Annotated in this window: 35 protein-coding genes and 6 pseudogenes (1 of these 41 running past the window's edge); 21 read left to right on the forward strand and 20 right to left on the reverse strand. The window is 67.5% G+C overall.

Annotated elements, in window-relative coordinates:
* Positions 1-52: the beginning of a MarR family winged helix-turn-helix transcriptional regulator gene (locus ACXI0U_RS30600; RefSeq protein ID WP_184489401.1), read on the reverse strand. The gene continues 401 nt to the left of window position 1, outside the view; the window shows 52 of its 453 coding nt (coding positions 1-52); its start codon is at positions 50-52; its stop codon lies off the left edge, out of view.
* A 153-nt stretch (positions 53-205) separates the two neighbouring features.
* Here ACXI0U_RS30600 and ACXI0U_RS30605 point away from each other — a divergent pair, with 153 nt between their 5' ends.
* On the forward strand, positions 206-712 hold the full coding sequence (locus ACXI0U_RS30605) for an RDD family protein (protein WP_021216696.1): 507 nt from the start codon (positions 206-208) through the stop codon (positions 710-712).
* A gap of 162 nt (positions 713-874) precedes the next feature.
* On the opposite strand, the gene ACXI0U_RS30610 is transcribed toward ACXI0U_RS30605, so the two are convergent.
* Positions 875-1,828: a LysR family transcriptional regulator gene (locus ACXI0U_RS30610; RefSeq protein ID WP_021216695.1), complete on the reverse strand. Its 954-nt coding sequence runs from the start codon at positions 1,826-1,828 to the stop codon at positions 875-877.
* A 100-nt stretch (positions 1,829-1,928) separates the two neighbouring features.
* On the opposite strand from ACXI0U_RS30610, the gene ACXI0U_RS30615 reads away from it, so the two are divergent.
* Positions 1,929-2,681, forward strand: coding sequence for a sulfite exporter TauE/SafE family protein (locus ACXI0U_RS30615; RefSeq protein ID WP_479551324.1), 753 nt, complete (start codon positions 1,929-1,931; stop codon positions 2,679-2,681).
* 81 nt (positions 2,682-2,762) lie between these two features.
* Here the strand turns inward: ACXI0U_RS30615 and ACXI0U_RS30620 are convergent, their stop codons facing one another.
* On the reverse strand, positions 2,763-3,614 hold the full coding sequence (locus ACXI0U_RS30620; protein WP_043242941.1) for a LysR substrate-binding domain-containing protein: 852 nt from the start codon (positions 3,612-3,614) through the stop codon (positions 2,763-2,765).
* 97 nt (positions 3,615-3,711) lie between these two features.
* On the opposite strand from ACXI0U_RS30620, the gene ACXI0U_RS30625 reads away from it, so the two are divergent.
* From ACXI0U_RS30625 to ACXI0U_RS30640, 4 genes are all read left to right on the forward strand, one after another.
* Positions 3,712-3,942, forward strand: coding sequence for a DUF1127 domain-containing protein (locus ACXI0U_RS30625; protein ID WP_184489398.1), 231 nt, complete (start codon positions 3,712-3,714; stop codon positions 3,940-3,942).
* 63 nt (positions 3,943-4,005) lie between these two features.
* On the forward strand, positions 4,006-4,887 hold the full coding sequence (locus ACXI0U_RS30630; RefSeq protein WP_479551325.1) for a PhzF family phenazine biosynthesis protein: 882 nt from the start codon (positions 4,006-4,008) through the stop codon (positions 4,885-4,887).
* A 23-nt stretch (positions 4,888-4,910) separates the two neighbouring features.
* Positions 4,911-5,411 (forward strand): DUF3291 domain-containing protein, encoded by a 501-nt coding sequence (locus ACXI0U_RS30635; RefSeq protein ID WP_184489396.1) that lies wholly within the window; start codon positions 4,911-4,913, stop codon positions 5,409-5,411.
* 22 nt (positions 5,412-5,433) lie between these two features.
* On the forward strand, positions 5,434-6,651 hold the full coding sequence (locus tag ACXI0U_RS30640) for a winged helix-turn-helix domain-containing protein (protein WP_479551326.1): 1,218 nt from the start codon (positions 5,434-5,436) through the stop codon (positions 6,649-6,651).
* A gap of 62 nt (positions 6,652-6,713) precedes the next feature.
* Here the strand turns inward: ACXI0U_RS30640 and ACXI0U_RS30645 are convergent, their stop codons facing one another.
* The gene (locus ACXI0U_RS30645) at positions 6,714-8,303 is read right to left on the reverse strand and encodes an ABC-F family ATPase (RefSeq protein WP_031286787.1); all 1,590 of its coding nucleotides are present in this window, start codon (positions 8,301-8,303) and stop codon (positions 6,714-6,716) included.
* 148 nt (positions 8,304-8,451) lie between these two features.
* A complete protein-coding gene (locus ACXI0U_RS30650) occupies positions 8,452-8,730 on the reverse strand; it encodes a peptidylprolyl isomerase (RefSeq protein WP_021216621.1) in 279 nt (92 codons plus the stop codon).
* Positions 8,731-8,888: 158 nt separating this feature from the next.
* Here ACXI0U_RS30650 and ACXI0U_RS30655 point away from each other — a divergent pair, with 158 nt between their 5' ends.
* A complete protein-coding gene (locus ACXI0U_RS30655) occupies positions 8,889-10,094 on the forward strand; it encodes a PilT/PilU family type 4a pilus ATPase (protein WP_021216620.1) in 1,206 nt (401 codons plus the stop codon).
* Positions 10,095-10,366: 272 nt separating this feature from the next.
* Here ACXI0U_RS30655 and ACXI0U_RS30660 read toward each other — a convergent pair whose 3' ends face one another.
* From ACXI0U_RS30660 to ACXI0U_RS30675, 4 genes are all read right to left on the reverse strand, one after another.
* Entirely contained in the window at positions 10,367-11,125 is a 759-nt protein-coding gene (locus ACXI0U_RS30660; RefSeq protein WP_479551327.1) for a substrate-binding periplasmic protein, read from the reverse strand.
* Positions 11,126-11,200: 75 nt separating this feature from the next.
* Complete coding sequence (locus ACXI0U_RS30665) at positions 11,201-12,154, reverse strand: DUF4431 domain-containing protein (RefSeq protein ID WP_052351453.1); 954 nt, start codon at positions 12,152-12,154, stop codon at positions 11,201-11,203.
* 157 nt (positions 12,155-12,311) lie between these two features.
* Entirely contained in the window at positions 12,312-14,267 is a 1,956-nt protein-coding gene (locus ACXI0U_RS30670; RefSeq protein ID WP_435635949.1) for an acetoacetate--CoA ligase, read from the reverse strand.
* A 108-nt stretch (positions 14,268-14,375) separates the two neighbouring features.
* Positions 14,376-15,290 carry a LysR family transcriptional regulator gene (locus ACXI0U_RS30675; RefSeq protein WP_021216615.1) on the reverse strand — a complete coding sequence of 305 codons (915 nt, stop codon included), beginning with the start codon at positions 15,288-15,290 and terminating at the stop codon, positions 14,376-14,378.
* A 122-nt stretch (positions 15,291-15,412) separates the two neighbouring features.
* On the opposite strand from ACXI0U_RS30675, the gene ACXI0U_RS30680 reads away from it, so the two are divergent.
* The 5 genes and pseudogenes from ACXI0U_RS30680 to ACXI0U_RS30700 all read left to right on the forward strand — a co-directional run bounded on the left by ACXI0U_RS30680 (position 15,413) and on the right by ACXI0U_RS30700 (position 19,796).
* On the forward strand, positions 15,413-15,874 hold the full coding sequence (locus ACXI0U_RS30680; RefSeq protein ID WP_479551328.1) for a CoA transferase subunit A: 462 nt from the start codon (positions 15,413-15,415) through the stop codon (positions 15,872-15,874).
* Between the two features lie 46 nt (positions 15,875-15,920).
* The gene (locus tag ACXI0U_RS30685; protein WP_479551343.1) at positions 15,921-16,127 is read left to right on the forward strand and encodes a CoA-transferase; all 207 of its coding nucleotides are present in this window, start codon (positions 15,921-15,923) and stop codon (positions 16,125-16,127) included.
* Between the two features lie 23 nt (positions 16,128-16,150).
* Positions 16,151-16,808 (forward strand): annotated as a pseudogene (locus ACXI0U_RS30690) (CoA transferase subunit B).
* Between the two features lie 108 nt (positions 16,809-16,916).
* Positions 16,917-18,094, forward strand: a pseudogene (locus ACXI0U_RS30695) (acetyl-CoA C-acetyltransferase).
* 283 nt (positions 18,095-18,377) lie between these two features.
* Positions 18,378-19,796 (forward strand): annotated as a pseudogene (locus tag ACXI0U_RS30700) (short-chain fatty acid transporter).
* 321 nt (positions 19,797-20,117) lie between these two features.
* Here the strand turns inward: ACXI0U_RS30700 and ACXI0U_RS30705 are convergent.
* The 6 genes and pseudogenes from ACXI0U_RS30705 to ACXI0U_RS30730 form a co-directional block, all read right to left on the reverse strand.
* A pseudogene (locus ACXI0U_RS30705) lies at positions 20,118-21,025 on the reverse strand (hydroxymethylglutaryl-CoA lyase).
* 163 nt (positions 21,026-21,188) lie between these two features.
* A pseudogene (locus ACXI0U_RS30710) lies at positions 21,189-23,130 on the reverse strand (acetyl/propionyl/methylcrotonyl-CoA carboxylase subunit alpha).
* 70 nt (positions 23,131-23,200) lie between these two features.
* Positions 23,201-23,998, reverse strand: a complete 798-nt coding sequence (locus ACXI0U_RS30715; RefSeq protein ID WP_479551329.1) for a gamma-carboxygeranoyl-CoA hydratase — start codon at positions 23,996-23,998, stop codon at positions 23,201-23,203.
* Positions 23,999-24,089: 91 nt separating this feature from the next.
* A complete protein-coding gene (locus tag ACXI0U_RS30720) occupies positions 24,090-25,697 on the reverse strand; it encodes a carboxyl transferase domain-containing protein (RefSeq protein WP_479551330.1) in 1,608 nt (535 codons plus the stop codon).
* Positions 25,698-25,790: 93 nt separating this feature from the next.
* Positions 25,791-26,954 (reverse strand): isovaleryl-CoA dehydrogenase, encoded by a 1,164-nt coding sequence (locus ACXI0U_RS30725; protein ID WP_479551331.1) that lies wholly within the window; start codon positions 26,952-26,954, stop codon positions 25,791-25,793.
* Between the two features lie 43 nt (positions 26,955-26,997).
* Positions 26,998-27,393: a MerR family transcriptional regulator gene (locus ACXI0U_RS30730; protein ID WP_021218137.1), complete on the reverse strand. Its 396-nt coding sequence runs from the start codon at positions 27,391-27,393 to the stop codon at positions 26,998-27,000.
* 234 nt (positions 27,394-27,627) lie between these two features.
* Between ACXI0U_RS30730 and ACXI0U_RS30735 the strand changes: the two genes are divergently transcribed.
* The 6 genes and pseudogenes from ACXI0U_RS30735 (at position 27,628) to ACXI0U_RS30760 (ending at position 35,298) form a co-directional block, all read left to right on the forward strand.
* On the forward strand, positions 27,628-29,517 hold the full coding sequence (locus ACXI0U_RS30735) for a sigma-54-dependent Fis family transcriptional regulator (RefSeq protein ID WP_479551332.1): 1,890 nt from the start codon (positions 27,628-27,630) through the stop codon (positions 29,515-29,517).
* Positions 29,518-30,131: 614 nt separating this feature from the next.
* Positions 30,132-31,859, forward strand: coding sequence for an ABC transporter ATP-binding protein (locus tag ACXI0U_RS30740; RefSeq protein WP_479551333.1), 1,728 nt, complete (start codon positions 30,132-30,134; stop codon positions 31,857-31,859).
* Positions 31,849-32,520, forward strand: a complete 672-nt coding sequence (gene qhpE, locus ACXI0U_RS30745) for a subtilisin-like serine protease QhpE (protein ID WP_265168280.1) — start codon at positions 31,849-31,851, stop codon at positions 32,518-32,520. The genes ACXI0U_RS30740 and qhpE overlap by 11 nt, the downstream gene beginning before the upstream one ends.
* Positions 32,513-33,803 (forward strand): annotated as a pseudogene (qhpG, locus tag ACXI0U_RS30750) (flavin-dependent monooxygenase QhpG). Before qhpE ends, qhpG begins: the two are co-directional and overlap by 8 nt.
* An 83-nt stretch (positions 33,804-33,886) precedes the next feature.
* The gene (locus tag ACXI0U_RS30755) at positions 33,887-34,702 is read left to right on the forward strand and encodes a protein phosphatase 2C domain-containing protein (protein ID WP_431484082.1); all 816 of its coding nucleotides are present in this window, start codon (positions 33,887-33,889) and stop codon (positions 34,700-34,702) included.
* A 104-nt stretch (positions 34,703-34,806) separates the two neighbouring features.
* Positions 34,807-35,298 (forward strand): hypothetical protein, encoded by a 492-nt coding sequence (locus ACXI0U_RS30760; RefSeq protein WP_479551334.1) that lies wholly within the window; start codon positions 34,807-34,809, stop codon positions 35,296-35,298.
* Positions 35,299-35,374: 76 nt separating this feature from the next.
* Here ACXI0U_RS30760 and ACXI0U_RS30765 read toward each other — a convergent pair whose 3' ends face one another.
* On the reverse strand, positions 35,375-36,211 hold the full coding sequence (locus ACXI0U_RS30765) for an AraC family transcriptional regulator (protein WP_479551335.1): 837 nt from the start codon (positions 36,209-36,211) through the stop codon (positions 35,375-35,377).
* 275 nt (positions 36,212-36,486) lie between these two features.
* Positions 36,487-37,311, reverse strand: coding sequence for a suppressor of fused domain protein (locus tag ACXI0U_RS30770; protein WP_479551336.1), 825 nt, complete (start codon positions 37,309-37,311; stop codon positions 36,487-36,489).
* Between the two features lie 169 nt (positions 37,312-37,480).
* Between ACXI0U_RS30770 and ACXI0U_RS30775 the strand changes: the two genes are divergently transcribed.
* On the forward strand, positions 37,481-38,029 hold the full coding sequence (locus ACXI0U_RS30775; protein ID WP_479551337.1) for a hypothetical protein: 549 nt from the start codon (positions 37,481-37,483) through the stop codon (positions 38,027-38,029).
* Between the two features lie 12 nt (positions 38,030-38,041).
* Here the strand turns inward: ACXI0U_RS30775 and ACXI0U_RS30780 are convergent, their stop codons facing one another.
* Positions 38,042-38,572 carry a hypothetical protein gene (locus tag ACXI0U_RS30780; protein WP_479551338.1) on the reverse strand — a complete coding sequence of 177 codons (531 nt, stop codon included), beginning with the start codon at positions 38,570-38,572 and terminating at the stop codon, positions 38,042-38,044.
* Positions 38,573-38,674: 102 nt separating this feature from the next.
* Positions 38,675-39,133 carry an Rrf2 family transcriptional regulator gene (locus ACXI0U_RS30785; protein ID WP_037021380.1) on the reverse strand — a complete coding sequence of 153 codons (459 nt, stop codon included), beginning with the start codon at positions 39,131-39,133 and terminating at the stop codon, positions 38,675-38,677.
* A 163-nt stretch (positions 39,134-39,296) separates the two neighbouring features.
* Here ACXI0U_RS30785 and ACXI0U_RS30790 point away from each other — a divergent pair, with 163 nt between their 5' ends.
* Together ACXI0U_RS30790 and ACXI0U_RS30795 are read left to right on the forward strand one after the other, a co-directional pair.
* Positions 39,297-40,187, forward strand: a complete 891-nt coding sequence (locus ACXI0U_RS30790; protein ID WP_479551339.1) for an NAD(P)/FAD-dependent oxidoreductase — start codon at positions 39,297-39,299, stop codon at positions 40,185-40,187.
* A 14-nt stretch (positions 40,188-40,201) separates the two neighbouring features.
* The gene (locus ACXI0U_RS30795; RefSeq protein ID WP_479551340.1) at positions 40,202-40,879 is read left to right on the forward strand and encodes a class I SAM-dependent methyltransferase; all 678 of its coding nucleotides are present in this window, start codon (positions 40,202-40,204) and stop codon (positions 40,877-40,879) included.
* Between the two features lie 114 nt (positions 40,880-40,993).
* On the opposite strand, the gene ACXI0U_RS30800 is transcribed toward ACXI0U_RS30795, so the two are convergent.
* Entirely contained in the window at positions 40,994-42,202 is a 1,209-nt protein-coding gene (locus tag ACXI0U_RS30800) for a hypothetical protein (protein WP_479551341.1), read from the reverse strand.
* Positions 42,203-42,372: the final 170 nt, after the last annotated feature.

The raw sequence follows: 42,372 nt of genomic DNA on the forward strand, positions 1-42,372 counted from the left end.
ACAGTTGGTTATCGAGCAGCAGATCGTCGCAACGTTCCAGCGGGGTATTCATGGCGGCCTCCTTGGGGGCGGAAATGGACATAATTTAGCGCACAAGCCTTTCGTGAGCAAAATTTGACCGGTTCTCATTCCGGCGCACTGGGACTTGCGCCGCCGTGCGCAGCAGCCAGAATTGCCGGCTAGACCCCTGCAAGGAGAGCTGTAAATGACCGATGCCCAGAACCCCTACCAATCGCCCCAGGCGGAGCTGACTCACGAAGCCACCGGCCTGCCGCTGGCCGCCCGCGGCTCGCGCTTCGGCGCTGCGCTGATCGACGGGCTGATCCTGTTGTGCGTGACCATCCCCATCAGCTACCTGCTGGGTGTCTACGATGGGCTCATGGAGGGCGTGCAGCCCGGCTTCGGCCAGCAGGCGCTGGGTTCGCTGGTGGGTATCGTGGTGTTCCTGGCGATCAACGGGCACTTCCTGAAGAACTACGGCCAGACCGTCGGCAAGCGCGTGCTCAAGCTTGCCATCGTCGACCTGCAGGGCAACAAGCCCGAGTGGATCACGATGTACCTCAAGCGCTACCTGCTCTGGGGCCTAGTCGCCTACATCCCGATCATCGGCGGCCTGATATTGCTGGCGAACTACCTGTTCATCTTCCGCGCGGATCGCCGTTGCCTGCACGACCTGACCGCCAGTACCCGCGTGGTGCAACTGCCCAACTGATGGCGCGGCCGCCCGGGCTTTGATCCGGGCGGTTATTCCGTGGTGATGGATTTCGCTTCGCTCTACGCCATCCTACGTTGCGGCGCTTGCCCGCTTTGCCCTGGATCGGTAGGAGCGAGCTCTGCGCGCGAAGCGTTTCGCCGGCGTTGCCGCACCGTACCCTCAAGACTGCCCCAGCCCGCTCAGGGCCAGGTCCCAGGGCGGTACGGGGCCGAAGCGGTTCTTGAGAAACTCCAGCAACAGCCGGCTCCGCGAGCTGGCTTCGCCCTCCAGGCGCAGGGCGTAGATCCCGCTCGGTTCCGGAGCGGGCAAGCCGTTTTCGCAGAGCAGCGGCACCAGTTCCCCGCGCAGCAGGTAGTCGCTGATCAGCCAGGTCGGCAGGTGGGCGACGCCCAGGCCGGCGACGGCGCTGAACAGCAGGGTTTCGGCGTTGTTCGCGGTCATGCGCATGCGCCGGGGGCGGATCACCTGGGCGCGGCCCTCCACCTCGAAGCGCCAGGCATAGGGCGGTGCGAGGGCATCCCAGTCGAGGCCGTCGTGCTCGGTCAGCTCGCGGGCGTCGCTGGGTACGCCGCGTCGGCGCAGGTAATCGGGGCTGGCGCAGAGCACGCGCACCAGGGGCGACAGCGGCGTCGCCACCAGGCGAGTGTCGGCAAGCGGGCCGATGCGCAGCACCAGGTCCACCTCGCCCAGGTGGGCGCCGTGCATGTCGATGAAGCTGTCGATCAGCCGCAACTGAACGTCCAGGCCCGGGTAGGTGACGAGGAATTCGGCGATGGCCGGCGCCAGGTGACGACGGCCGAACGGGGCGGGTGCATCAATGCGGATCAACCCCTCCGGTGCACTGCTCAGGGACACGGCCTCAGCACGTGCCAGGCGCAGTTCGGCGAGTATCCGTTTTGCCCGCTCGGCAAAGGCCAGGCCTGCCGGGGTGGCGCGCACCGCGTGGGTGCTGCGGGTGAAGAGGGCGCTGCCGAGGCCGCGCTCCAGGGCGTCGATGCGCCGGGCCACGGCCGAAGGTGTCAGCGGGTGGCGCCGGGCGGCGGCGGAGAAGCTGCCCGCTTCCAGTACATCGAGAAAGAGGGCCAGTTGGTCGGTCAGTGCATCGGGATTCATGAGGGTGCCTATGCGGATTTCGCAAAGCCATTGTGCGCTGCTGTGCGTTTCCGTGGTAGCCGCCGCTGCGTAGCATGCGCGTCATCGGAACGGAGGCGTTATGGATCTGCTGGCAATTGCGTTGAATGTGGTGCTCGGTGCGGCTCTTGGCACCTTGGGTGGGTTGTTCGGCATCGGCGGCGGGCTGATCGCCATTCCCGCCCTGGGGGTGCTCTTCGGCCTGGACCAGCAACTGGCCCAGGGCACCGCACTGGTGATGGTGGTGCCCAACGTGCTGCTGGCGCTGTGGCGCTACCACCAGCGCAACCGCATCGACCCGCGCTATGCGCTGCTGCTGGCTGTGACCAGCTTCGGCTGCGCCTGGCTGGCCTCGTTGTTCGCGGTACGCCTGGAGGCGGAGAGCATGCGCCTGGCCTTCGTCGCCTTCCTGCTGGTGCTGGCGGCCTACAACTTCGCGCGGATGTTCATGGCCAAGGCCGCCACCAGCGCCGAGCTGCGCCACCCCTGGCCATGGCTGGGCGTGCTCGGTGGTTTCGCCGGCGCCATGGGCGGCCTGTTCGGTGTGGGCGGGGCGGTGGTCGCCACGCCGGTGCTGACCAGCGTCTTCGGCACCACCCAAGTGGTTGCCCAGGGGCTGTCACTGTCCCTCGCCGCGCCCAGCACCGCGGTGACCCTTGCCACCTACGGCTTCAACCACCACGTCGACTGGGCGATGGGCATCCCGCTGGCTGTCGGCGGCCTGCTCAGCATCAGCTGGGGCGTGCGCCTGGCCCACGCCCTGCCGGAACGGGTGCTGCGCACGGCGTTCTGCGTGTTCCTGTTGGTGTGTGCGGTGATGCTGGCGTTCGAGTGATCGAACTTGGCGCTGTGCGTGGCGTGGGCAGGACGGGCGCTCCGTGAGTGCAGAACGCCCGCCGATGGTCCGCTACCGGAGCTACAGGCGGAAGCCTTCGACGATGTGCTCGGCCAGGGTCTCGGTGACCGGCGAGCTGCTGCGGGGGTTGCGCACCAGCACGATGCTGCAGGCGGGCAGGGTGGGTAGCCCCTCCGCTTCACCGAGGATGCGCATGTCGGTGGTGATCAGGCTCTGCAACTGGGCGGTCACCGCCAGGCCGGCGCTGACCACTGCCATGATCGCCGACAGGCTCGGGCTGGTGTAGGCGACGCGGTAGGGGCGCTCCATGGCGTCCAGTGCGTTGCAGGCCCAGGCGCGGCAGAAGCAGTCGGTGTTGAACATCGCCAGCGGCAACTGGGTCTGCTCGTGGGGGCTGAAGCCAATGGCCTCGGCCCAGACGAAGCGCTCCTGGCGCAGCAGCTGGCCGATCTCGGTGCCCGGCTCGCGGGTGACGATGGACAGGTCCAGGTCCTGGCGCTGCAGCAGCTGCGAGGACGACTCGCAATGCACCTCCACCTGCACCAACGGGTAGGACTGGGCGAAGCGCGAAAGGATGCCGGGCAGGAAGCGCATCACGTAATCGTCCGGGGTGCCGATGCGCACCGAGCCGACCATGTGCGGCTCGCGCAGGGTGGTCATCACCTCGCCATGCAGCTTGAGGATGCGCCGCGCATAGCTCAGCAATATCTGCCCCTCGGCGGTCAGGCGCACCTGGCGGCCGTCACGCTCGAACACCGTACGTTCCAGCACGTCCTCTTCCAGCCGCTTCATCTGCATGCTCACGGCCGACTGGGTGCGGTTGACCACTTCCGCTGCGCGGGTGAAGCCACCGTTGTCGGCGATGGCGACGAAGGTGCGCAGCAGTTCGGTGTCGATGGCGGGGTAGCTCATTCATCAATTCCTGAGATGCAGTGCATAAGAAACATTCGTTGGATTGATCATAAGCGTCGCGGGAAACTGGCGCCAACCCCACAAGGAGGGCGATGCGATGAAAGGTCAATTCGGTTTCGTAGGCACGCTGCACCCCACCCACCGGCCCGCCGTTCGTGGCTCCCATCTTTCCCTCGGGACCCGCCTGCTGCGCTGGTACCAGCTGTACAGCCAGCGCCGTGAGCTGGCCAGCCTGAGTGATGCCATGCTCAAGGACCTGGGCCTGACCCGGGGCGATGTGATGCAGGAAAGCGAGCGGCCTTTCTGGGACGACCCGCTGGGCAAATGAACCCCACGCAGCTACCCCCGGCAACAATGAACCCACGCAACACCCACACAACAAGGAAAAGCGATGCAAGTCGAAGTCAGGATCGTGAATGCGTTCGTTGATGGCGGGCAGGGTGGCAACCCCGCCGGTGTAGTGGTCGGTGCCGATGCGCTCAGCGCGGCGCAGAAGCAGGCGATCGCCGCCCAGCTCGGGTTGTCGGAGACGGCCTTCGTCTCCGACTCCGGGCAGGCTGCCTTCAAGCTGGAGTTCTTCACCCCCAACCGGCAGATCCCCCACTGCGGCCACGCCACGGTGGCCACCTTCTCGCTGCTGCGCCAGCTGGGCCGGGTCGGCGAGGGCTGGAGCAACAAGGAAACCATCGACGGCAACCGCGACATCTTCATCGAGGGCGAGCGGGTGTTCATGGAGCAGCGCGCGCCGCAGTACCAGGACGTCGAGCAGGGCTCGCGCCTGCTGGCGGAAAGCCTCGCGGCCCTGGGCCTGGAGCCTGGGCAACTGGCCGAGGGGCTGCTGCCGTCGCGGGTCAGCACCGGCGTCGCTTTCGTTGTCGTGCCCCTGCGCAGCGAAGCCGATGTGGCGAGCATCCGCACCGACCTGGAAGCCCTTGAGCGCATCAGCGAGGAACTGGACGTGGTGGGCTTCTACGCTTTCTCCCGTGACTGCCGCCAACCTGGCCGCGTGGCGGGTGCGCGGATGTTCGCGCCACGCTTCGGCATCCCCGAGGAGCCGGCCACCGGCATGGCCGCCGGGCCACTGGCCTGCTACCTGCACGACCGCATGGGCCTGCCCGGGGCGCAGCTGCTGATCGAACAGGGCTACCTGATGCAACCGGCCTCGCCGAGCCTGATCACCGTCGACCTGGACCTGGACGGCGAAGGCCGCATCCAGCGCCTGATGGCTGGCGGCAACGCCCAGGTGATGCACACCCTGACCCTCGATATCTGACGCCACACGGAAAGGAGACCCCGATGGCCCCGGCCTTCGAACTGGCACAACTGAATATCGCGTTGATGACCGCGCCGCTGGATTCCCCCGGCATGGCCGATTTCGTCGCCAACCTGGCGCGCATCAATGGCCTGGCGGAAGCGTCGCCCGGCTACGTATGGCGCCTGGAGGACGAGGGCGGTGACGCCACGGCGATCCGCCCCTTCGGCGACGACGTGCTGGTCAACCTCTCGGTCTGGCGGGACATGGAATCCCTGCGCGATTTCACCTACCGCGGTGCCCACACCGAGATGCTCAAGCGCCGCAACGAGTGGTTCGCGCGCATCAGCGAAGCGCATCTGGTGTGCTGGTGGGTGCCCGCCGGGCATCGCCCCGATGCCCGGGAAGCCGCCGAACGCCTGGCCCTGCTGCGCGAGCAGGGGCCGGGGCCACGGGCCTTCACCTTCCGCCATCCCTTCCCGCCGCCGGCGCCCGTGCCGAACGATGGGAAAGCCGCCGCGACGGGTGCTAATGTCCTGGGCTGATCCCGCCGCCAGGACCCCGCCGATGCCCCTCGAACTCAGCTCCGCCGAAGCCCGCCGCCTGGCCCTGGCCGCCCAGGGCTTCATGCGGCCGCCCCGTGGCGCCATCCGCGCCAGCCACGTCCGTGCACTGGCCGGGCGTCTTGGCGTGGTGCAGATCGACTCGGTCAACGCCCTGGTGCGCTCGCACTACCTGCCGTTCTTCTCGCGCCTGGGCGATTACCCGCGCGAGCTGCTGGACGAACTGGCCTGGGGCAAGCCGCGCCGTCGCGAGTTCTTCGAGTACTGGGGCCACGAGGCCTCGCTGCTGCCGCTGGACCTCTACCCGGCGCTGCGCTGGCGCATGCAGCGGGCGGCCCAGGGGCGGGGTATCTACCAGCAGATGGCGCGCTTTGGTCGCGAGCAGCAGGAGGTGATCCAGCGCGTGCTCGCCGCCGTGCGCGAGCAGGGCGCCCTGGGTGCCGGTGCCCTGAGTACCCGCCAGGAGCGCGCCGGCCCCTGGTGGGACTGGAGCGCCGAGAAGCACGCCATGGAATGGCTGTTCGCCGCGGGGGAGGTGACGGTCACCGGTCGTCGCGGCTTCGAGCGCCTCTACGACCTGCCCGAGCGGGTGATCCCGGCGGACCTGCTCAACGCCGCCGAACTGCCGGAAGACGCCGCTATCCGCCAGTTGCTGCTGCACTCGGCGCAGGCCCTGGGCGTGGCCACCGAAAAGGACCTGCGCGATTACTACCGGCTGGACCCGGCCGACAGCCGCCAGGCCCTCGCCGAGCTGGTGGAGAACGGCGACCTGCAGGCGGTGACGGTGCGCGGCTGGAAGCAGTCCGGCTATTGCATCGGCGAGCCGACGGTGCCGCGCAAGGTGCGCGCCAGTGCGTTGCTTTCACCCTTCGACTCGCTGGTGTGGGAGCGCGCCCGCACCGAGCGCCTGTTCGACTTCCGCTACCGCCTGGAGATCTACACCCCGGCGGAGAAGCGCCAGTACGGCTACTACGTGTTGCCCTTCCTGCACGACGAACGCCTGCCCGCCCGGGTCGACCTGCGCGCCGAGCGGGCCCAGGACCGCCTCGCCGTGCATGCCCTGCACGAAGAGCCCCGGGGCCTGAGCGAGGCCGGCATCCAGGCCCTGGCCGAGCAGCTGCGCAGCCTCGCCACCTGGCTGGGGCTGGAGGCGGTGGCCATCACTTGCCAGCGCCCCGGCACCCAGCGGCTGCGCGCCGCCTTGGCGGGGCTCCCCGGCTAGGGGCGCGCAGGCAAGAAAAAGCCCCGCATCGGCGGGGCTTTTTCATGGGGCGAAGCGGGGCGTCAGACGATCACGCCCTGGCTGCGCAGGTAGTCGTCGTAGGTGCCGCTGAAGTCGGTCACGCCGGTCTCCGAGAGCTCGATGATGCGGGTGGCCAGGGAACCGACGAACTCGCGGTCGTGGCTGACGAAGATCAGCGTGCCCGGGTAGTTCTCCAGCGCCAGGTTGAGTGCCTCGATGGATTCCATGTCCAGGTGGTTGGTAGGTTCGTCCATCACCAGCACGTTGGGCTTCTTCAGGATCAGCTTGCCGAACAGCATGCGGCCCTGCTCACCACCGGAGATCACCTTCACCGACTTGAGGATCTCGTCGTTGGAGAACAGCATGCGGCCGAGGGTGCCGCGCACCAGCTGCTCGCCGCCCTGGGTCCACTGGCCCATCCAGTCGAACAGGGTGACGTCGTCTTCGAAGTCGTGGGCGTGGTCCTGGGCGTAGTAGCCCAGCTCGGCGCTCTCGGTCCATTTCACGCTGCCGGCGTCCGGGGTCATTTCACCGACCAGGGTGCGCAGCAGGGTGGTCTTGCCGATGCCGTTGGGGCCGATGATGGCGACGCGCTCGCCGGCTTCGATCTGCAGGTCCAGGCCCTTGAACAGTTGCTTGTCCTCGAAGCCCTTGGCCAGCTTCTCCACGGTCACCGCCTGGCGGTGCAGCTTCTTATGCTGCTCGAAGCGGATGAACGGGCTGACACGGCTGGACGGCTTGACCTCGGCCAGCTGGATCTTGTCGATCTGCTTGGCGCGGGAGGTGGCCTGCTTGGCTTTCGAGGCGTTGGCGGAGAAGCGGCTGACGAAGGTCTGCAACTCGGCGATCTGCGCCTTCTTCTTGGCGTTGTCGGCCAGCAGCTGCTCGCGGGATTGGGTCGCCGCGGTCATGTACTCGTCGTAGTTGCCCGGGAACAGGCGCAGCTCGCCGTAGTCCAGGTCCGCCATGTGGGTGCACACGCTGTTCAGGAAGTGGCGGTCGTGGGAAATGATGATCATGGTGCTGTTACGCGCCGTGAGGATGTTTTCCAGCCAGCGGATGGTGTTGATGTCCAGGTGGTTGGTCGGCTCGTCCAGCAGCAGCACTTCCGGGTCCGAGAACAGCGCCTGGGCCAGCAGCACGCGCAGCTTCCAGCCGGGGGCGACTTCGCTCATCGGGCCGAAATGCTGGGCCAGCGGGATGCCCAGGCCCAGCAGCAGCTCGCCGGCACGGGATTCGGCGGTGTAGCCGTCCATCTCGGCGAACTCGGTCTCCAGCTCGGCCACGGCCATGCCGTCTTCCTCGCTCATCTCCGGCAGGGAGTAGATGCGGTCGCGCTCGGCCTTCACCCGCCACAGTTCCTCGTGGCCCATGATCACGGTGTCGATGACGCTGAAGTTCTCATAGGCGAACTGGTCCTGGCGCAGCTTGCCCAGGCGCACGTTCGGCTCGAGCATCACCTGGCCGCCGGAAGGCTCCAGGTCGCCGCCGAGGATCTTCATGAAGGTCGACTTGCCGCAGCCGTTGGCGCCGATCAGGCCGTAGCGGTTGCCGTTGCCGAACTTGACGGAAACGTTCTCGAACAGCGGCTTGGGGCCGAACTGCATGGTGATGTTGGCGGTGGAGATCACGGTTGAATCCTGGGCTGGCTGGGGCGCTGACGCGCAAAAGGGCGCGATTGTAGCGGTTTTGCGGGCGGGGCGGGGAGTCGGTTGTCGGCGGCGCGTCGGTTTAGCGGGCGAGCGCCGGTTTTCACCCGCCCGCGCGGGGTACCGCCCATCACTCCCTGAAGAACACCTGCACCAGGTGGTAGCCGAACTGGCTCTTCACCGGGCCGTGGATGGTGCGCACCGGCTTCTTGAAGATCACCTGGTCGATCACCCGCACCATCTGCCCGGGGCGTACTTCGCCCAGGTCGCCGCCGCGCTTGCCCGAGGGGCAGAGGGAGTGCTTCTTCGCCAGCACGGCGAAGTCTTCGCCCTTGGCCAGGCGCTGCTTGATCTGTTCGGCTTCCGCCTCGGTCTTGACCAGGATGTGGCGGGCAAGGGCCTTGGCCATGGGATTTCCTCGTGGTTTGTGGAGCCGTTCATTGTGCCAGCGCGCGGCGCGCCCATACAGTTCATCGGTTGCGCGTTTACGCGCAGGAAGCCGGGCGAAATTCGCCTACCGTTATTCGAAATGCCCTTTGGACGTTCGCTCCCATGGATCTCCCCTCGATGCTCAAGGTTCTGGCCTCCCAGGATGGCTCGGACCTTTACCTTTCCACCGGCGCGCCGCCCTGCGCCAAGTTCAACGGCGTGCTCAAGCCGCTGGGCACCGACCCGCTCAAGCCGGGCGACGTGGCGCGTATCGCCGAATCCATCATGGACCCGGAGCAGCGCGGTGAATTCGACCGTGAGCTGGAGATGAACCTGGCCATCTCCCTGCCCAACATCGGGCGGTTCCGCATCAACATCTTCAAGCAGCGCAACGAGGTTTCCATCGTCGCGCGCAACATCAAGCTGGACATCCCCAAGTTCGAAGACCTGAAGCTGCCCGAAACCCTGCTCAAGGTGGTGATGGAGAAGCGCGGCCTGGTGCTCTTCGTCGGTGGCACCGGCTCCGGCAAGTCCACCTCCCTGGCCGCGCTGATCGACTACCGCAACCGCAACAGCGGCGGGCACATCATCACCATCGAGGACCCCGTGGAGTACGTGCACCGGCACAAGAAGTCCATCATCAACCAGCGTGAGGTGGGGGTGGACACCCGCAGCTTCCACGCCGCCCTGAAGAACACCCTGCGCCAGGCGCCGGACGTGATCCTGATCGGCGAGATCCGCGACCGCGAGACCATGGAACACGCCCTGGCCTTCGCCGACACCGGTCACCTGGCCATCTCCACCCTGCATGCCAACAACGCCAACCAGGCGCTGGACCGCATCATCAACTTCTTCCCCGAGGAGCGCCGGCCGCAGCTGCTCAACGACCTGGGCAACAACCTCAAGGCCTTCGTTTCCCAGCGCCTGGTGCGCACCTCGGACGGCAAGCGCCGCGCGGCGGTGGAAGTGCTGCTGGGCACCTCCACCATCAGCGACCTGATCAAGCGCGGCGACTTCAGCTCGATCAAGGAGATCATGGAGAAATCCAAGGCCCTGGGCATGCAGACCTTCGACCAGGCGCTGTTCGATCTGGTGATCGAGGGCTCGATCCAGGAAGAGGAGGCGATCAAGAACGCCGACTCGGCCAACAACCTGCGCCTCAAGCTCAAGTTGCACCGCGACGGCCCCGGCACCCGGCCCACCGCCGCTGCACCGACCCCGCCTCCCGCACCGACGCCCCAGGCCACGCCGACCCAGGATGCCGCCAGCTGGGGTCTGGAGCTCAAGCTCGAAGACCTGCCCGAAGAAGATCCGCCGCCGGAAGACCCGGGCAAGCATTACTGATCCCGCTGTTAGTTTCCGCCCGGACGTAGGGCGGGTGAAACCCGCGATGCACCTGCACAGTCATGTCGGGTTGCACCCGACCTACCGGGTCGTCGAGGCCTGTAGCCCGGGCTTCAGCCCGGGGCTCTGGAAAGGGCTTCGCGAGCACAGCTCGCTCCTACGATGGGGGTGGAGTTTCGGTGGGCGTGTGCGTGCTCTGAACTCTTCTGCCCACCCGTAGGGCGGGTGAAACCCGCGAGGCTTGCATGGGCTCATGTCGGGTTGCACCCGACCTACGGAGCCTGTTGTTCCAGTAGCGGTTGCGCGTCCTTCAGGTACCGCGCCTGGATGCGCTTCAGGCTGCCGTCCGTGCGCAGGGCTTCGATGGCCTTGCGCAGGTCGTCCACCAGTTGCGGGTTGCAGGCCAGGGAGCAGGCGAGGTAGAGGTCGGTGGCCGCCAGGGGCGGGCTCATGCGCAGGCGCTGGTGCGAGACCTTGGGCCAGATGTAGAGCGCCTCGGGGACGCCGGTGAACCAGGCGTCGATGCGCCCCATCTCCAGCAGCTGCGCAGGCTTGTCGCCCAGTACCAGGGAGCGTATCTGCCCGCCGTCGAAGCCTTCGCGGCGGAGGATCTCGTTCTGCGCGGTGCCCAGGCCGACGCCGACCTGGCGGTAGCGGGCGCGAGCCTCGGCGAAGTCTTTCACCGGCTCGTTCAGGGTGAAGAAGGCGCGCTGCAACTCCATGATCGGTGCGACCCAGGTGTAGGAGGCTTCGCGATCCGGCGTGCGCGACAGGGGGATGACGAGGATGTCGCGGCCTTCAATGGTGCGCTTCTGTGCCCGTGCCCAGGGCGCGACGAGGATGCGCACCTGGTAACCGGCGCGCTTGAGCGCCAGCAGGGTGGCGTCGCCGACGATGCCGTGGCTGTTGCCGGCTTCCAGCATGGTCAGCGGCGGCGCATCGGGCAGGTACAGGTCGACCTGCAGGGGCCGGGCGGTGGCCTGGAGGGCGCAGCAGAGCAGGGCGGCGAGGCACAGGGTTCTGGCGAGCACGGTGGGGTCCGTTTCAGGGCGACGCCAGGAGTATAGGAGAGGCTGCCGCCGCGTCGGGGTGGCGCGGCGGAGGGGTCACTCCACCTTCTCGTAGCCGGCCAGGGCCTGGGTCACGCTGGCATCGTCCTTGTAGCGCTGGCGCAGGGCGTCGAGCTGGGCGTCGATGCCGGTGCACAGTTCTTCCACGGCCTGGGCCAGTTCCTTGGCTCGCTCTGCGTCGTAGGGCTCCTCGCCGAGGAAGTGCTCGCAGTTGGCGTAGCGGTCGGCGAAGGTGGTGACGTCCTCGGGCTGGCCGCTGGCGGCCGGTTCGGGCTGGTCGTCGCCTTCACTGCGCGACGGGGCGGCGTCCAGGCGGTTTTCTTCCACCCAGCCACTGAAGTCCTCGCCCTTGGCGTTGATGTACATCACCTGCATCCAGCCGTTCTCGGCGGCGTAGATGGTCACGCCGTCGCCGGGGATGATGAACAGGCCGGGGATGGTGCAGGCCTTGTCCGGCGCGCTGTGGAAGTGCAGCCGGCCTTCGCCCTTCACCGTGCCCCACCAGGGCGGGTGGAAGCCGACAGCGTCGTTGGCCTTGGCGGCCAGGGCTTCGCAGTCGGCGCTGGCGGTCGGCTGGTCCTCCAGCCATTGCACGTCCTGCATCAGCAGCGGCGCGTAGTGGAAGGCGGTCTCGGCGGAGAACAGGTGGCCGGCGAGGGTCACCTGCTGGCCCAGATGCGGTTCGAGCTTCTTGTAGCCGGCTTCGTCCAGCACCAGTTGCACCAGGCGCACGTCCTGCTCGGCGCCCATGTCCGTCTCGTAATCGTTGCCCTTCACGCAGGCGGGCTCGGCCAGCACCAGGTAGAAGCCGGTGCGTGCCTCGTCGCCGTTTTCGACGCTTTCGAAGTTGGGCGGGCCTGGGTGGGTCTGGCGCTCCAGCTTGCCTTCGAGGCGCGCGGTAGCGGGTTCGAACTCCTGGCAGGGCGTGGCCAGGGCGATGGAGGGCAGGGCGAGGCCCAGGCAGAGCAGGGCACGGGGGATGAGATCCATCTCGGGTTCCAGGTGGGGTGAAGCGGCCATGGTAGCGCCGGTGCCCCGGCCATTCCCTTGGCCATTGGTCCAAGCGTGATGGGGTTCGCAGGGCGGGTGACGCGCGCAAGTGCCAGGGAACCGTCGGTCTGCCCCCCGGCTTACGGCCTCGCCGTGTTCACTCGGCCAGTTCCGGCAGGTCCCTGAACAGTTCCAGCGCCTGGGGGTTGGCCAGGGCGTCGGTGTTCTTCACCGGGCGGCCGTGGACGACGTTGCGCACCGCCAACTCGACGATCTTGCCGCTGAGGGTGCGGGGGATGTCGGTGACAGCGATGACCTTCGCCGGCACGTGGCGCGGCGTGGTGTTGGCGCGGATCACCTGGCGGATGCGCGCCTGCAGCGCTTCGTCCAGCGCCACGCCGTCGCGCAGGCGCACGAACAGCACCACGCGCACGTCGCCCTGCCAGTCCTGGCCGATGGCGATGGACTCCAGCACCTCTTCCACCTTCTCCACCTGGCGGTAGATCTCGGCGGTGCCGATGCGCACGCCGCCGGGGTTGAGCACGGCGTCGGAGCGGCCATGGATCACCAGGCCGCCGTGCCCCGTCTCCTCGGCGTAGTCGCCGTGGGCCCAGACGCCGGGGAAGGTCTCGAAGTAGGCTGCGCGGAATTTTTCGCCGTCCGGGTCGTTCCAGAAGCTCACCGGCATCGAGGGGAAGTGCCGGGCGCAGACCAGTTCGCCCTTGCCGGAGGTGAGCCGCCTGCCGTCCTCGTCCCACACCTGCACGTCCATGCCCAGGCCCTTGCACTGCAGCTCGCCGCGCCACACCGGCAGCACCGGGTTGCCCAGGGCGAAGCAGGAGACGATGTCGGTGCCGCCGGAGATGGACGACAGGCACAGCTCGGCCTTGATCTCGCGGTAGACGTAGTCGAAGCCCTCGTGGGCCAGGGGCGAGCCGGTGGAGAGCAGCGCCTTGAGGCGCTCCAGGCGATGGCTCTGGCGGGGCTTGGCGCCGGCCTTCTCCAGGGCGGCGAGGTACTTGGCGCTGGTGCCGAACACGCTGATGCCCTCGGCGTCGATCAGGTCCATCAAACGCTCGGGGCCGGGGTGGAAGGGCGAGCCGTCGTAGAGCACCAGGGTGGCGCCCAGGGCCAGGCCGGAGGCCAGCCAGTTCCACATCATCCAGCCGCAGGTGGTGAAGTAGAACAGCGTGTCGTCGGCCTTCAGGTCGCTGTGCAGCGCGTGTTCCTTGAGGTGTTGCAGCAGGGTGCCGCCTACGCCGTGGACGATGCACTTGGGCACCCCGGTGGTGCCGCTGGAGTAGAGGATGTACAGCGGCTGCTCGAAGGGCACGGGAACGAAGGCGGGTTCGCCGCCGGGGCGGTAGAAGTCGCTCCACAGGCTGACCCGGGCCGGGGTGGCGAAGTCTTCCGCGCGGGCCTCCTGGCGGGCATAGGGCACCACCACCAACTGGGCGAGGGCGGGCAGGCGCTGGAGGATTTCATTGAGCTTGGCGGTCAGGTCCAGGGTCTTGCCGGCGTAGTGGTAGCCGGCGGCGGCGATCAGCACCTTGGGTTCGATCTGGCCGAAGCGGTCGATCACCCCCTGGGTGCCGAAGTCCGGCGAGCAGGACGACCAGGTGGCGCCGAGGCTGGCGGTGGCGAGCATGCCCACCACCGTCTGCCAGGTGTTGGGCATGAAGGCCGCCACGCGGTCGCCGACGCCCACCCCGGCGGCGGCCAGGCGCTGCTGCAGGCCGGCAACATGGGCGGCCAGTTCGGCATGGCTGAGCTGCTCACGGCGGCCGTCCTCGGCCACGGCCACCAGCGCCGGGTGGTCGTCACGGCGGCGCAGCAGGTGTTCGGCGAAGTTCAGGGTGGCGCCGGGGAACCAATGGGCGCTGGGCATCGCCGCGCCTTCCTCCAGCACGGTGCGGGGCTGTGCATGGAAACGCACGTCGAACAGCTCCACCAGCGCCTGCCAGAAGGCTTCCCGCTGCTCGATGCTCCAGGCGTGCAGGGCGGCGTAGTCGGCCAGGTCGAGGCCGTGGCGGCGGTTGATCTCGCGGCGGAAGGCGTCCATCCGCGTGGCCGCGATGCGTTCCGGGCTGGGGCTCCACAGGGGCTGGTTCATCGGGCGATTCCTCTTCTTCTACGGCTGGGCCCACTGCGCTGGCGGGCGATGTTCACAGCATGGCACGGGCCGTGGGCGGCCGCTCCGGTACAAGGTTCGGGGTTGGTCTCATTCACTTGATCCCGATGGCACCTGGCGGTTCCAGTCGCGCAGGTGCAGCAGCACGTCTGCCAAGGCCTGGGCAGCGGTGGAGAGGCTGTGCCCGGCGAGCCACAGCAGGCCCACGCGGCGTTCGATCTGCGGCTCGCCGAGGGCGATGCAGCGGGCGCCCAGTTCCTCCATCTGCTGGATGCACAGGCTGGGCACGGCGCTCACTCCCAGGCCCTGGGCGACCATGCGCCCGACCGTCACCAACTGGTGGCTCTCCAGGGCCACCGGCAGCCGGCCATGGCGCGCCGCCACCCGTTCCTCCAGCAGCAGGCGCACGGCGGAGGGGCGCTGCAGGGTGATGAAGGGCTGACCCAGCAGCTCCGCCCAGCTCACTTCGCTCTGCTGCGCCAGCGGGCAATCCCCTGGCACCACGGCGACGAAGCGGTCGGTGTAGAAGGGCGTGAAGGCCAGGCCATCGAGGGATTCCGGCTCGAAGGCGATGCCCAGCTCGACGCGGTGGTTGCGCACCATCTCCAGCACCTGTTCGTTGATCACGTCATGCACCGCCACGTTGACCTTCGGGTGGCGATCGCGGAAGGCGCGCAGCCCCACCGGCAGCAGGTTGCCGGCGAAGGAGGGCATGGCGGCGATGGCCACCTTGCCCAGCTGCAGGGTGAAGTGCTGGCGTAGCAGCTCCTCGGCGTTGTCCCAGTCCGCCAGCAGGCGCCGGGCGATGGGCAGCAGGGTTTCGCCTTCGGGCGTCAGCGCCACGCTGCGGGTGGTGCGCACCAGCAGCTGGCCGCCGAGGGACTCCTCCAGGTTCTTGATCGCCAGGGACAGCGCCGGCTGGGACAGGTGCAGGCGTTCGCAGGCCTGGGCGAAGCTCAGGCTCTGGGCGACGGCGAGGAAGGCACGCAGTTGCTTGACGGTCATTGATTTGTTTTTCAGATCAATAGCGAGGAAAAACAAAATTAACAAATGAGTCGAACGAGGAGAAGCTTGGGCCCACTCACCGGCCCCGCGCCGGGCCAACGACAATCACAAGAGGCAGCACCATGAGTGGACTCGACAAGCGCGTCAGGCAGCTACAGGAAGCCCTCGAAGGGCTCACCGACGGCATGACCGTCCTCGCCGGGGGCTTCGGCCTGTGCGGCATCCCCGAGAACCTGATCGCCGAGATCCGCCGCCGTGGCGTGCGCGACCTCACCGTGGTCTCCAACAACTGCGGCGTCGACGGCTTCGGCCTCGGCGTGCTGCTGGAAGACCGGCAGATCCGCAAGATGATCGCCTCCTACGTGGGCGAGAACGCCCTGTTCGAGCAGCAGCTGCTCAGCGGCGAACTGGAAGTCGAACTCACGCCCCAGGGCTCCCTGGCCGAGAAGCTGCGCGCCGGTGGCGCCGGCATCCCCGCCTTCTACACCGCCACCGGCTACGGCACCCCGGTCGCCGAAGGCGAAGGAGGCCCGCGGAATTCAACGGCCGCCCCTGCCTCGCTCGAGCCGGCAATTCACCGGTGACTTCGCCATCGTCAAGGGCTGGAAGGCCGACCGCTACGGCAACGTCATCTACCGCCACACCGCGCAGAACTTCAACCCGGTGGTGGCCACCGCGGGGCGCATCACCGTGGTCGAGGTGGAGAGGTGCGAGACCCGGCGAATTGGACCCGAGCCAGATCCACACCCGGGCATCTACGTCGATGGCATATCTAGGGCACCTTCGAGAAGCGCATCGAAAAGCGCACCACTCGCTCCTGAGCATCCTCTCCGATAACAGAACAAGATGAGGCCTTTGAAATGGCACTGACCCGCGAACAGATGGCCCAGCGCGTGGCCCGCGAACTGAAGGACGGCTACTACGTGAACCTGGGGATCGGCATCCCCACGCTGGTGGCCAACTACGTGCCCGAGGGCATGGAAGTGATGCTGCAATCCGAGAACGGCCTGCTGGGCATGGGCGCCTTCCCCACCGAGGACGAAGTCGACGCCGACATGATCAACGCCGGCAAGCAGACGGTCACCGCCAGCAAGGGCGCGGCGATCTTCGACTCCGCCGAATCCTTCGCCATGATCCGTGGCGGCCACGTCGACCTCACGGTGCTGGGCGCCTTCGAGGTGGACGTGCAGGGCAACATCGCCTCCTGGATGATCCCCGGCAAGCTGGTCAAGGGCATGGGCGGCGCGATGGACCTGGTGGCCGGCGCCGACAACATCATCGTCACCATGACCCACGCCTCCAAGGACGGTGAGTCCAAGCTGCTCAAGCATTGCAGCCTGCCGCTCACCGGCAAGCTCTGCGTCGCGCAAGGTGCTCACCGACCTGGCCTACCTGGAGATCGAGGACGGCGCCTTCATCCTCCGCGAACGCGCCCCCGGCGTCAGCATCGAGGAGATCGTCGCCAAGACCGCCGGCAAGCTGATCGTCCCGGACGACGTGATCGAAATGAGCTTCTGATTGCTCTTCCCGCCTCGCGGACGAAACGCCACGCACGCTTCGTCCGCGGGGCGGTCTTTTGTTCATCGGCCAGGCCCAGTGCGGCGTGGCCCCGCAGGAGATCCGCGCATGCAAGACGTCGTCATAGTCGCCGCTTCCGCACCGTCGTCGGCAGCTTCAGGGCTCGCTGGCCCACATCCCCGCCCCCGAGCTGGGCGCTGCGGTGATCCGCCAGTTGTTGGCCCAGACCGGGCCTCGATGGCGCCCAGGTGGATGAAGTCATCCTCGGCCAGGTGCTCACCGCCGGCTCCGGCCAGAACCCTGCACGCCAGGCCGCCATCCTCGCCGGTCTGCCCCACGCCGTGCCGGCCATGACCCTGAACAAGGTCTGCGGCTCCGGCCTCAAGGCCCTGCACCTGGCCGCCCAGGCCATCCGCTGCGGCGACGCCGAGGTGATCATCGCCGGCGGCCAGGAGAACATGAGCCTTGCGCCCTACGTCATGCCCGGCGCCCGCACCGGCCTGCGCATGGGCCACGCCAAACTGGTCGACACCATGATCCAGGACGGCCTGTGGGACGCCTTCAACGACTACCACATGGGCATCACCGCCGAGAACCTGGTGGAGAAGTACGGCATCAGCCGTGAAGCCCAGGACGCCTTCGCCGCCGCCTCCCAGCAGAAGGCCTGCGCGGCCATCGAGGGCGGGCGCTTCAAGGACGAGATCACCCCGATCCTGATCCCGCAGAAGAAGGGCGACCCCGTCGCCTTCGCCACCGACGAGCAGCCCCGTGCCGGCACCACCGCCGAATCCCTGGCCAAGCTCAAGCCAGCATTCAAGAAGGACGGCAGCGTCACCGCCGGCAACGCCTCCAGCCTCAACGACGGCGCCGCCGCCGTGCTGCTGATGAGCGCCGAGAAAGCCAAGGCCCTGGGCCTGCCGGTGCTGGCGCGCATCGCCGCCTACGCCAATGCCGGTGTCGACCCGGCGATCATGGGCATCGGCCCGGTTTCCGCCACCAAGCGCTGCCTGGAGAAGGCCGGCTGGAATCTCGGCGAGCTGGACCTGATCGAAGCCAACGAAGCCTTCGCCGCCCAGGCCCTGTCGGTGGGCAAGGAGCTGGGTTGGGAGGCCGAGAAGGTCAACGTCAACGGCGGTGCCATCGCCATTGGCCACCCCATTGGCGCCTCGGGCTGCCGCGTGCTGGTGACCCTGCTGCACGAGATGATCAAGCGCGATGCGAAGAAGGGCCTGGCGACCCTGTGCATCGGCGGCGGGCAGGGCGTGGCCCTGGCCATCGAGCGTTAAGCGTCCAGTCGGGCCGAGGAACCCGGCCCGACGCATCACCCGGCCCAGCCTCCCGTGCTGGGCTCCGTTGCGCCCGGTGACGACCTCCGGATAGAGGTCACGCCGGGAATTGCATCACGCACCGCACCGCTCACCGAGCGGGGCAAGACGCATTCCACGCCCTGGGCGTGGTGTCGTCGTTTCAGGCAAACAGGGGGCAAAGACCCCCGTGCTGGTTCCAACCCTTATCCGGTGCCCGGCCCCGGCCGTGCCATGCCGACAAGAATAAAAGTGAGGTAGACCGATGGTCACGCAACTCGAAGAAAGCCGTTCCGCCCGTTTCGCCATGCGCTGCTCAGCCTGGGCCGAGCGCTGGTTCCCCGACTCCTGGGTATTCGCCGCGCTCGCGGTACTCATCGTCACCGTTGCCGTGTTGGCCATGGGGGCGCCCGTCAGCTCCACGGCCAAGGCCTTCGGCGATGGGTTCTGGAGCCTGATCCCCTTCACCATGCAAATGGCCTTCGTGGTCATCGGCGGCTATGTGGTCGCCAGCTCCGGCCCGGCATCGCGGCTCATCGACCTGCTGGCGCGGGTGCCGAAGAATGGCCGCACCGCAGTGGCCTGGGTGGCGCTGATCTCCATGGTGGCCTCGCTGCTCAACTGGGGCCTGTCCCTGGTGTTCGGCGGCCTGCTGGTGCGCGCCCTGGCCCGCCGTGAAGACATCAAGATGGACTACCGCGCCGCCGGTGCCGCCGCCTACCTGGGCCTGGGCGCCGTCTGGCCCTGGGGCTGTCGTCGTCGGCCGCGCAGCTGCAGGCCAACCCGGCCAGCCTGCCGCCGTCGATCCTCGCCATCACCGGCGTCATCCCCTTCACCGAGACCATCTTCCTCTGGCAGTCGGGCGTGTTGCTGCTGGCGCTGGTGCTGGTGTCCCTGGCCATCGCCTACATGACTGCGCCCAGCGCCGCCAGTGCCCGTGATGCCAAGGCCTGTGGCGTGGACCCGAGCTTCACCGCGCCGCCCCAGCCGAAGCCGACCCGCCCGGGCGAGTGGCTGGAGCACAGCCCGCTGCTGATCATCATGCTGGTGGTGCTGGCCGGCGGCTGGCTGGCCCAGGAGTTCGCCAGCAAGCCGGCGATCACCGCCATCTCCGGGCTCAACACCTACAACCTGCTGTTCATCATGGCCGGCGCGCTGCTGCACTGGCGCCCGCGCAGCTTCCTCGACGCCGTGGCCCGCGCCGTGCCCACCACCACCGGGGTGCTGATCCAGTTCCCGCTGTACGGCTCCATCGCCGCGATCATGACCACGGTGAACGGCGGCGACGGCCAGACCCTGGCGCACCACATCTCCACCTTCTTCGTGCAGATCGCCTCCCACGACACCTACGCGCTGCTGATGGGCGTGTACTCCGCCGTGCTGGGCTTCTTCATCCCCTCCGGTGGCGGCAAGTGGATCATCGAGGCGCCCTACGTGATGCAGGTGGCCAACGAGCTGCGCTACCACCTGGGCTGGTCGGTGCAGATCTACAACGCCGCCGAAGCGCTGCCGAACCTGATCAACCCCTTCTACATGCTGCCGCTGCTGGGTGTGCTGGGCCTGAAGGCGCGCGACCTGATCGGCTTCTCCTTCGTCCAGTTGCTGGTGCACATCCCGCTGGTGCTGGTGCTGCTGTGGGCGCTGGGCAGCACCCTCGGAATACGTGCCGCCGGTCATGCCGTGACAGGGGAGAGGCGTAGGAGCGGTTTCAACCGCGAAGCTTTGGGTTAGCCCGATCGCGAATGAATTCGCTCCTACGGGGGCGGCACGGTCTGTAGGGCGGGTGAAACCCGCGTCGCCTTCTGCACGGAATTGCCGGGTTGCACCCGACCTACGGCGGATTGCGGTTGTGGGAAGGCCGGTAGCCCGGGCTTCAGCCCGGGAGCGGTGTTGGACAAGTCCCCGGACTGAAGTCCGGGCTACGGATGTGGGAGCGGTTTCAACCGCGATGCTTTTGGGGCAGCCCGATCGCGAATGAATTCGCTCCCACCGGAGCCGGCAGGGCTCAGCTGCGCTTCGCCAGGAGCGCGCGGGCGACGCGGGAGCCGTTTTCCTTGCCGAGCACGGTGCAGATGCGTTGGCCCGCGTCCACCAGGCGATCCATGTCGATGCCGGTTTCGATGCCCATGCCGTTGAGCAGGTAAAGCAGGTCTTCGGTGGCGACGTTGCCGGTGGCGCCCTTGGCATAGGGGCAGCCGCCGAGGCCGGCGACCGAGCTGTCGAACACGGCGATGCCTTCCAGCAGGCCGGCATGGACGTTGGCCACGGCTTGGCCGTAGGTATCGTGGAAATGCCCGGCGAGGCGTTCGCGCGGCACCTTGGCACCCACCACTTCGAACAGGTGGCGGGTGGCGCCAGCGGTGCCGGTGCCGATGGTGTCGCCGAGGGAGACTTCGTAGCAGCCCATGGCGTCCAGCTGGGCGGCGATGGCGGCGACCTGCTCGGCCGGCACCTCGCCCTCGTAGGGGCAGCCCAGTACGCAGGAGATGTAGCCGCGCACGCGGATGCCGCTGGCCCGTGCCGCGTCCATCAGCGGCACGAAGCGTTCCAGGCTCTCGGCGATGGAGCAGTTGATGTTCTTCTGCGAGAAGGCCTCGGAGGCGGCGGCGAACACCACCACTTACGTTCACCCCGGCCTCCAGGGCGACCTCGAAGCCTTTCATGTTCGGCGCCAGGGCAGCGGATGGTGACGTCCGGGCGGTAGCTGATGCCGGCGAACACCTCGGCGCTGCCGGCCATCTGCGGCACCCACTGGGCGAGACGAAGCTGCCCACCTCGATGTAATCGAGGCCGGCGGCGGAGACATCGCCCACCAGGCGCACCTTGTCGGCCACGCTAATAGGGTTGCTTCTCGTTCTGCAGGCCATCGCGTGGGCCGACTTCGACCAGGCGGACCTTCTTGGGAATCGTCATCGCGTCTTCTCTCTCATTCATCGGTCTTCGTGGCCTGATGGGTTTCGGGTGCCGGACTCATGGAATGCTATGAACGTAGGATGGGTAGAGCCCCGCGAAACCCATCGCGGAGTTGATGGGTTTCGCTTCGCTCTACCCATCCTACGGACCTACGGAGGTGGGCTCACGCCTCTTCCAGCTCCACCAGCGCGGTGCCTTCGGCGACCAGTTCGCCTTCGCTGCAGTACAGCGCCTTGACCGTACCGGCGTGGGGCACGCGGGTGTGTGCTCCATCTTCATCGCCTCCAACACCACCAGGGCGGTGCCGGCTTCCACGGTTTGGCCGGCTTCCACCAGGATGCGCACGATACTGCCGTTCATGGGCGCCGTCAGCCCTCCGTGGTGGGCGTGGGCGGGCCTGGGCCTCGGCCACCGGGTCGACCTGCTCGACGCGTTGCAGCTCGCCGATCCATTCCAGGTAGAGGGCGTTGCGACGGCGGATCGCCAGGCGCTGGCGGGTGATGCCGTCCTGCTCCTGCCACAGACGTTCGCCGTCCAGGCGCAGGGTGCTCGGCGCGGTGCCGCGCAGGCGCACCAGATGGCGTTCGTCGCCGCAGGCCAGGTGCAGGTCGGTCTCGCTGGGCAGGCCGGGGCGCCAGCCGTCGTTGCGGCTCCAGGGCGAATGCGGGTCGTCCTCGCGCAGGCGTGCGGCGCTGCCCTGGCGGAAGGCTTCGGCGGCGGCCTGCCAGAACAGCTCCGGGCGCGCGGCGGGGGCGGGCAGCAGCTGCTCCTGGTGGCGGGCGATGAAGCCGGTGTCCAGCTCGGCGGCGGCGAAGGCGGGGTGGGCCAGCACGCGGCGGAGGAAGGCCAGGTTGGTGGCGAAGCCGCCCACGGCGGTTTCGTCGAGCGTGGCCAGCAGGCGCTGGCGGGCTTCCTCGCGGGTTTCACCCAGGCGATCAGCTTGGCCAGCATCGGGTCGTAGAAGGGCAGACCTCGTCGCCCTCGGCGACGCCGCTGTCCACCCGGCGGCCGGGGCCGGCGGCGGGTTCGCGGTACAGGGCGAGGCGGCCGCTGGCGGGGAGGAAGTCCTGTTGCGGGTCTTCGGCGTAGAGGCGCACCTCGATGGCGTGACCGTTCAGCGGCACCTGCTCCTGGGTGATGGGAAGCGTCTCGCCACGGGCGACGCGGATCTGCCAGGCCACCAGGTCCAGGCCGGTGATGGCCTCGGTGACCGGGTGCTCCACCTGCAGGCGGGTGTTCATCTCCATGAAGAAGAAGTCGCCGCGCTCGTCGAGGAGGAATTCCACGGTGCCGGCACCGACGTAGCCGATGGCCTGGGCGGCGCGCACGGCGGCTTCGCCCATGGCACGGCGCAGCTCGGGGCTGAGGCCGGGGGCGGGGGCTTCCTCGACCACCTTCTGGTGGCGGCGCTGGATCGAGCAGTCGCGCTCGTTGAGGTACAGGCAGTTACCGTGGCGGTCGGCGAAGACCTGGATCTCCACGTGGCGCGGCTTGAGCACGTACTTCTCCACCAGCATGCGCGCGTCGCCAAAGGCCGACTGGGCTTCACGCTGGGCCGAGGCCAAGGCTTCGCCCAGTTCGGCCTCGCGCTCCACCACCTTCATGCCCTTGCCGCCACCGCCGGCGGCGGCCTTGAGCAGCACCGGGTAGCCGATGCGCTCGGCGGCGGTACGGAAGGTCTCCAGGTCCTGGGCCTCGCCGTGGTAGCCGGGCACCAGGGGCACGCCGGCTTCTTCCATCAGCGCCTTGGCGGCGGACTTGCTGCCCATGGCGTCGATGGCGCTGGCCGGCGGGCCGAGGAACACCAGGCCGGCGGCCTCGATGGCGCGGGCGAAGGCGGCGTTCTCGGAGAGGAAGCCGTAGCCGGGGTGGATGGCCTGGGCGCCGCTGGCCTGGGCGGCAGCGATGATGTGCTCGGCCCGCAGGTAGCTTTCCGAAGGCTTGGCGCCGCCCAGGTTCACCGCCATGTCGGCCTCGCGCACATGGCGGGCGTTGCGGTCGATTTCGCTGTGCACGGCCACGGTGTTCAGGCCCAGGGCCTTGGCGGTGCGCATCACCCGGCAGGCGATTTCGCCACGGTTGGCGATCAGCAAGGTTGTAATCATTATTCTGCTCCTTTAGCGAGCTGGGGGCTAATGCTGGCTGCGATTGCTTCCAGCTTCGGGCTTCCAGCTTCTAGCTGTTCGTTTGCCACCCCGGCTTACGTTTTTCCAGAAAGGCATTGAGCCCTTCCTGCCCTTCGGGGCTGACGCGGATACGGGCGATGGCGTTCTCGGTGTAGCGGCGCAGGTTGGGGCTGAGCTCGCCGTTGCCGACCTCACGCAGCAGGTCCTTGCTCACGCGCATGGCCTGGGGGCTGTTGAGCAGCAGGTTGGCGGTCCAGTCCTGCACCGCCTGCTCCAGTTCCTCCGCCGGGTAGCACTCGGCGAGCAGGCCAAGTTCGCGGGCGCGCTCACCGCTGAAGCGCTCGGCGGTGAGGGCGTAGCGACGGGTGGCGCGCTCGCCGATGGCCTGGACCACGAAGGGGCTGATCACTGCCGGGGCCAGGCCGATGCGTACTTCGGACAGGGAGAACTGCGCGTCGCTGGCGCCGATGGCCATGTCGCAGCAGCTGATCAGGCCCAGGGCGCCGCCGAAGGCCGCGCCCTGCACCACGGCGAGCGTGGGCACCTTGAGCTGGTAGAGGCTGTACATCAGCTCGGCCAGCTCGCGGGAGTCGTCCAGGTTGGCGTTGTAGTCGAGGCGCGCGGACTCCTGCATCCAGGCCAGGTCCGCGCCGGCGGAGAAGTGCCGGCCCCGGCCGCGCAGCATCAGGAAGCGCACGTTGGCGGCGCTCTTGACGGCTTCGAGGGCGAGGATCAGCTCACGGATCATGCCGGCGTTGAAGGCGTTGTTCTTCTCCGGGCGGTTGAGCCAGAGGGTGGCGACGCCGTTGTCGGCGAACTCCAGTTGCAGGGTGTCGAAGTCGGTCATGGGATTCCCCAGCTGCACGTTTCAAGCGGCAAGCTGCAAGTGCGAGCCGCGTCTCTTGAAGCGTGCGGCTGGCAGCTTGCGGCTGGTTTTTTCACATCCGGAACACGCCGAAGGTGGTCGGCTCGATCGGCGCGTTGAGAGCGCTGGAGATCGCCATGGCGAGCACCTCGCGGGTCTGTGCCGGGTCGATCACGCCGTCGTCCCAGAGCCGTGCGCTGGAGTAGTAGGGGTGCCCCTGGCGCTCGTACTGGTCGAGGATCGGCTGCTTGAGGCGCGCCTCGTCCTCGGCGCTGAACACCTGCCCGGCGCGTTCGCTCTGCTCGCGCTTGACCTGGGCCAGCACGCCGGCGGCCTGCTCGGCGCCCATCACGCCGATGCGTGCGTTGGGCCACATCCACAGGAAGCGCGGGTCGTAGGCACGGCCGCACATGCCGTAGTTACCGGCGCCGAAGCTGCCGCCGATGATCACGGTGAACTTGGGCACCTTGGCGCAGGCCACGGCCGTGACCAGCTTGGCGCCGTGCTTGGCGATGCCGCCAGCCTCGTACTTCTGGCCGACCATGAAGCCGGTGATGTTCTGCAAAAACAGCAGCGGGATGCCGCGCTGGCAGGCCAGTTCGATGAAGTGCGCGCCTTTTTGCGCGGCTTCGGCGAAGAGGATGCCGTTGTTGGCGAGGATGGCGATCGGGTAGCCGTTGAGGTGGGCGAAGCCGCACACCAGGGTGGTGCCGAACAGGGCCTTGAATTCATCGAACTCGGAGCCGTCCACCAGGCGCGCGATCACCTCGCGCACGTCGAAGGGCTGCTTGGCATCCGCCGGGATCACCCCGTACAGCTCCTGCGCCGCGTAGCGCGGCAGCAGCGGCTGGCGGTGGTTGAGCTGGCCGAGCTTGCGCCAGTTGAGGTTGGCGATGCTGCGCCGGGCCAGGGCCAGGGCGTGGGCATCGTCTTCGGCGTAGTGGTCGGCGACGCCGGAGGTCTTGCAGTGCACGTCGGCGCCGCCCAGGTCCTCGGCGCTCACCACCTCGCCGGTGGCGGCCTTCACCAGCGGCGGGCCGGCGAGGAAGATGGTGGCCTGGTTGCGCACCATGATGGTTTCGTCGCTCATCGCCGGCACGTAGGCGCCGCCGGCGGTGCAGGAGCCCATGACCACGGCTATCTGCGGGATGCCGAGGGCGCTCATGTTGGCCTGGTTGAAGAAGATGCGGCCGAAGTGCTCGCGGTCGGGGAAGACCTCGTCCTGGCGCGGCAGGTTGGCGCCGCCGGAGTCCACCAGGTAGATGCAGGGCAGGCGGTTCTCCCGAGCGATGGCCTGGGCGCGCAGGTGCTTCTTCACCGTCAGCGGGTAGTAGGAGCCGCCTTTTACCGTGGCGTCGTTGGCCACGATCATGCATTCGACGCCTTCCACGCGGCCGATGCCGGCCACCACGCCGGCGGCGGGTACGTCCTCGCCGTACACCTCGTGGGCGGCCAGCTGGCCGATCTCGAGGAAGGGCGAGCCGGGGTCGAGCAGGCGGTTGATGCGCTCGCGGGGCAACAGCTTGCCGCGCGAGGTGTGGCGTTCCTGGGCCTTGGCGCCGCCGCCTTCATGGACGCGCGCCAGCAGCTCGCGCAGCGCGTCGACCTGCTCGCCCATGGCCGCGGCGTTGGCGGCGAAATCGGGGGAGCGCGGATTCAGCTGTGTAGTGAGAATGGTCATTCGGGGCTCCGCGAGCTTGAAGCCGGAAGCTGGAGGCTGGAAGAGGGCAGTGCATGCGTCCGGCTTCCAGCTTCTGGCTTCCAGCTAGTTCGTTTACTTGGTTTCGTTAAACAGCTCGCGCCCGATCAGCATGCGGCGGATCTCGCTGGTGCCGGCACCGATTTCATAGAGCTTGGCGTCGCGCAGCAGGCGGCCGGCGGGGAATTCGTTGATGTAGCCGTTGCCGCCGAGGATCTGGATCGCGTCCAGGGCCATCTGGGTGGCGCGCTCGGCGGTGTAGAGGATCACCCCGGCGGCGTCCTTGCGGGTGGTCTCGCCACGGTCGCAGGCCTGGGCCACGGCGTAGAGGTAGGCGCGGCTGGCGTTGAGCTGGGTGTACATGTCGGCGACCTTGCCCTGGATCAGCTGGAACTCGCCGATGCTCTGGCCGAACTGCTTGCGGTCGTGGATGTAGGGCACCACCACGTCCATGCACGCTTGCATGATCCCGGTGGGGCCGCCGGAGAGCACCACGCGCTCGTAGTCGAGGCCGCTCATCAGCACCCGGACGCCGCCGTTGAGCACGCCGAGGATGTTCTCCTCCGGCACTTCCACGTCATCGAAGAACAGCTCGCAGGTGTTGGAGCCGCGCATGCCCAGCTTGTCGAACTTGTTGCTGCGGGAGAACCCCTTCCAGTCGCGCTCGACGATGAAGGCGGTGATGCCGTGGGGACCCTTTTCCAGGTCGGTCTTGGCGTAGATCACGTAGGTGTTGGCGTCGGGGCCGTTGGTGATCCAGGTCTTGCTGCCGTTGAGCACGAAGCGGTCGCCCTTGCGGTCGGCGCGCAGCTTCATGGAAACCACGTCGGAGCCGGCGTTGGGCTCGCTCATGGCCAGGGCGCCGACGTGCTCGCCGCTGATCAGCTTGGGCAGGTACTTGTGCTTCTGCTCGGCGGTGCCGTTGCGGTTGATCTGATTGACGCAGAGGTTGGAGTGGGCGCCGTAGGAGAGGGCGACCGAGGCGGAGCCGCGGCTGATCTCCTCCATGGCGACCACGTGGGCCAGGTAGCCCAGGCCCGCGCCGCCGAATTCCTCGGGCACGGTGACGCCGAGCAGGCCCATCTCGCCGAACTTCTTCCACATGTCCATGGGGAAGGCGTTTTCGCTGTCCACCTGGGCCGCGCGGGGCGCCAGTTCGGCGGCGACGAAGGCTTTCACCTGCTCGCGCAGCATGTCGATGGTGTCGCCGAGGGCGAAGTTCAGGCTCGGGTAAGTCATGGTTCCACCTGTGCTTGTGATTGTCGGGAAACGGGTTGTCGGGTCAGGCGCTGGCGCCCTGTTTCTTGGTTTCGGCGAGGGCGGCCAGGCAGCGTTCCTCGGCGGTGTCCAGCTCCAGCTGCATCTGCTGGATGTCGAGCAGTTGCTGTTCCAGCTGCGCGCGGCGGGCGGCGATCTTCTCCATGAAGGTCTCCAGCTGCTTGCGGTTGCCGCTGCTCGGGTCGTAGAGGTCGATCAGCTCCTTGCACTCGGCGAGGGAGAAGCCGATGCGCTTGCCGCGCAGGATCAGCTTCAGCGCCACCAGGTCCTTGGGGCTGTAGATGCGTTCCTGGCCCCGGCGTTCGGGGAAGAGCATCTCCTGCTCCTCGTAGAAGCGGATGGCGCGGGTGGTCACATCCAGTTCGCGGGCGAGGTCGGAAATGCTGTAGGTCTTGGACATGGAAACGGGCTCGGTTGTGTTTACCTTTACGTTAACGTAAACCTGTGCGAACCTGCCTGTCAACGCTCGTCACGGTCGTTCCGCTGGCCTCTTCTGGCGCGAAGATTGCTCGCCATGCCAACGGACGACACGACTCTTTACGGCGCCGAAAGGCGGGTGTAGACATTCTGGGCGACCCTGCCGCCGGCTTCCCCACGAGAGGGCAGGCGAGGAGGGCGCTGGAGTACGGATGACATGCGAATAACAAGAAATGACGATGTCCTGCGGCAATCCCGCCTCGCCCGCCTGCGTTTGCAGAACGAAGGCGACCTCCCTGATGGCGTGCTGCGCGAGGAGATCGACGCCTCCTGGCGGCGCAGCCTCGGCCACGGGCTCGACTGCCTGGAAGGCGACGGCGCGGGCATCGAGCAGCTGCGCGACCTCGACCTGCTGCTGGCGGGCAACCGCCTGCTGATCGACGCCGCCACCCCCGAACTCGAATACCTGGTGCGCCAGCAGGGGCAGGGCGGCCTGGTGATACTCGGCGACGCCCAGGCCAACGTGCTGGCCATCGAGGGGCAGACCGACGCCCTGCAGCTCGCCGGCCTGCGCGACCTGCGCCCGGGCAGTTGCTGGAGCGAGTCCCTGCGCGGCACCAACGCCCTGGGCACCGCCGTGGTCGAGGGCCGACCGACCCTGATCAACAGCGGCGAGCATTACCTCGACCGCCTCAGCCGCTTCGCCTGCACCTCGGTGCCGCTCAAGGACCCCCACGGCCGGGTGGTCGGCGTCATCGACCTGACCCGCGAAGGGCACCTGGCCGAGCCCCGCGACAGCTTCGCCACGTTGCTGCTGGCGGCCGGCAATATCGAGAGCCGCCTGTTCGGCCTGACCTATCCGCAACAGTTGGTGCTGGCCTTCCATTCCCGCCCGCAGTACCTCGGCTCCGTCTGGCACGGCCTGCTGGCCCTGAGCCTGGACGGCGAACTACTGGCCGCCAACGACCAGGCCTGCCACCTGCTGCGGGTGGAGCGCCAGGCGCTGGTGGGCCACAGCTGCGAGGAATTGCTCGGCGCCCGCGCCTCGGGCTTCCTCGCGCGCCTGCTGCAAGGCGGCGTGAGCAGCGTACAGACCCCACGCGGCGAGTTCTTCTTCCGTGCCCTGCAGCTGCCCCGGCACATCGGTGTCGCCTCGGCGGCACCGGCCAGGCCGACCGCCACGCCCGCGCCGGAGCTGGAAGCCCTGGCCGGCGGCAACGCGCGCCTGGCCCGTGCCCTGCGCATGGCCCGCCAGGGGCTGGCCGGCGAGTTGCCGGTGCTGCTGCTGGGCGAAACCGGCACCGGCAAGGAAGTGGTCGCCCGTGCGCTGCACCAGGCCAGTGCGCGGGCGGGCAAGCCCTTCGTCGCGGTGAACTGCGCGGCGATCCCCGAAGGGCTGATCGAATCCGAACTCTTCGGCTACCGCGAGGGCGCCTTCACCGGCTCGCGCAAGGGCGGCATGGTCGGCCGGGTGATGCAGGCCCAGGGCGGCGCGCTCTTCCTCGACGAAATCGGCGACATGCCCCTGGCCCTGCAGGCGCGCCTGCTCCGCGTGCTGCAGGAACGCCGCGTCGCGCCCCTCGGCGCCGGCGAGGAACAGGAGCTGGATATCGCCGTGATCTGCGCCACCCACCGCGATCTGCAGCGCCTCGTACAGGGTGGCCAGTTCCGCGAAGACCTCTACTACCGGGTCAACGGCGTCAGCCTGCGTTTGCCGTCCCTGCGTGAGCGTGACGACCTTGCCACTCTGATTACCGAGGTGCTGGCGCGCCTGGGCGAGCCGGCCGTGAGCCTGGACCAAGACCTGACCGAACTGCTCACCGGCTACGACTGGCCGGGCAATATCCGCCAACTGGAGATGGTGCTGCGCTCTGCCCTGGCCATGCGCGAAAACGGCGAAAAGGAGCTGGGCCTGGACCACCTCACCGACAGCCTGCTGGACGAGCTGACCAGCAGCCGGCGCCAGCCCGGCAGCATCCGCGAGAACGAGCTGGAGCTGATCCGCAGCGCCCTGGAGCGCCACCAGGGCAACGTCTCCGCCGCGGCCGACGCCCTGGGAATCAGCCGCGCGACGCTGTATCGCAAGCTGAAGCAGCTGAGGGGATGAGTCTGTTCCATGCAGGAGCACATTGTTCTTGTAGGGGCGAATTCATTCGCCAAGGGCAACGTAGTTGCCCCGTTGGCAGCCCTCCGGCCTGCTGGGCGAATTCATTGGCTCTGTCTGCGTTAGCTGTTGTGGTTTTAATGCAAGCGCTCAAGCACGGTACTTTCCGGGCGCCCAAGGATTCGTGCCACCTCCACCGCATGGGTTTCGCTTCGCTCTACGCCATCCTACGAACGTGCGCTGGGTTACTGCGCACATCAATGTGAGGGTTCGAGCGAAGGAGGTGGAGCAGCCGCCAACGCCCCTCCAGGAGGCCGAACGCAGTCGTTGCGCCGGGGGACGAGCGGCATGGATGCCGCGAGGCGCGCCAGGCCATGGATGGCCCATCGCGCCGGCCCCCAGAGCAACGATGGAGTGAGGGAACCCGACGCAGTCGGGCCGGGATGATGGGGCAAGCGTTTTTGGTTCCTTTTTTGGCGATTGAAAAAAGGGACTCGCCCGGGTGGGCGAAACCAGAAACATCACCAGAGCTCGGCAATCAGCTGGACTCAAATCCTCTAGCAACACTTAACGCAGACAGAGCCAATGAATTCGCCCCTACAGTGTTTCTGTGCCTCATGACCCGCCTCCTGCTCAAGCTCGTCGACGCCAACGACCCTGACCTGCTGCGCCGCGCCCTGGCCTGGCTCTACGGCTTCGTCCGCCCCCACGGCCGGGCCATCGCCGTGCTGCTGGGGCTGTCCCTCTGCGCCAGCCTGCTGGTGCTGGCGCAGCCCTGGCTGACCAAGACGCTGATCGACGACGGCCTGCTGGCCCGGGATTTCGGCACCCTGGTGCTGGTGGCCCTGGCGATGATCCTGGTCGGCCTGCTCGGCACGGCGCTGTCGGGCATCAACCGCTACCTGCACACGCGGCTCTCGGGGCGCGTCCTCTTCGCCCTGCGTGATGACCTCTACCGCCACCTGCAGCAGCTGTCGCCGGCCTTCTTCGGGCGCAAGCGCCTGGGCGACATCCTGTCCCGGCTGGATGGTGACGTGGCGGAGATCCAGCGCTTCGCAGTGGACTCCCTGTTCTCCGCCGTCTCCAGCGTCATCGGCCTGGTGGGGGCGGTGGCGCTGATGCTGATGCTGTCCTGGCAGCTGTCGTTGCTGCTGGCGCTGCTGATCCCCATCGAGGTGCTCTGGCTGCGCTGGATGCGGCGCAAGGTGGAGCGCGAGGTGCGCAGCCTGCGCGAACGCTCGGCGGACGTGTCGTCCTTCCTGGTGGAAACGCTGCCGGCGATGAAGTTCATCCAGGCCGCCGGTGCCCAGCAGCGTGAATCGCGCCGCCTGGAGGGGCTGGGGCAGGGCTACATGCGCCAGCTGCTGCGGGTGCAGGTCACCGAGTTCTTCACCCATGCGGTGCCCGGCACGCTGACCTCGCTGTCCCGCGCCTGCGCCTTTCTCATCGGTGGCTACTGGGTGATCCAGGGCACCTGGCAACTGGGCGCGCTGATCGCCTTCTCCACCTACCTGGGCATGGCCGTGGGGCCGGTGCAGAGCCTGCTCGGGCTCTACGTCGCGCTGCAGCGCATGACGGTGAGCCTCGGCCGGGTGATGGAGCTGCAGCAGGAGCCGGTGACCGTGCGCCAGCCCGACGCGCCGCAGCCGATGCCGGAGGGCCGCGGTGCCTTGCGCCTGGAGGGCGTGCATTTTGCTCATGAGCAGCGTGCCGGCCTGCTGCTCGATGGTGTGGAGGCGGAGATCCCCGCCGGCCTCAAGGTGGCCATCAGCGGGGCGTCGGGCGCTGGCAAATCCACCCTGATCGACCTGCTGCAACGCTTCTACGACCCGGACCGGGGCCGCATCCTGCTGGACGGCGCCGACCTGCGCGAACTGGACCTGCTGGCCCTGCGCCGGCGCATCGCCGTGGTCAGCCAGGACATCGTGCTGTTCCGCGGCACCCTGGCGGAGAACCTCGCCTACGCCGCCCCCGATGCCAGCCGCGAAGCCGTCGAGCAGGTGGCGCGGCTGGCCCGCCTCGACGGCTTGATCGCGTCCCTGCCCCTGGGGCTGGACAACCCGCTGGGCGAGCGCGGCCAGCAGCTTTCCGGTGGGCAGAAACAGCGCATCGCCATCGCCCGCGCGTTGCTGCAGGACCCGCTGATCCTGGTGCTGGACGAGGCCACCTCGGCGGTGGACGAAGCCACCGAGCGCGACGTGATCGCCGCCATCGACCAGCTCTTCGCCGGGCGCACGCGCATCCTCATCAGCCACCGCGCCTCCACCTTGGCCGAAGCCGATCTCGCCTTCCGCCTGGAGCAGGGCCGCCTGCAGCGCCTGGAGCCGGTGAGCCATGAGCACTGAGCGGGCCATCGGCATCATCGACAGCGGCTTCGCCCCCGAGCAGGCCGCGCGGGTGACGCTGGCCCGACGCTTCTGGCTGGAGGGCGGCGAGCTGCAGGAAGGCGAGGCGCAGCCCGACATCCTCGGCCACGGCAGCCTGGTGCTGGATACCTTCGGCCGGTATGCCGGGCCCGCGCGCGTCTGCATGGCCCAGGTGTTCGGCGAGCGCTGGCAGACCAGCCCGTTGCAGGTGGCTGCCGCCCTGTACTGGCTGCTGGAGCAGGATGTGGCGCTGATCACCATGAGCCTCGGCCTGCGCAACGACCGCCCGGTGCTGCGCGAGGCCTGCGTACTGGCCCAGAGTGCCGGCGTGCTGCTCTGCGCCTCCAGCCCCGCCCAGGGTGAACCGGTGTACCCGGCCGGCTACCCGGGGGTGATCCGCATCACCGGCGATGCCCGCTGTGCCCCGGGGCAGTGGTCCTGGCTGAACAGCCCCCAGGCCGATTTCGGTGCCCCTGTCAGCGCCGCCAACGGCGCGGCCGGGGCGAGCATGGCCTGCGCTGCGCTGAGCGGAATCATCGCTGCCCACCTGCGCGAGCACCCCGGCGCCAGCCGCGAGGCGGTGCTGAACTGGTTGCACGAGGGCGCTGCCTTCACCGGTCCGGAGCGTCGCCATGGCTGAGATCGTCGTGCTCGGCGCCGGCCCGGCGGGCGCGGCGGTGGCCCTGGGGCTGAAGCGGCTGGGCTACCCGGTGCGGGTGGTCAGCGAGTGGCGGCGTTTCGCGGCGCTGGAGGGCGTGTCGCAACGGGTGCTCGAAGGCCTGCGTCATGCCGGCCTCACCCATGCGCTGGCCTGTGCCGATGCGCCGTCGCCACGGCGGGTTGCCTGGGGCGCTGGCAGCCAGTCGATCAACCACGAATGCCTGCTGGACCGGCCGCGCTTCGATGCGGCGCTGCGCGAGGACCTGGCCGCTGCCGGTATCGCGGTGCAGGAAGCGCGGGTGCTGCGGGTCGAGCCGCTGGAGCGTGGGCACCTCGTGCATCTCGACGGCGGCGCGCCGTTGCGTGCGGACTTCCTGGTAGAGGCCCGGGGTCGCCAGGCACCGCTGGCGGGGGGGGCGCCTGCGTGGGCCGGAAACCCTCAGCCTGCTCAATACCTGGCGCGATGCGCCGGGCCGCCCAGGCTCGGCGCTGGAAAGCCTGCCCGACGGCTGGGCCTGGATGGCACGGCTGGAAGACGGGCGTTGCTACTGGCAGATCACCCGCGACGCCCATGGCCTGCCGCCCAAGGAGCAACTGCCGGCCTGGTGCGCGTCGCGGCGCGGCGAATCCACCCTGGTGCGTGAGTTGTTCGGCGACGCCGCGTTGCAGGCGACCGAGCTGCACGCCCGCAGCAGCACCGCCATTCTCTTCAATGAAGCCAGTGGCCCCGACTGGCTGCGGGTGGGTGATGCCGCCATGGCGGTGGACCCGCTCTCGGGCAACGGCATCTTCCAGTCCCTGTCTTCCGCCTTGCAGGCGCCGGCGGTGATCAACACCCTGCTACAGCGGCCGGAGCGCACTGCACTGGCCCGGCGTTTCCACCAGCAGCGGGTGGAGCAGCTGTTCCTGCGCTTCGCCCGCACCGGCCGCGACTTCTACGCCATGGAACAGCGCTGGGCTGCACAGCCGTTCTGGCGAGAGCGCAGCACCTGGCCCGATGCCGAGCCGCTGCACGTACCGGCCGATATCAACCCGCTGCGTGTGGCGCGCGCGCCGGTGATCCAGGGCGACCTGATCGAGGAACGGGAGGTGGTGGTCACCGCCGATCAGCCCCTGGGCATATGGCACCTGGACGGCATTGCACTCGCACCCATCATCCAGGCGTTGCACGCCGGGCAACTGGCCGAGGCGCTGGCGGGTCTGGCGCCCGAGGCGCGGCGCAAGGTGCAGGGCTGGCTGCTGGGGCAGGGTTATCGGCCCTGATTCGTGCGTTTCCTGCCCTGCTCGGAATGTGCGAAGGCTAGAATGTGCCGCGCAGATTCAGCCTGGCCATTGAAGGGGACTCCATGCATTTCGACCTGATCCAGACCCTCAGCCTCGCGGGCAAGAACTCGGTTCCGAACGATGACCGCATCGGCAGCGCTGAGCAGCACGCCTGGGTCATCGACGGCGCCACCGACCTCGGCGAGCCGGGGCTCATGGGCGAGCGCGGTGGTGCAGCCTGGCTGGCCGGCGCGGCCCATCGCGCATTCGCCGGCGCCTCGGGCCCGCTGGCGGAACTGTGCGGTGGCGTGTTCGACCGCGTCGCCACGGACTACGGGCGTGATCGCCAGCGCGAGCCGGTCGCCCACTGGGAACTGCCCCGCGCCTCGCTCGCCGCGGTGGCCATTGAAGGCGAAAGCCTCGCCTGCGGCCACCTCGGCGATTGCGTCGTCATCCACCGCAGCGCCAGCGGCGTCGCCTTCCTCACCCCCGAGCCGAACCGCGACACCGAGCAGGCCGAAGCCGCCGCGCTGGGCCCGGGCACCGGCGCCGACAACGTGCGCAGCGCCCACGTGCTGGCCGACCGCCGCGCCGCCCGCGAACGCCCCAAGGCAGTGCTGAGCGTCGACGCCGAGCAGGCGAAGGCCGGCATGCACTACGCCCGCACGCCGCTGGCCAAGGGCGACGACCTGCTGCTGATGACCGATGGCTTCGCCGCGCTGTTCGACACCTACCGCCACTACGACGCCGCCACCCTGGTGGCCCGCGTGCTGGAAAGCGGCCTGCTGCCGCTGGCTGCCGAACTGCGCCGCATCGAACTCGAAGACGCCGCCTGCCTGCGCTACCCGCGCTTCAAGGCCAGCGACGATGCCTCGGTGATCTGGTTGCGGGTGGGGTAGGGCCCATAGGCCCTCGTAGGGCGGGTGAAACCCGCGATGCTCCGGAGCTCGCGCGGTGTTGCGCCAAGGGCCCGATTGATGCTGAAACGAAAGGATGAAGACGGATGCGTCTGGACCATGAGGCTGTTGGCCGGCCAATGAAGATTGTCTACTCGCTGCGGGACGAACTCCGTGAAAACCCGCAGCTCGTGGCTCAAGTACAAGCGTTGACGCTCAATCGTCAGAAGCCCGACATGGGGCTGAAAGGCGCTCACGGGCTCTATGGCTCTGATGAGTGGTGGCAGAGCATCGCGACAGGGCGAATCAAGACGCAGGTCACCACTGGCACCATCACCGAGTTGTATTTCGCCGGGCAGGACTCTCGGTGGGGCGATGAGGTCAATAGCTTCCGCATGAAGCTTGAGGACGGCTCCATAGTGGAGGACTCGATCTATCCGACCTTGAAGAGCGAGCGCCGCTTGTTCGTCGTCGGCGCGGTGGTGAGCGCTGTTCATGCCCTCGACAAGATGAAGCAGCAGCCTCGGTTCTTCGGCAGCCCGAACTACTTGAAGATCCTCCTGGAAATGGCCATTTCGCTTCCATCGCACAACGCCTGATGGCCCGCATGTCGGGCGGGTGAAACCCGCGATGGTCCTGTTCTCGGACCGTCGGGTTGCACCCGACCTACGGGACTTACCCGCGCCGCACCACCGGTACCCATACCTCGACGAATCCCGTGCCCTGCATCGGCTCGAAATCGGCGCTGTACTGCTCGAATTCCGGGGCGTCGGCGAAGGCGTGATCGGACTCGGGCAGCCACTTGTTGAAGATGGTGAGGAAGGTCTGGTGGATGGTCGAGATGTGGCCCAGGTGGCGGAACACGGCGTAGTCCTGCTGAGGCACCTTGAAGTGGCGCAGGGCGGGCGGTAGCCCTTCGATACGGGGTACCTCGACGCCGGCGATGTATTCGAAGCTGCCGTCCTCGCCCGGGTTGCAGCACAGCCCGTAGGTGACGTAGCTGGTCTGCCCGGGGATGTTGCCCAGGTAAGGCACGAAGGCCTGCCACAGGCCGACGATGCCCTCGTTCTTGTCGAAGGTGAAACGCTCGCCCAGGCCGGCGATGATGAATTCGGCGCGGGTTTCGTAGCGGGGTTCGGACAGTTCCACAAAGCTCATTTCTTTCATACGCAAGGCTTCCACCAATGACAGGCTGCCGTGCCCCTGTTCACGAACCTGCCGGGGCGTGGCCCCGAACAGGTCGCAGAAGGCACGCGTGAACGCTTCATGGGACCCATAGCCGGCACCGAGGGCGACATCGAGAATGTCGTGCTTGCCGTCGCTCAATGCCAGCGCCGCCTGGCTCAAGCGCCGGGCGCGTATGTAGCGCATCACCGACCAACCCGTGGCCAGGGAAAAGAAGCGCGACAGGGCGAAAGGCGACAGGCCGAACTGGCGCGCGACACGCCCGAGGTCCAGCTCGGAGCCCAGCTCCGTTTCGATGAACCACAGGACTTTCTCGATGCTTGGCATAGGTGCTCCTTGAAGACGGGGGCGACGTTAGCAGTGGAGCATGGTGGGGATTTGATCGTTCTTGCGGACTCTTTCCGAGCCGTTGCAGAACTCGCTGAAATTACGGTGGTTGCCTACCAGCCGTAATCGCCCATGGCGTTCCTGAACTGATCAGCCAGCTTGGTTCTGCAGTCGGATTGGTGCGTGCTCGCCCAGGCTCCGCCATAGGTCCGGCTCATCGAGCGGCAGAACTCGGCGCGGAACTGTTCCCAGTGTTCCTTGGCTGCTGCCAGTGCTCACACGACACTGTCACGCCCCAGTGCGCTTCTGTGGCCGACACCTGCAGTCTTCAGCCGTTGCAGCAGGTCCTGGCGTGCGTCGTAACCGCCAGCACGGACGTAGTCGAGCTCGGATGCGGTGATCAGCACAACGGGTACCAGGGTCACCGGGGATAGAGGCATGTCCTCCAGGTGGGTGGCGAAGTCCGGCTCGGGGCCACCCAGCAGGACGCCGATGCAGTCATCGTCGGTGACGAAGGCAGGCGGCAACTGTTCGCCCAGGTGATGGGACTGGCTGACTCCCGGGAGCTCCAGGGACAGCGCACCGTGCTGTTGCAGTTGCGCGGTGATGCCGCCGGCGTTCGCCACGGTCTTGGCCACGTTCTCCAGCAGCTCGAAAGCCCAGCTCTGCTTGAGCGGGTCGACTTCCCCCATTGCTCCTCGGGCGTGCTCGGGGATGTCAGGCGTGTCGATGAACAGTTCCATCTCGAAGCCGTTCACCGGCTCATCGCCGTCATCGAATGGCGACGACAGGCCATCGGTGGCGAGGAGGATGCTCCCGGCGCGGCGCACGACCCGATAGGCCTGGCGAGTGGAGGGCCAGTAGGGGCCGCCTGTGAAGCTGGGACTGATGAGGTAGGCCAGCACATCCCGCTCGACGGTCCCGATGCTTTGCCAGTGCAGATCCAGGCGTTCGCTACTGGCTTCCAGGGCCGCCTGCTTGGCCGCTTCGGCTTCGGTCATCTCATAAGGGGTTTCAGCGTTGCCGGGCGCTGGAGTTGCTGGCGCGTTTTCGGCAGCGGGTTGTTTCGATGATCCGAACAGCTTCCTGAAGAATTCCATGGGCATTCCCTGCGTTGGGTGGGTGGCTCGGAAGGGGCATTGTGAGGGGCGCGCCTGAGGATGGAAATAGCCGGGGGTGGGTTCCGTAACGGTGTTCTCATCGGTTGCGTTGAGTTGCTCCTGGCTGCACCATCCGTGCCCTTCAGGTGTAGGGGCAAGGAGGCAGTGCATGTACAAGTTGGGGCATCTGGTGGACGGTGAATGGGCGCCGTATCGGCACCCAGCGGTTTTTTCGCTTCCCGATGCGGAGGCGCACCAGCGGGTAGTGGTTGGCGTTCCAGGCTCTGATCCGGAGGTGATCCTGCGGCTTGCTCGTTGCCTGGAAGAACCGTTGTTGCTGCTTCATATCCTGCACACGGTTCGTGGCGAGGCCGAGCCGGCGCGCTACCAGAGCCCGGAGCTGTCTTGCTCTGAGATCGAAGCGTTCATCCGCGAGTTCAGGCCGTTCCTGGCGCATGACAGCCGCTTCGATCTGTGGATCCATTCACCGTCGCAACAGGCCACGCTGGCCTGGGACCGACACGACATGCTCTACGCCTACGGCCCGCTCGACGGCTATGTGGATGCGCTCAGGGAGCTTGGTTTCACTGAGGGTGAGCCCCAGGTCCCCGTGCCTCACGCGCACAACTACCACGCGACGTTCGACGGTATGTCCCGTGAGGTGGTGGAGTGGTGCGATTGGTGGAAGTCACCGCTGCGGCCCGAGGATGAGCAGTAGCGGCGCTGGCGGTCAGTCGCTCAGCTCGCAGGTAGCGGTGCCTTCGACGCCCGTCGCGTGCATGCTGACATGCCGTACGGCAAAGCCGGGTTGTTCGATTTTCATCTCCTTTGACCAGACGTCACCGCTGGCGACCTGATAGCTGATGGAGCCATCGCCGTGCCAGGCCAGGCGTAGCGTATAGGCACCCTTGTGGTCCGCGGTGGTAAGGATGTTGCTGCTGACGACCGGCTGTGCGGCATTGAAGGTACGAACGGAGAAGCTGCGCTGCCCCTTACCCGCAGGTGCACTGTCGAGAAACAGGGTGTTGTCTTCCACCTCATCCTCCGCTGCCGCGAGAATCACGCCGGGACTCCATTTCTCGCCGTATCGGTGATCGTCGATTTTCACGTCGCAGGACAATCTGCCCTGTTTCCCGACGTTCTGCTGGAAGAGGGTGCCGTAGTTCCCATAGGGGACATCGAACTCCATCGCGTGCTCCGATGCACTGCAGGCCAGTGAGAAACACAGGCTCGACAGCCCGATCAGGTTTACAGCGTTCATGACGGCTTCATTCCTTGAAATGGCGAATTCAGGGCGCGCAAGGCTACGTGTGTCACCTGTCCCGCACAATGCTCCCGGTACTCAAACCTCGGGGCGCCTGCATCAGCCTTCATGCCGCCCGTCGATCCCCCAGCCGCTCGCCTTGCACAGCACGTCGAAATCACGTGCCAGCTCCGCCAGGGTGATGGCGCCGAGGCGGTCGATGAGTAGCGCTTCGGCCTGGTTCAGGGCGTCTTCCAGGGCGGCGTTGACCACGCGCTCGACGGCGCATTCCGGGGTTTCGTTCTCGATGCCGATGGCGAAGATCCTCGGGCCGCCAACGGCGTTGTGGATGTCCAGCAGGGTGATGGTTTCCAGGTCGCCGGCCAGGGTCCAGCCGCCACCGTGGCCTTTCTCCGAACTCACATAGCCCGCCTGGCGCAGGCCGGCCATAGTGCGGCGAACCACCACCGGGTTGGTGTCCAGCATCCGGGCGATCTGCTCCGAGGTGAAGGGTTGGTCGTGGCGGGCCATGTGCAGCAGCACATGGAGCATGCGGGAGAGCCTGCTGTCCTTTCTCATTGCATTGCCTCTGTTGCGCCTTACGTCAGGTGAATCGGATAACGCCACTTTATAAGTTGCGTGAGAAAAAATCTTCGCTCTATCATGTAGCTCTAAAAGTTTCATGAGTTTCGGCCGGCCTTTCCGAGTCCCGGATGCCGGCGAGCAACGGAGGAGAGCAGCGATGCAGTACGACGTGATCATCATCGGCGGCAGCTATGCCGGCCTGTCGGCGGCCATGCCCCTAGCGCGGGCGCGCCGGCGCATCCTGGTGGTGGACGAGGGGTTGCGGCGCAACCGCTTCGCCGCCCATTCACATGGCTTCCTGACCCAGGACGGCAACGCGCCCGGCGCCATCGCCAGCCAGGCACGCGAGCAGGTGATGGCCTACGAGACGGTCGAGTGGCTCACCGGCAAGGCCGTCGCCGTTGCGCTGACGGCGCGGGGTTTCCGTATCGAGATCGAGGGCGAGGAGCCGCGCGAGGCGCGCCGGCTGATCTTCGCGGGCGGTGTCGTCGACCAGCTCCCCGAGATTCCCGGCCTGGCCGAGCGCTGGGGCAGCCGGGTGTTCCATTGCCCCTACTGCCATGGCTACGAGCTGCAGCAAGGGCGGATCGGTGTCATCGCCACCTCGGCCATGTCCATGCACCTGGCCTTGCTGCTGCCGGATTGGGGCAGCACGACGCTGTTCCTCAATGAGGCGTTTGAGCCCGACGCGGAGCAACTGGCCAAGCTCGCCGCGCGCGGCGTGACGCTGGAGCGCGAGCCGGTGCGCGGTCTCGAGGGCGAGCTGGATCTGGTGCTGCGCGATGGGCGGGTGATCAGCCTGGACGGGCTGTTCGTGCCCACCCGCATCGATGTCGCCAGCTCGCTCCCGGAGTCGCTGGGCTGCGAGTTCGACGAGGGCTTCTACGGGCGGATCATCCGCACCGACGCGATGAAGGCGACCAGCGTCAAGGGCGTCTACGCCTGCGGTGATGCGGCGCGGATGGGCGGCTCGGTGCCCTTGGCAGTGGGCGATGGGACCCTGGCCGGTGCCGCTGCGCATCAGTCACTGATCTTCGACAGCCACTGATCGCGGAGGCCCCTATGCAAGCGTTTTCCGATCCGCAAGCCGTCGCCCGTTACGCGGAGGGGCCTGTCCGCCAGGTGCCCGGGTTCCATGCCCTGCAGCAGATGACAGCCCTGCTGCTGGCCGAACGGGTGCCCGCACAGGGCCGGGTGCTGGTGCTCGGCGCGGGCGGTGGCCTGGAGCTGAAAGTATTCGCCCAGGCGCAACCCGGCTGGCGTTTCGTCGGGGTGGACCCCTCGGCGAAAATGCTCGCCCTGGCCCGCCAGACCCTGGGCGATCTCGATGCACGAGTGGTGCTGCACCAGGGCTATATCGAGTCGACTGCGCTGGAGCCTTTCGATGGCGCCACCTGCCTGCTCACGTTGCATTTTCTGCCGGAGGCGGAGCGCCTGCGCACGCTCCGGGAGCTGCTGCTACGCCTGAAGCCTGGCGCGCCGCTGGTGGTCGCCCATCACAGCGTTGCACAACCGCTTGAAGAGCGTACGCGCTGGCTGAGGCGCTACGCGGCCTTCGCCACGGCATCCGGGGTTCCCGCAGCCCAGGCCGAGAATGCGATTGCGGCCATCAGCGAACGTTTGCCGCTGCTTTCGCCCGAGCAGGATGAGGTGTTGCTGCGCCAGGCCGGTTTCGAGGGCGTGGAGCTGTTCTACGCCGGCTTCACCTTCAGGGGCTGGGTGGGTTACCGGCCCCTGTAAAAGCCTGGCTTGGTGAGGCCATGAGCGCGTCGATGTTTGGGGCGCGCAGGGACCTACCCAACGAAAAAGCCCATTCCGGAGAATGGGCTTTTTCGTTCGTTACCGCCGCTCGGCTCAGCCGATCAGCACATAGCCGAAGGGGTTGTGACGCAGGTCGCCCAGCGGGTAACCGAAGTCGGGGCGCTTCTTGTAGGGCGTGAGCGGCTCGCTGGCGTCTTCCAGGCCGAAGGTCGCCAGGAAGGCTTTCTCGAAGCGCGCGACCGAGTCGAGCTGCTCCTGCTCGGTGGGCTCCTCGTCCTCGCCGAAGGCGATCACGAAGTCCGGCAGCCCCAGGTTCTGCATACCGCAGCTGTAGAGCTTGTCGTCATCGCTGATGGGCTTGCGCACGAACATCTTGTACAGGGCCAGCAGCATGGATTTCTGGTCGCGCTGCTCCACGGCGTCGGTCATCTGGGTGATCAGCTCGCGCCAGCGCACGAGGCCGTGGGCGAGGCCGGCGGTCTCGATCTTGGCGGCGGTGATCATGCCCTTGTCGATCAGGTTGCCCAGGCAGCGCGCGGTCACCATCGCCACGGAGATGCGCGTGCGCTCGGAGAAGATGTTGCGCACGATGAAGTAGGCGGAGGCAGTGTGGTTCTCGATGTTCTCCCAGTCCTGGTCGGTCATCGAGGGCTCGGTGCGGTCCATGCAGGCGGAGTAGGAGCGGGGCATGCGGTCGTCGTTCTCCAGCTCGCTGAACTCGGGGTCCAGGCGATAGGTATCGACGAAAGCCGCAGCGGCCATTTCCTCGAATTCCGACTTGAGGGCATCGAAGGAATCCATGTTGCCCAGCACGTTGAGAATCATGGCCGGGGGCAGGCTGGCCTTGATGTTCGTCAGTTGCTCGTCCTTGGCGGCGATGTAGGCCTCCAGCGCCTCGAAGTACGTCACGGCGCTTTCCTGGATCGCCGCGCTCTGCTCGGCGATGGGGAAGGTATCGAGCGTGTCCTCGCCCTGCGCATCCACCTCATAGGGCTGGTAGCGCACCTCGTATTCGCGGGTCTCGTGGTCCACCAGCTTGAAGATGAAGTGGCAGTGGTCGCTGTGACCGTTCTTCGCGCCCGGGCTGTTGAAGTTCTCCACCGCAACGCGAATGCGGTGCTGGTCGAATACCACGAACGCTTCCGTCTCCTCGTCATCCCCGTGTTCGAGGGTCACCCACTCGTCGTTGTCGCCGCCTTCGATGTACGCGTGGAAGTGCTCTTCCACGTACTCCGAATTCAGCAGGGCCTGGATGCGGTCGTAATCGATTGCGGCGAGAGCGGGGCTCGGGGCGTTGGCCATGGTGCGTCCTTTCGGGCTCGTTTCGGCGGCTGCGGTGGCAGCAGATGATTTTGGGATGAGGTGTTGAGGCGGCAATTATCGGGGGAGCCAGGCAGGAAATTCTGTGAGAGAGGCCTGAATCCGTGGAGGAGGGGTGGCCGGTGGTCGGCGGGCCGGGTTTGTTGGGAGCG

It is taken from the genome of Pseudomonas sp. C9D1, from assembly GCF_056491235.1.

Excerpts from the sequence above, each read along its gene's own strand:
- ACXI0U_RS30635 (WP_184489396.1), top strand. The coding sequence starts at position 4,911 with ATGGCCCCGGCCTTCGAACTGGCACAACTGAATATCGCGTTGATGACC.
- ACXI0U_RS30735 (WP_479551332.1), top strand. The coding sequence starts at position 27,628 with ATGCGAATAACAAGAAATGACGATGTCCTGCGGCAATCCCGCCTCGCC.
- ACXI0U_RS30610 (WP_021216695.1), bottom strand. The coding sequence starts at position 1,828 with ATGAATCCCGATGCACTGACCGACCAACTGGCCCTCTTTCTCGATGTA.
- ACXI0U_RS30615 (WP_479551324.1), top strand. The coding sequence starts at position 1,929 with ATGGATCTGCTGGCAATTGCGTTGAATGTGGTGCTCGGTGCGGCTCTT.
- ACXI0U_RS30665 (WP_052351453.1), bottom strand. The coding sequence starts at position 12,154 with ATGGATCTCATCCCCCGTGCCCTGCTCTGCCTGGGCCTCGCCCTGCCC.
- ACXI0U_RS30605 (WP_021216696.1), top strand. The coding sequence starts at position 206 with ATGACCGATGCCCAGAACCCCTACCAATCGCCCCAGGCGGAGCTGACT.
- ACXI0U_RS30790 (WP_479551339.1), top strand. The coding sequence starts at position 39,297 with ATGCAGTACGACGTGATCATCATCGGCGGCAGCTATGCCGGCCTGTCG.
- ACXI0U_RS30755 (WP_431484082.1), top strand. The coding sequence starts at position 33,887 with ATGCATTTCGACCTGATCCAGACCCTCAGCCTCGCGGGCAAGAACTCG.
- ACXI0U_RS30640 (WP_479551326.1), top strand. The coding sequence starts at position 5,434 with ATGCCCCTCGAACTCAGCTCCGCCGAAGCCCGCCGCCTGGCCCTGGCC.
- ACXI0U_RS30620 (WP_043242941.1), bottom strand. The coding sequence starts at position 3,614 with ATGAGCTACCCCGCCATCGACACCGAACTGCTGCGCACCTTCGTCGCC.
- ACXI0U_RS30775 (WP_479551337.1), top strand. The coding sequence starts at position 37,481 with ATGTACAAGTTGGGGCATCTGGTGGACGGTGAATGGGCGCCGTATCGG.
- ACXI0U_RS30670 (WP_435635949.1), bottom strand. The coding sequence starts at position 14,267 with ATGAACCAGCCCCTGTGGAGCCCCAGCCCGGAACGCATCGCGGCCACG.
- ACXI0U_RS30780 (WP_479551338.1), bottom strand. The coding sequence starts at position 38,572 with ATGAACGCTGTAAACCTGATCGGGCTGTCGAGCCTGTGTTTCTCACTG.
- ACXI0U_RS30720 (WP_479551330.1), bottom strand. The coding sequence starts at position 25,697 with ATGACCATTCTCACTACACAGCTGAATCCGCGCTCCCCCGATTTCGCC.
- ACXI0U_RS30770 (WP_479551336.1), bottom strand. The coding sequence starts at position 37,311 with ATGGAATTCTTCAGGAAGCTGTTCGGATCATCGAAACAACCCGCTGCC.
- ACXI0U_RS30625 (WP_184489398.1), top strand. The coding sequence starts at position 3,712 with ATGAAAGGTCAATTCGGTTTCGTAGGCACGCTGCACCCCACCCACCGG.
- ACXI0U_RS30650 (WP_021216621.1), bottom strand. The coding sequence starts at position 8,730 with ATGGCCAAGGCCCTTGCCCGCCACATCCTGGTCAAGACCGAGGCGGAA.
- ACXI0U_RS30760 (WP_479551334.1), top strand. The coding sequence starts at position 34,807 with ATGCGTCTGGACCATGAGGCTGTTGGCCGGCCAATGAAGATTGTCTAC.
- ACXI0U_RS30630 (WP_479551325.1), top strand. The coding sequence starts at position 4,006 with ATGCAAGTCGAAGTCAGGATCGTGAATGCGTTCGTTGATGGCGGGCAG.
- ACXI0U_RS30800 (WP_479551341.1), bottom strand. The coding sequence starts at position 42,202 with ATGGCCAACGCCCCGAGCCCCGCTCTCGCCGCAATCGATTACGACCGC.
- ACXI0U_RS30730 (WP_021218137.1), bottom strand. The coding sequence starts at position 27,393 with ATGTCCAAGACCTACAGCATTTCCGACCTCGCCCGCGAACTGGATGTG.
- ACXI0U_RS30740 (WP_479551333.1), top strand. The coding sequence starts at position 30,132 with ATGACCCGCCTCCTGCTCAAGCTCGTCGACGCCAACGACCCTGACCTG.
- ACXI0U_RS30680 (WP_479551328.1), top strand. The coding sequence starts at position 15,413 with ATGAGTGGACTCGACAAGCGCGTCAGGCAGCTACAGGAAGCCCTCGAA.
- qhpE (WP_265168280.1), top strand. The coding sequence starts at position 31,849 with ATGAGCACTGAGCGGGCCATCGGCATCATCGACAGCGGCTTCGCCCCC.
- ACXI0U_RS30715 (WP_479551329.1), bottom strand. The coding sequence starts at position 23,998 with ATGACCGACTTCGACACCCTGCAACTGGAGTTCGCCGACAACGGCGTC.
- ACXI0U_RS30675 (WP_021216615.1), bottom strand. The coding sequence starts at position 15,290 with ATGACCGTCAAGCAACTGCGTGCCTTCCTCGCCGTCGCCCAGAGCCTG.
- ACXI0U_RS30785 (WP_037021380.1), bottom strand. The coding sequence starts at position 39,133 with ATGAGAAAGGACAGCAGGCTCTCCCGCATGCTCCATGTGCTGCTGCAC.
- ACXI0U_RS30655 (WP_021216620.1), top strand. The coding sequence starts at position 8,889 with ATGCTCAAGGTTCTGGCCTCCCAGGATGGCTCGGACCTTTACCTTTCC.
- ACXI0U_RS30765 (WP_479551335.1), bottom strand. The coding sequence starts at position 36,211 with ATGCCAAGCATCGAGAAAGTCCTGTGGTTCATCGAAACGGAGCTGGGC.
- ACXI0U_RS30795 (WP_479551340.1), top strand. The coding sequence starts at position 40,202 with ATGCAAGCGTTTTCCGATCCGCAAGCCGTCGCCCGTTACGCGGAGGGG.
- ACXI0U_RS30725 (WP_479551331.1), bottom strand. The coding sequence starts at position 26,954 with ATGACTTACCCGAGCCTGAACTTCGCCCTCGGCGACACCATCGACATG.